Here is a 56,241-nt window from a genome sequence, read left to right on the forward strand (position 1 = left end):
CTCGACTGCGGGAAGAACACTGCGAGCAGATAGAGCAGGTAGCTCGCGCTCCAGAGACGGAGGTCCGGGCCGAGCGCGCGCACCTGCGGGGACAGCATCAGCGCCGCGCCCGCCGCGACGACGAGGACGACGAGGGCGACCGGTCCCCAGGCCGGTGGCAGACCCCACAGCTCGAACCAGAAGTGCGACGCCTGCACCCACCCCTCGAAGGGCACGAAGCCCTCGACTCCCCCGGCGATCCAGTGTCGTCGCCAGGCGAGTTCGGTGGCGAGGTAGGCGCCGGGGTCACCGGTCACGACACCGGCGATCAGCTGCCAGGCGAACCCGGTGGCCGTCGCGAGCGCGCCGAGGGCGACGATGTGCACGATCTCCCTGGCGCCCAGCGGATCGGTGCGGCGATGCCGCCAGCGGAGGATGCCGTGCAGACCGAGGTACAGGGCGAAGGCGAGCACGCCGGGGCGGGTGAACCCCAGCACCGGGATGAGCACGTACAGCCAGGTGTAGTTCCGCCGGATCGTCGCATCCAGCGCGAGGAAGAGCAGCAGCAGGAAGAGCGTCTCCGCGTAGCCGACCTGAAACAGCGCGGCCAGCGGCCCGGACGCGAAGAAGACGACGGCCCACAGCGCCGCTGCGTTCCCGATGCGGTCGCGGAGCAGACGATGCAGGGCGAGACAGGCAAGGTAGCCGGCTCCGAGCGAGAGCACGAGAGCGCCCGCGCCCCAGGAGCCGAGCACGAAGCCCAACGCCTTGGCGGCGTACGCGAACACGGGCATGAAGGCCCACGCGTTCTCGGCCACCTGCCCGTCATCGGTCAGCGGGAGGTCGGCGGGATAGCCGTGCACCGCCACCTGCCAGTACCACTGCGCATCCCACCCGAGGACGAAGTCCACGAGCCCGGCGTCGCCGCCGAAGCGCGAGAACACCGTGGACAGGGCGGCCGCGGCGATGAGGAATCCGGTCGTCACGACCCGTGCGAGGACGTAGACGATGCCGATGCGCAGAGCCAGCGGTATCCGCGCCCAGCGCCGTGCGAGCGTCAGTGCGACGTCAGCCATGCGCGCAGACCCCGCTCGACGGCGTCGATCTGGGCGAGCGGCACACGCTCCTCGTCGTGATGGGCGAGATGCGGGTCGCCCGGCCCGTAGTTCACGGCCGGGATGCCGAGGGCCGAGAACCGCGCCACGTCGGTCCAGCCGTACTTCGGCTGCGGCTCCGCGCCGACAGCCGCGACGAACCGGCGCGCGATGTCCGCGTCCAGGCCGGGGCGGGCACCTTCGGCGGCATCCGTGATCTCGACGTCGAATCCGGCGAGCACCGCTCGGACGTGAGCCTCGGCGTCGGCCGCGGACTTGCTCGGCGCGAAGCGGTAGTTGACCTCGACCTCGCAGGCGTCCGGGATGACGTTGCCCGCGACTCCTCCCGCGATGCGGACCGCACTGAGGCCCTCCCGATAGAGAAGTCCCTCGACCATCACCTCGCGCGCTCGGTACTCGGACAGCCGGGTGAGGATGGGCGCCGCGCGATGGATCGCGTTCTCGCCGATCCAGGCTCTGGCGCTGTGCGCGCGGACGCCCGTGGTCCGCACGATCGCCCGCAGCGTGCCGTTGCATCCCCCCTCGACCTGGCCGTTCGAGGGCTCCCCGAGGATGGCGAAATCGGCCTGGAACAGGTCGGGACGCGCTGCGGCGAGAAGCCCGAGGCCGTTCAGGGAGGCCGCGACCTCCTCGTTGTCGTACCACATCCAGGTCACGTCGATCGCGGGGTCGGTGAGCTCGGCGGCCAGCTTGAGCTGCACCGCGACCCCCGCTTTCATGTCGACGGTGCCGCGACCCCACAGATACGGCACGCCGTCGATCTCGATGTCGCGCGTGGGCAGGTTGTCGTTGAGGGGCACGGTGTCGATGTGCCCGGCGATCGCGACGCGCTGCGCCCGACCGAGATCCGTGCGGGCGACGACCGTGTTGCCGTGCCGGATGACCTCCAGGTGCGGCAGACCGGACACGGCCTCCTCGATCAGGTCGGCCAGTGTCTTCTCGTCGCCGGAGACACTCGGGACGTCGCAGATCGCGCGGGTGATGTCGGCGGAGGACGCGGTCAGATCGAGCACCATGCCCCCAGCCTACTGATGCCCGTCATGCGGGACGGGACACCGTCGTCGGCGCGATACCGTGGAGGCATGAGCGACGCACGATCTGTCTGGGGACTCGGCCTGACGACCACCGCGAGCGACGGCACGGTCCTCGACGCGTGGTACCCGGAGGTCCGCTCGTCCGCGCCGTCCGACGCCGAGGTCGCCGCCGCGCGCACAGCACTCGACGCACAGACCGGACCGGACGAGCGCCGCGACGTCACCCTCGCGGTGGTCGAGCTCACGATCGACCTGGACGCGGCCCCGACCTCCACCGCGGACGCCTATCTGCGCCTGCACGCGCTGTCGCACCTGCTCGTGCAGCCGAACGCCCTCAACCTCGACGGCATCTTCGGTCACCTGCCGAACGTCGCCTGGACCAATGCCGGCCCGCTGCTCCCCGCCGACGCCGCGCGCCTGCGTCCGCAGCTCCAGCGCGCCGGGATCCAGATCCAGGGCCTGGACAAGTTCCCTCGTCTCACCGACTACGTGCAGCCCGCCGGGGTGCGCATCGCCGACGCCTCGCGCGTGCGACTCGGCGCTCACCTCGCCCCCGGCACCACGGTCATGCACGAGGGCTTCGTCAACTTCAATGCGGGCACCCTCGGCGCCTCGATGGTCGAGGGTCGCATCTCGCAGGGCGTGGTGGTCGGCGACGGCAGCGACATCGGCGGCGGCGCCTCGATCATGGGCACGCTCTCCGGCGGCGGGTCGCATCGCGTGTCGATCGGCGCCCGCACACTTCTCGGCGCGAACGCCGGCATCGGCATCTCCCTCGGCGACGACTGCGTCGTGGAGGCCGGGCTCTACGTCACCGCCGGGACGAAGATCGTGCTCGCCGACGGTCCTGCGACGGCCGATGGCGGCCGCAAGACCGTCAAGGGCGCCGACCTCTCGGGTCAGGATGGCCTGCTCTTCCGTCGTAACTCGCTCACGGGTGCCGTCGAGGCGGTCCGCCGCGCCGGCGTCGGCGTCACGCTCAACGAGGCGCTCCACGCCTGACAGCCCGCCTGCAGCCTTCGACCGGTCTCCGCTGGTAGACTGGCTCCGTTGCCCGCGCCGCCGGCCGGTCAGCATCGTCGTCGTCTAGGGGTCTCCGAGGACCGAAGCGAGCGCCCGCGCTCCCCTCTCCAGCCCGAACTGGCCATTCGCACGGCGAACGGACGCGCACTCGCTGCGTCTTCGCCCACCTCACCCCACTATCCCGCGCCGTTCTCGTGCGCTGACGGAGTTCTCTGCATGCCTTCCTTCCTCGATCTCGGCGTCCCCGCCGAGCTCGCCACCGTTCTCGCCGCCTCCGGAAAGACCGAGGCGTTCGCGATCCAGCGTGACACCCTGCCCGACTCGCTCGCCGGCCGTGACCTCCTCGGTCGCGGACGGACGGGCAGTGGCAAGACCATCGCCTTCGCGCTCCCGCTCGTCGCCCGCCTGGCGGCCTCCGGCCACAAGCGCCGGTCCGGCCTGCCCCGCGGCCTCGTGCTCGCCCCCACCCGCGAGCTCGCCGCCCAGATCGCGGCGACCGTCGCCCCGCTCGCGGAGGCCGTCGGCCTCCGGGTCACCACCGTGTTCGGCGGCGTCAGCCAGCGTCCGCAGGAGCAGGCGCTGCAGGGCGGCGTCGATATCGTCGTCGCCTGCCCCGGCCGCCTGGAAGACCTCATGAAGCAGCAGGTCGTGCGCCTCAGCGCGATCGAGGTCACCGTGCTCGACGAGGCCGACCACATGGCCGACCTCGGCTTCCTCCCCGGCGTCACCCGCATCCTCTCGGCGACCCCCGCCGACGGTCAGCGCCTGCTCTTCAGCGCCACGCTGGACCGCGGCATCGACACCCTCGCCCGCCGGTTCCTCACGAACGCCGTCAGCCACGAGGTCGACGAGGCGAGCGTGCCCGTCGGCGAGATGACCCACCGGGTGCTCGTCGTCGACTCCCCCGAGAACAAGACCGTGCTGGTGCGCGACCTCGCCTCGGGCACCGGCCGTCGCATCCTCTTCACGCGCACCAAGCATCAGGCGAAGAAGCTCGCCAAGCAGCTCACCGCCGCCGGGATCCCGGCCGTGGATCTGCACGGCAACCTGTCCCAGAACGCCAGGGAGCGCAACCTCGGCGCCTTCTCCACCGACCCGGCGGACGGGGGCGTCCGCGTGCTCGTCGCGACCGATGTCGCCGCTCGCGGTGTGCACGTCGACAACGTCGACCTCGTCGTCCACGTCGACCCGCCCGTCGAGCACAAGGCCTACCTGCACCGCTCGGGCCGCACGGCACGGGCCGGGGCGGCGGGCACGGTCGTCACCGTGGTCCTGCCCGAGCAGCGCCGCGACGTGAAGGATCTCCTGCGCAAGGCCGCCATCACGGCACCGCTGGAGAATCTCACCGCCGACGCCGTGACCGAGCTCGTCCCCGAGCGGGCGCCGCACGTGCGCCCCGCTCCCCCGCAGCCGCAGCAGCAGCGCTCTGCGAAGCAGCGGCCCGCGGGCGGCGAGAAGAGCACCGCGACCACCCCGCCCTCCCGCCGTCGTCGCCGTCCGCGCTCTGCGGGCCAGGGCGCGCCGGGTGCGCAGCGCCAGGGCGGTCAGGGCCGCCAGGGCGCGCGCGGCGGCCAGGGACGCTGATCCCGGCTCGCGCCTGACGACGACGAAGGCCCCCTCGCACTCCGGTGCGAGGGGGCCTTCGGCGTCTGCGACGCCCGCGCTCAGCGCGTCGGGAAGGCGCGCTCCGGCGACCCGGTGTAGAGCTGCTGCGGACGGCCGATCTTCGTCTGCGGGTCGAGCTGGAGCTCGCGCCACTGGGCGAGCCAGCCGGGCAGGCGACCGATCGCGAACAGGACGGTGAACATGCGGGTGGGGAAGCCCATCGCCTTGTAGATCACGCCCGTGTAGAAGTCGACGTTCGGATACAGGCGCCGCTCACGGAAGTAGTCGTCCGCGAGGGCGATCTCCTCGAGCTCCTTCGCGAGGTCCAGGAGCGGGTCGGTGACGCCGAGCGAGTTCAGCACCTCGTCCGCGGCCTCCTTGACGAGCTTGGCGCGCGGGTCGTAGTTCTTGTAGACCCGGTGCCCGAAGCCCATGAGCTTCACGCCCTCTTCCTTGTTCTTCACCCGCTCGACGAACCGGGAGACGCTCTGGCCCGAGTCGCGGATCTGGCCGAGCATGGTCAGCACAGCCTCGTTCGCGCCGCCGTGCAGCGGACCCGAGAGCGCCTGGATGCCGGCCGAGACGGAGGCGAACTGGTTGGCTCCCGTGGAGCCGACCAGGCGGACGGTGGAGGTCGAGGCGTTCTGCTCGTGGTCCTCGTGCAGGATGAGCAGCAGTTCGAGGGCCTTCACCATGGTCGGGTTGATCTCGTACGGCTCGGAGTTCACGCCGAAGTTCAGCTTCAGGAAGTTCTCCACGAAGCCGAGCGAGTTGTCCGGGTAGAGGAACGCCTGGCCGACGCTCTTCTTGTGCGCGTAGGCGGCGATGACCGGAAGCTTGGCGAGCATGCGGATGGTGTTCAGCTCGACGTGCTCGGGGTTGTGCGGGTCGGTCTGGCCCTCGTAGTACGTCGACAGGGCCGCGACGGCGGAGGACAGCACCGACATGGGATGCGCGGTGTGCGGCAGCGCCGAGAAGAAGCGCTTGAGGTCCTCGTGCAGCAGCGTGTGGCGGCGGATCTTCTCGTCGAACTCCGCCAGCTCGCCGGCGGACGGCAGCTCGCCGTAGATGAGCAGCCACGCGACCTCGAGGTAGCTGGTGCTGCCGGCGAGCTGCTCGATCGGGTAGCCGCGGTAGCGCAGGATGCCCTTGTCTCCGTCGATGAACGTGATGTCCGACTTCGTGGAGGCGGTGTTGACGAAGCCGTAGTCGAGACCGGTGTAGCCGGTCTGACGGGTCAGCGTCGAGAAGTCGATACTGTCGTGGCCCGCGGTACCGCGCACCAGGGGGAATTCGGCGGTGGTCTCGCCGATCGTCAGCTTCGCCGTCTGGTCTGCCGCAGCGCTCACGCGGACCTCCTCCTTCTGTCTGATCGCCCCGGCGTCGCGGGCGTCAGCAAGTTCTTGATCAAGCCGGAACTGGCGATATCTCTGGCGCCGAGCGCCGGGCCGGGTGCCGACCGAATCGCCTTTACAGCCTAGTCGTCACGCAGGCCTACTGTGACAACCGCCAAAGGGATGGCTGCAACAGGGAGGGATCCTACAGATCCGCGCCGCGCAGGCGTCGCGCCGCTTCCGCGACGCGGTCGGTCGGCGCCGTCAGCGACAGCCGCACGTGCGCAGGCGACGAGGCGCCGTAGAAGTGCCCGGGGCCCGCGAGGATCCCGAGGTCGGCGAGACGCGCCATCGACTCCCAGGCGTCGCGCCCCTCGGTCGCCCAGAGGTACAGCCCGGCCTGCGAGCCGTCGATGCGGAAGCCGGCAGCCTCGACGGCGGGCAGCAGCAGCGCCCGCCGCTCACGGTAGAGCTCCTTCTGCGCCGCCACATGAGCCTCGTCCCCGAGGGCGACGATCATCGCCTGCTGCACCGGCGCGGGCGGCATGAGGCCGAGGTGCTTGCGTGCGGCGAGGAGCTCACCGACCACGCGGGCGCAGCCGGCGACGAAGGCCGCCCGATAACCCGCGAGGTTGGACTGCTTGCTCAGCGAGTACACGCTGAGCAGATTCGCCCGCGTGCCACCGGTCACCCTCGGGTCGAGCACCGACGGGATGGGCTCCTCGGTCCACGGACCGTCCCACCCCAGTTCGGCGTAGCACTCGTCGCTGGCCAGCACGGCCCCCAGCTCACGCGCCCGCTGCACAGCCACGGAGAGCTCGTCGACGGTCCACGTGCGACCGTCCGGGTTGCCCGGGGTGTTGATCCAGATGAGCCGCGCACCCTCCGGCCATTCCGCCGGCTCGTCGGCCGCGACAGGCGTCGCCCCGGCGACCCGCGCGCCGACGTCGTACGTCGGGTAGGCGACGCGGGGGTGCACCACGATGTCTCCGGCGCCGAGACCCAGCAGCGTGGGCAGCAGCGCGACGAGCTCCTTGGAGCCGATCGTCGGCAGCACGTTGTCGACCCGGAGGTCCGGGACGCCGCGGCGGCGGGCGTACCAGTCGACGATCGCCTCCCGGAGCGCGGGGGTGCCGACGGTCTGCGGATAGGCGTGGGCGTCGGTCGCCTCGGCGAGGGCCTGACGGACGATCTCCGGCGTGGGATCGACCGGCGAGCCGACGGAGAGATCGACGAGCCCGCCAGGGTGCCGGGCGGCGCGCTCGCGATACGGGACCACGGCGTCCCACGGGTAGTCGGCGAGGTCGCGGACGCTCACGGAGCGGGCCTACTCGCCCTGCGGCGGGAGCGCGGCGATGATCGGGTGGTCGAACGGGTAGACGCCGACCTTGGCGGCGCCTCCGGGCGAGCCGATCTCGTCGAAGAACTCGACGTTGGCCTTGTAGTAGTCCTGCCACTCGTCTGGGAGGTCGTCCTCGTAGTAGATCGCCTCGACGGGGCACACCGGCTCGCACGCTCCGCAGTCCACGCACTCATCCGGGTGGATGTAGAGCGACCGTTCGCCCTCGTAGATGCAGTCAACGGGGCACTCGTCGATGCAGGCGCGATCCTTGACATCGACGCACGGGAGGGCGATCACATACGTCACCCCCTCAGTCTACGACCCGTGGACCTCGGGTTCCTCCGAGGACGGCGTGGCGGGGCGGACCGGCTGCCGGGAGAACGACGGCCACGCGATGACGAGCAGCACGATGCCGGCGGCGAGATAGGTCCAGATGCGCCCGGCGAGGGTGTCCTGCACGACGACGGAGCCACCGGGACCGACGCCCGAGATGAGCACGATCATGCCCAGCATCCCGAGTCCGGCGGCGACGGCGGCGCCCCGGTCATGGGTGAGCGCCCGCACGGCGATGAGGATCGCGGCGCAGGCGATGGCGGCGACGATCAGGCCGATCGGGATCGGCCCCCACATGACGCTGTGCGCGATGGTCCCGGCCACGCCGTAGACCCCACCCACCAGGGCAGCAGCCACCCAGGACAGCACCCTCGACAACCACTTCCCGCGCACCCCCCGATCCTACCCGGGCGCTGTCCGGCGAAACGACGTGTCAGGCGGCGAGACCCCCCAGCCGCAGCAGCGCGGCGACGAGGGCGGCGGCTGCCACCACCACGAGGAACGACTGCCGCAGCCAGAGGAGTCCCGCCGCGACGAGCAGGGCGGGGACACGCGCGTCGACGGTGATGGCCTGCCCGTCGCCGAGCGACTGCACCGCGACGAGGGCGGCGAGCAGCGCGACGGTGAGGAGATCGGAGATACGGGCGGGGCGCGGGGCTTCGAGCACCTTCGGCGGCACGAGGTAGCCCACGGCCTTCAGTGCGAGGCAGATCAGGGCGGCGAGGAGGATGGCGCTCCAGAGACTCATGCGCCGACCTCCCCGTCGCCGACCTCTGCGGCTCGCGGTGTCTCCAGCCAGTTGAACCACCCGACGACGATCGCGACGAGCGCGGCGACCAGCACGGGGAGTCCCGGCAGGAGGAACGGGGTCAGGGCGGCCGCGATCACGGCCGCCGCGATCCCGACGGCGACCGCCTGCCGCCGGCGCAGTCGCGGCCACAGCAGGGCGAGGAACGCTGCGGCCGCCGCGGCATCCAGGCCCCACGCCTTCGGGTCGCCGAGCACGTCGCCGACCAGCGCGCCGATGAGAGTGGTGAGGTTCCAGCCTAGGAAGATGCCGACCCCGGTGACCCAGAAGCCCACCCGGCGCAGGCGCGGATCGTCCTGCGCGATCGCCACCGCAGTGGACTCGTCGATGGTGAAGTGCGCGGCGACGGCCCGTCGCGCCGGTCCCCCGCCGACGACCGGCGACATGCGCATGCCGTAGGCGACGTTGCGCACGCCGAGGAGGGCGGCCGACGCGATCGCCGACGGCAGCGCGGCCAAGCCGCCGGCGGCGAAGACGCCCACGAAGGCGAACTGGGATCCGCCGGTGAACATGAGGAGGCTGAGCACGCACGCCTGCCACACGTCGAGGCCCGCGGCCACGGCGAGCGCACCGAAGGAGATGCCATAGGCACTCGTGGCGAGCACGACGCCGAGGGACTCGCGCCACACCTCACGTTCAGCGGTCATCGACAGCCATCCGTTCGCTTCACTGAACACACGATCATCATTCTGAACATGGCGCTCGGCATAGTCAAGCGAACGATCGTTTGCCATGATGAACGCATGGAGGATCTCCGCACCCGCATCGCCCGCACGCTCCGCCGCGAGCGCGAGACGGCGAACCTATCCGTCTCGGAGCTCGCCCGCCGGGCCGGCATCTCCAAGGCCACGGTCTCCCAGCTCGAGAGCGGCGCAGGCAATCCGAGCGTGGAGACGCTGTGGGCGCTGGGCGTCGCGCTCGGTGTCCCGTTCGCGGTGCTCGTCGACCAGCAGGCCAACGCCCCCACCCTCATCCGCGCCGACGACCTCGCGGGGGTGCCCTCCTCTGCCGCCGCCTACAGCGCCACGCTCCTCTCGGCGAGCCCTCCTGGCGCCCGGCGCGACGTGTACCTCATCCAGGCGGAGCCCGGCGACCCCCGCCGCTCGGACCCCCACCATGCGGGCACGATCGAGCACGTGATCCTCATCGCCGGGCAGGCGCGGGTCGGCCCGCCCGAGGATGCCGTGGTGCTGAACCCGGGCGACTACCTGACGTATGCCGGCGACGCGGCGCACGTGTTCGAGGCCATCGCGCCCGGGACGAGCGCCGTGCTCATCTCCGAGCTCCGCTGAGGATCACTCCCCCGGCCCGGCCGGCGAGGGATCCGGGATCTCGTGCGGACGGTAGTTCGGCAGGCGCGACGCCGGCAGGATCGCGAGCGCGCTCACCGCGGCGAGGATCAGCAGGCCGAGCTTGAGCGTGCGCAGGCGCGACTCCTCGTTCACGGCGACCGCGGCGTCGACCTGTTCCGGCGTCGCGTCCGTGGTGTCCAGGACCGCACGCAGCTCGTCGTTGCTGACGAAGTTCACCTCGTTCAGGTCGACCTGCGACACCAGCGACGGCGGCAGTTCCGGATGCTCCACGACCGCCCGTCCGACGTTGAGCGCGAGCAGCGAGACCAGCAGCGCCCCGGCGAGTGCCGTCCCGACCGCGGAGGCGAGGTTCTGCGTGGTGCCGCGCAACGATCCCACGTCGCCGGCGAGCTCCGGCGGCGCCGCGGTCACGAGCACGTTGAACACCAGCGTGACGAGGGCTCCCTGGCCGATGCCGAACACGATGAGTCCGGCGATGGTCGGCACCGTCTCCCAGTTGTTGGTCACGACGACCGAGAGCCAGACCAGCGCCGCCGTGGTGAGGATGAACCCGAAGACGCCGATCGTGCGCGGCGGGTAGCGCGTGTAGAACCGGACGACGAGCGTCGCCGTCACGAACACCGTGAGGTTGAACGGCATCATCGCGAGGGCGGTGTCGAACGGCGTCCGCCCCTGGACGATCTGGATGTACAGCGGCACCGTGAAGTTCACGCAGGCTTCCAGCGCCACGACGATGAACATGGCGTACACCGCGGCGCGCTCCCGGGACGACCCCAGCACGCTCAGGTCGATGAGCGGCACCTTCCCCTCGGCCATCCGCCGCCGGGTCCACAGGAAGAACCCCTGGCCCAGGATGATCCCCGACACGATGAAGATCGGTGCCGGCGAGAGCCCGAGGATGGAGAACGGGGCGGACGGCGCCGCCGCGAGCGCTCCCCAGCTGTTGAGGTTGTTGAACCCGAGGGTGAGCAGCACGATCGCCGCTCCGATGAGGAGGGCCGCGACGAGATCGATGCGGATCGCCGCATCGCCGCGGTCGCCGCGCAGCGTGAAGCTCAGGGCGAAGACCGCGACGGCGATCGCCAGCACGATGACGAAGAGCGGACGCCACCCGACGAGCGTCCCGAGCGTCCCTCCGATGAGGAAGGCGCTGACGCCGGAGATCGCGCGTGCCGAGCCGATCGCGCCGATGGCCGTGGCCTGCTGCGGGCCCCGGTAGTTCTCGGCGATCAGAGCCACGATCGAGGGGACGATGATCGCCGCGGCCGCTCCCGCCACAGCCTGCCCGGCGATGGCCCACCAGACGGTCGGGGCGAGGAGCATCATCACGGCCGACCCCGCGAAGAGCGCGACGACGACGCGGAAGATCAGCACCCAGCCGACGCGCTGCCCGAGCTTGGCCCCGGTCATCACGAGCGCCGCGACGGCGAGGCCGTACATCACGATCGTCGTGCTCGCGACGGTCGGCGGGACGCCGAAGTCGCTCACCATGCCGCCGAGGGAGATCGGCAGCGCTGCGACGTTGAAGGACATGAGCACCTGTGCGAGGAACAGGCTGACCATCGGCAGCCAGGACGTCTTCGCGGGGGCGGGGGCCGTGCGGGTCATGAGCGCTCTCCTTCCGAGGCTGACGAGACACGCGCCTCGCCGGCATGCGCGGGCGCGGGCGCGGAGGCGAAGAGGTTCAGCCCCAGCGACCGCGACAGGTGGCCGATCGCCATCTGCGACCGGATCGAGTTGCCCGCCTCGTCCAGCCGGGGCGAGAAGCCGGCGACGGCGCCCTTGCCGGGAGAGACGGCGACGAGGCCGCCCGAGACGCCCGACTTGGCCGGAAGGCCGATCTCGAACAGCCAGTCCCCGGACCGCTCGTACAGCCCGCTCGCCGCGACGACGGCGAGCGTGTCACGGCAGACGTCCGCGGAGACCACCCGCTCTCCCGTCACGGGGTTGACCCCGCCGTCGGCGAGCGTGGCCCCCATGACGGCGAGGTCGTGCGCGGTCACGCTGAGCGCGCACTGACGGGTGTAGACGTCGACGATCTCGTCCGGATCGCCGGCCAGTCGTCTGTAGCTGCGCAGCAGCCATCCGAGTGCGCGGTTGCGCTCGTTCGACCCGGCCTCGGAGGCGTAGACCTCGCCGTCCAGGCTCAGCGGTCGTCCGGCGAACGCGGACAGCCCCTCGCGGACGCGCTCCCACTGCTCCACCGCCGTGGCGCCGGGCATCAGCGCCGTGGTCGCGATCGCCCCGGCGTTGACCATCGGGTTGCGCGGATGCCCGTCGTTGAGCTCCAGCGCCACCACCGAGTTGAAGGCGAGGCCGGTGTTGTTGACGCCCACGATCTCGCGGACCCGCTCGTGGCCGTGCTCCTGGATCGCCAGCGCGTAGACGAACATCTTCGAGATCGACTGGATGGAGAACGCGTGCAGCGCGTCTCCGGCGTCGTGGATGCCGCCGCCCACCTCGATCACCGCGAGCCCGAACAGCTCCGGATCGACCGCGGCGAGGACGGGGATGTAGTCCGCCACCTCCCCGGACACCTCGTCCGCGTACCGGGCGTGCGCCTCCCGCACGAGCTCGTCCACCCGCTCCCATCCGGGAAGCGTGCCCGTGGAGACCTCCTGCGGGACGTCGAGCCAGACGGTGGGGTCGAGCACCATTCCTCCTCGGAAATCGCGACGCCCCCAGCCGTCTCCCTGTCACGGTAGCGTCCGTGTCGGGTGACGGCTAGGGGCAATCGTTCGCGAGGGGGCCCGCTCTGCGGCTCAGTACCAGTTCATGGCCTGGGAGTGTCCCCAGGCGCTGCACGGGGTGCCGTAGGCGTCGGCGATGTACTGCAGGCCCCAGGCGATCTGGGTGGCGGCGTTCGTCTGCCAGTCGGCACCCGCCGAGGCCATCTTGCTGCCGGGCAGCGCCTGCGGGATGCCGGTCGCTCCCCCGTCGTTGTTGTACGCCTGGTAGTTCCAGCCGGACTCCTTGTTCCACAGCGAGTTCAGGCAGGAGAACTGGTCGCCACCCCAGCCGTAGCGGTCGGCCATCATCTGCTGTGCGGTGGCCCGAGCCCCGTCCGGCGTGTTCGCGGAGGCGAGCGCGGCCGCTGCGGCCGCCGCCTTCTCCTCGGCGGCGCGCGCAGCGTCCTCTGCCGCCTTCTTCTCCTGCGCGGCGGTGTAGGCCTGCTGGAGCTCTGCCGTCGCGGTCACGACCTTGTCGGTCTCCGCCTCGGCCTGCGCAGTCGTCACGGTGATGAGGACCAGCGGGAGGGTGGATCGGTCGGCGAGGGTCTCCAGGTCGTCCTCGAGAGCGGTGGTGTCCACGGACGCCGCCGCGCCCACGTCGAGGCCCGACTCGGCGACCTCCGTGGACAGGCTCTTCGCCGCGGCGACCGCATCGGTCGCGTTCGAGACCGTCATGACGGCCTGATCGGCGATACGGGTGAGGGGCTCGGTGCCGAGGTCGTGGCTCGTGACGGCGGAGGTGGCGTCGGAGCGCTCCGCTCCGGCCGCCGGGGCGGAGGCGAGGCCCACGCTGAGGGTGATGCCGACGAGCGCGGCCGTGGCGGCGCCGAGGGCGATGAGGGGTGTACGGGTGACGGTGGCGCGAGCGGCTGCCGCGTCGGAGGCGCGCCGAAGCGCACGGGTCTTCTGAAGCAAGGCTTTGACTTTCGGGTCGTCGTACGCCCATATCGGGGACTCATCGGGAGCTCGCCCCGGGCGCAAGTCAACGAGTCTGCGTCATCAACCTGAACGAAAACTAGCCCTCACCTGGGATTTTCATGAGAGAGGGCCCCACGCGGCCAGGCGGCGGCGTGGGGCCCTCTCGAAAGGAGTGCGGCGCGATCAGGCGTTCGCGTCCTGACGCTTGAGACGCGAGGCCTCGCGACCGCGGACGGTCTGGTCGAGGATCACCTTGCGGATGCGGACCTTCTCCGGAGTCACCTCGACGCATTCGTCGTCGCGCGCGAACTCCAGGCTCTCCTCCAGCGTGAGGATGCGCGGCGGCGTCATCGACTCGAAGTTGTCGGCCGTGGAGGAGCGCATGTTGGTGAGCTTCTTCTCCTTGGTGATGTTGACGTCCATGTCGTCGGCGCGCGAGTTCTCGCCGATGACCATGCCCTCGTAGACCTCTTCGGTCGGCTGCACGAAGAACGACATGCGCTCCTGGAGCGCGATCATCGCGAAGGGGGTGACGACACCCGAGCGGTCGGCCACGATCGAGCCGTTCTGGCGCGTGGTGATCTGCCCCGCCCACGGCTCGTAGCCGTGCGAGATCGCGTTGGCGATACCCGTGCCGCGGGTGGTCGTGAGGAACTCGCTGCGGAAGCCGATGAGACCACGCGAGGGCACGACGAACTCCATGCGCACCCAGCCGGTGCCGTGGTTGGTCATGTTCTCCATGCGGCCCTTGCGGTTCGCGAGGAGCTGGGTGATCGCGCCGAGGTGCTCCTCCGGCGTGTCGATGGTCAGGTGCTCGAACGGCTCGTAGACCTTGCCGTCAATCTTCTTGGTGACCACCTGCGGCTTGCCGACCGTGAGCTCGAAGCCCTCGCGGCGCATGTTCTCGACGAGGATCGCGAGGGCCAGCTCACCGCGACCCTGCACCTCCCAGGCGTCGGGACGGCCGATGTCGACGACCTTGAGCGATACGTTGCCGATAAGCTCGCGGTCGAGGCGGTCCTTCACCATGCGTGCGGTGAGCTTGTGCCCCTTGACCTTGCCCATGAGCGGCGAGGTGTTGGTGCCGATCGTCATGGAGATCGCGGGGTCGTCGACCGTGATGGCCGGCAGCGGACGGATGTCCTCGGGGTCGGCGATGGTCTCGCCGATCGTGATGTCCTCGAAGCCGGCGATGGCGACGATGTCGCCGGGGCCGGCGGATTCGGCCGGATAGCGCTCCAGGGCGCGGGTCTTCAGCAGCTCAGTGATCCGGGCGTTGCTGGTCGAGCCGTCGGAGCGGACCCAGGCGACCGTCTGGCCCTTCTTGAGCGTGCCGTTGAAGACGCGCAGCAGGGCGAGGCGACCGAGGAAGGGGCTGGAGTCCAGGTTCGTGACCCAGGCCTGCAGCGGGGCCTCGTCGTCGTAGGCCGGGGCCGGGACGTGCTCGAGGATGGCCTCGAACAGCGGCTCGAGGTCGTCGTTGTCAGGCAGCGAGCCGTCGGCGGGACGGTTCTGCGACGCGGCGCCGGCGCGGCCGGAGGCGTAGACCACGGGCACGTCGAGCAGCGCGTCGACGTCGAGATCGGGCACGTCGTCGACGAGGTCGGAGGCCAGACCCAGCAGAAGGTCGTGCGCCTCCTCCTCGACCTCGGCGATCCGGGCGTCCGGACGGTCGGTCTTGTTGACCAGGAGGATGACGGGGAGCTTGGCCTCGAGCGCCTTGCGCAGCACGAAGCGGGTCTGCGGCAGCGGGCCCTCGCTCGCGTCCACGAGCAGCACGACGCCGTCGACCATCGACAGGCCGCGCTCGACCTCGCCGCCGAAGTCGGCGTGGCCGGGGGTGTCGATCACGTTGATCGTGATCTCCTTGCCGTCGGCGTGCTTGCCCTTGTAGGTGATCGCCGTGTTCTTGGCGAGGATCGTGATGCCCTTCTCGCGCTCCAGGTCGTTGGAGTCCATCGCGCGCTCCTCCACGTGCGAGTGTTCGCCGAAGGAGCCCGTCTGGCGGAGCATCGCGTCGACGAGCGTGGTCTTGCCGTGGTCGACGTGGGCGACGATTGCGACGTTGCGGAGGTCAGAGCGGAGGGCGTGCGCCATACAAGGGTCCTCAAAGAGTGTGGGGTTGCGCCGGGAAGCCGACGTTCCAGGATAACGTACGCGCGGATCGGGTTCCTGAACGCACGTCGTACCATCGTCCCGTGACCCTCCCCGACCCGACTCCCCCGGTGCCGCAGACGCCGTCGACCGCGCCCATCCGGCGCGACGAGCCGCGTGAGGGTCGAGCGCGCCTGTGGTGGGAGATCGCCATCGTGCTCGCCCAGGGTCTGGGCCAGTCCGCGATCTACGCGATCGTGCAGCTCGCCTATCGGCTCACCGACGACACGCCCCTCGCGGATCAGACCGCCACCCTCAACCCCTCGCGCAGCGACCGGGAGGTGTTCGACCTCATCTACCAGGTGCTGTCGATCGGCTTCGCCCTGGTGCCGGTGCTGCTCGTCTGCTTCCTCCTCTGGCAGCGCCGTCGCCCGCACCTGGAGCGCCTCGGCCTCGACGGCACCCGCCTGGCGGGCGACGTCGGCCGCGGCGTGCTCCTCGTCCTCGCCATCGGCGTGCCGGGCCTCGCCCTCTACCTCGGCGGACGGGCGCTCGGACTGTTCGTGGCCGTGAACCCCGCGGGTCTGGACGCGCACTGGTGGACCGTGCCGATCCTCCTGCTCGCCGCCGCACGCGCGTCGCTCCAGGAGGAGTTCGTCGTGCTCGGATACCTGTTCGCCCGCCTGCGGGAGCTCGGGTGGTCGCCGTGGACGATCATCGTCTCGACGTCGGTGCTCCGCGCGACGTACCACCTCTATCAGGGGCCCGGCGCCTTCATCGGCAACCTCGCGATGGGACTGCTCTTCGGGTGGCTCTACCACCGCACCGGTCGGCTGCTGCCGTTCCTGGTGGCGCACTTCCTCATCGACGCGGCGGCGTTCGTCGGCTACCCCTGGGCCGCGGCCACCTGGCCCGCCCTGTTCGGTCTTCCCGGCTGAGGCGCGCTCAGCCGAGGTTGACGACGACGAGCGCCGCGACGGCCCACAGCACGATGACGGCGAGAGCGATGAGGGCCGGGCCGTCCCAACTGCGTCGGATCGGCGCATCCGCCGTCGCAGGCGCCGCGCTCCACAGATCGCGGATGCTCGTGAGCACCCGCAGAGCAGACGGCACCTTCGGCTCGGCGTCCTCCTCGCGGGAGCGACGAGGAGGACGCGCCTTGGCCGGTCCGCCCCAGCAGCTCAGGCTGCGGCCGTCGTCCAGCGTGAACTCGAGCTGCCAGCGCATGTCAATATCCTGCACACGCGCCCAGCCGAAGGTCGTGCGACGCAGCAGGTTCTGCACCACGGCCCCCTCCTGATCCACGCGGACGAAGGAGACGAAAGCGGTCTCGTACACGATCCACAGACCGAGCAGCAGCCAGGGCGCCACGAGCAGCGCCTGCACGATGCTGCCGTTGACGACGGTGTCCCCGAGCAGGAACAGCACCAGCAGGATGCTGAGGACGAAGACGACGGTGCCCGAGGGCCCACGGAAGGTCCGTGCGCCCTCGGGGTGTGCGGGAGACGCCACCTCAGCGGCCGCCGAGCGGGATCGACGCGCCGGGGATCGCCTGCAGCAGACGATCCGTGTACTCCTCCTGCGGGTTCGCGAAGATCTCGTCGACCGTCCCCTGCTCGACGACCTTGCCCTTCTCCATGACGCAGACCAGGTCGCTGGAGACCCGGACGACCGCGAGGTCGTGCGTGATGAAGAGATAGGTGAGGTCGAGCTCGGACTGCAGGTCGGCGAGGAGCTTCAGGATCTGGTCCTGCACGAGCACGTCGAGCGCCGACACCGCCTCATCGAGGACGATGATGTCGGGCTTGAGCGCCAGCGCACGCGCGATCGCGACACGCTGACGCTGTCCTCCGGAGAGCTCGTTCGGATAGCGCGTGGCCAGCGCCTGCGGCAGGGCGACCTGCTCCAGGAGCTCTTCCACGCGAGCCCGATGCGAGGCCCGGTCGCCGACGCCGTGGATCTGCAGCGGCTCCGCGATGGTGTTGCCGATGTTCCGCAGCGGATCCAGGGACCCGTAGGGGTCCTGGAACACCGGCTGCATGCGCCGGCGGAGTCCGAAGGACTGCGCGTTCGACAGGTGGGACACGTCCTGCCCGTCGATCTCGATCGTCCCGCTCGTCGGCTCCTCCAGCTTGAGCACCATCTTGGCGACCGTGGATTTCCCGGAGCCCGACTCGCCGACGAGGGCCAGCGTCTTTCCGCGCGGGATCTCGAACGACACGTCGTCCACCGCCCGGAACGCCTCGCTGCGGAAGTTGCCCTGCCGGATCTTGTAGTCCTTGGTCAGGCCGGCCACGCGGACCGTCGGCGGGATGTCAGCCAGGTCGTCGAGCGTCTCGATGCCCCGGTCTTCCACGACCGCCTGGATCCGCTGCGAGGCAACGCTGGGCGCCGCGGCGACCAGTCGCTTCGTGTACGGGTGCTGCGGGTTCTCCAGGATCTGCCGGCTGGGGCCCGCCTCGACGATGTTGCCGCCGTTCATGACGATGATCTTCTCGGCGCGTTCGGCCGCGAGTCCCAGGTCGTGCGTGATCAGCAGCACCGAGGTGCCCTTGTCGCGCGTAAGCGACGCCATGTGGTCGAGGATGACCCGCTGCACCGTCACGTCGAGAGCCGAGGTCGGCTCGTCGGCGATGAGGAGCTTCGGATCGGCCGCGAGGCCGATCCCGATCAGCGCCCGCTGGCGCATTCCGCCGGAGAACTGGTGCGGATACTGGTGCAGGCGACGCTCGGCATCCGCCAGCCCGGCCTGCTGCAGTACCTCGATCGTCCGCGCCTTCGCCGCGGCGCGCCCCTGGGCGACGCCGTTCGCGCGGACGGCCTCCTTCACCTGGAAGCCGATGCTCCACACGGGGTTCAGGCTCGACATCGGGTCCTGCGGGACGAAGCCGATGTCTCGACCGCGCACCGCCTCCATGTCGCGCCGGCTCAGCCCGGTCAGCGGGCGTCCCTCCAGCGTGATGGACCCGCCCGTGATCGTTCCGGTGCCCGGGAGCAGGTCGACGATGGCGGTCGCCGTGGTCGACTTGCCCGAGCCGGACTCGCCGACGATGGCGACCGTCTCACCGGGCATCACATCGAACGTGATCCCGTGCAGGACCTCGCGCATCCCGCCCTGGGTGCGGAACGCGACGGTGAGGTCGCGCACGCTCAGCAGCGGCATCTGTGGGGTGGTGCGGTCGCTCATCGGCGAGCCCTCGCCTTCGGGTCGAGGGCGTCTCGGATGAGCTCGCCCAGGGTGACGAACGCGAGCACCGCGAGGGTGAGCGCGAGCGCCGGATAGATGAGGGACATCGGAGCGACGCGGAGCGAAGCCTGTGCCCTGGCGATGTCATTACCCCACGACATGACCTCGCTGCCGAGCCCGACCCCGAGGAACGACAATGTCGACTCCGCGACGATCGCCGCCGCCAGGCCGAGCGTCGACACGACCAGCAGAGGTGCGATCGCGTTCGGAACGACATGGCTAAGGAGCACTCGGAACTTCGATTGCCCCAGTGCCCGAGAGGCCATGACGAAGTCCGCCTGCCGCACGCGGAGGATCTCCGCCCTGACGACTCGCGCCGTCGAGGCCCACGCGAACCCGCCGATGGCGAGAGCCAGCGTCCAGACCGAGCGCGCGTCCTTCAGCACCGTCATCACGACCACGGCGGCGAGGATGTAGGGGATCGCGAAGAAGATGTCGCCGACGCGGGACAGGACCGAGTCCAGCCAGCCGCCGTAGAAACCTGCCAGGGCTCCCATGATGAGTCCGAGGATCGAGGAGATCACGGTGGCGATGAGGCCCACCGCCAGCGAAGTCTGCGATCCCCACACGATCCGCGCGTAGATGTCGCACCCTTGGAATGTGAATCCGAGCGGGTGGCCTTCCGTCGGGCCTCCGTTGCTGTTGGAGAGCTGGCAGTCGCTGTTCGGCGGGGTCGACGTGAACAGCGTCGGCCAGAGAGCCATGAGAAGGAACACCAACGCCAAAACCACCGAGAACCAGAAGAGCGGACGGCGGCGCACGTCGCGCCACGCATCGCGCCAGAGATTGCTCGGCTTGTCGGAAATTCGGACGGCATCGACGTTGATGGACTCCGTCTCGACAGGGGCTACGAAGTGTTTCTGGGTCGTGGGATCAGACATATCGAATCCTTGGGTCGAGCAGACCATAGAGCAGGTCGATGAGCAGGTTCACCAAGACGTACAGGATGACGAAGACCGTGACGAACGAGACGACCGTCGGGCCCTCCCCCCGTCGGATCGCTTCGAAGAGGGTGTTGCCGACACCCGGCACGTTGAAGATGCCCTCCGTGACGGTGGCCCCCACGAGAAGGACGCCGAAGTTGGTGGCCGAGTTGGTGATGACGGGAATGAGGGAGTTTCGCAGCACGTGGACGGGGAGCACGCGATTCCGCGAGAGCCCCTTGCCGTACGCAGTACGCACCCAGTCCTGATTGAGGGTGTCGATGACGGAGCTCCGCATCAGCCGCATACTCACCGCGTAGAGGCTGAACCCGAGCACGAGGGCAGGGAGCCAGAGTCCGCCCCAGTCGTTGTCCGCTCCGACCGTGGGCTTGAACCACCCGAGTCGGATGGCGAGGAAGTACTGTGCCAAGAAGGCGACCACGAAGATCGGGATGGCGATCGCGACGAGCGCCACCATGAGGGAGACGTTGTCGAAGAGCTTGCCCTTCCGCAGAGCGGAGATCGTGCCGATGACGATGGCGAGTACGAACTCGATGCCGATGGCCATGACGGCCAGGCGTCCCGTCACGGGCAAGGTCGCCGCCAGGACCGCAGACACCGGGCGACCGGAGTACGTGGTCCCGAGGTCACCCTGGAGCACCCCGGTGATGTAGTACCAGTACTGGACGAGGAACGGGTCGTTCAGGTGGTACTGCTCACGGAGCTGCTCGATGACAGCCGGGTTCGGGGTCTTGTCGCCGAAGAGGGCGAGAATGGGGTCGCCGGGCATGGCGAACACCAGGAAATAGATGAGCAGGGTGGCTCCGAAGAAGACCGGGATCACCTGCAGAAGACGTCTCAGAATGTAACCGAGCATCCGCTTGTCCCTTCTCTGAGGGGCAAAGAAAGCGAGCCGAACACAGCCTGTGAGGCGGTGACGAAGATCGCCACCGCCTCACAGGTGAAGTGCCGTCAGACTTACTCGCCGGCCTTCGTGATCTCGTAGTAGAGCGGAACCGAGTTCCAGCCGAACGTCACGTTGTCGACGTTCTCGCTGTAACCACCGGTCACGTTCGAGTACCAGAGCGGGATCGCCGGAAGATCCTTGAACAGGACCTCCTGGGCCTTGGTGAAGTCCTCGAGCTGAGCGTCCGGGTCAGGGTTGCTGATACCGGCCTTGATGAGCTCATCGAACTCCGGGCTCGTGTAGTCGCCGTCGTTAGAGCTGGCGCCGGTCGCGTAGAGCGGGCCGAGGAAGTTGTACAGACCCGGGTAGTCCGCCTGCCAGCCGGAGCGCGCCGCCGTGGTGATGGTGCGGTCGTTCACCTTGGTGCGCAGGTCCTGGAAGGTCGGGTACGGGTCGCCGGACGCCTCGATACCGAGCGTGTTCTTGATGCTGTTGCTGACCGCATCGACCCACGCGTCGTGTCCGCCGTCGGCGTTGTAGGCGATCTTGAAGTCACCCTCCCACGGCGAGATGGCGTCGGCCTCTGCCCAGAGTTCCTTCGCCTTCTCCGGGTCGTAGTCCAGAACCTCGTTGCCGGGGACGTCCTCCGACCAGCCTGCGATCACCGGCGACGTGAAGTCGGCAGCCGGGGTGCGCGTTCCCGAGAAGATCGTCTCGGTGATCTCTTCCCGGTTGATGGCCATCGAGATCGCCTGACGACGCAGCTTGCCCTCTTCGCCGCTGAAGTGCGGGAGGAACTGGCCGATCGTGAAGGACTGGAAGACGGCGGAAGGCTGGTTCACCGCGCGGTCGCCGAGCTCGTCGGTGAACACCGGAAGCGAGTTGGTCGGGATCGCATCGATCACGTCGACCTCGTTTCCGAGGAGGTCAGCGTACGCGGACTCCTGGGTCGCGTAGAACTTGATGGTCAGGCCGCCGTTCTTCGCCTGGCGTCCACCCTCGTAGTCGTCGTTGCGGACCAGGTCGATCTGCACGTCGTGCTGCCAGGCGTCGTCACCGTCGATCATGTACGGGCCGTTGCCGATGGGGTTCTGTCCGAAGGCGTCCATGTCCTCGAACGCGACATCGGGCAGCGGGTAGTACGCCGAGTACCCCAGGCGCAGAGCGAAGTCCGAGGCGGGCTTGTTCAGCGCGATGGTGAACGTGTAGTCGTCGACCTGCTCGAGACCGGTGAGCTCGGTGTCCTCCTCGTAGCTGAAGCCCTCGATGTCCTCGAAGAAGTAGCCGGACAGGTGGGCGTTCGATGCCTTCGCACCCTCGTTCCACGCCTTGATGAAGTTGTCGGCCGTGACCTCCTCACCGTTGGTGAAGGTCTGTCCCTTCTTCAGCTTGATCGTGAGGTGCTGAGGGTCGTCGGTGACGATCTCCTCGGCCATGTCGTTGACCGGCTTGCCCTCGGCGTCGTAGTAGACGAGTCCGGCGAAAATCTCGTCGAGGATCTTGCCGCCGCCGACCTCGTTGGTGTTGGTCGGGATGAGCGGGTTCTCCGGCTCGGAGCCGTTCGTGGTGATGATGGCGTCGGCATCCGCGTTCGCGTCGCTTCCTCCGTCACTCGTGTTGCCGCCGCCGCTGGCGCAGCCTGCCAGGGTCAGGGCGCCGATCACGAACAGTGCGCTGCCCGCGAGGGCGATCTTGTTGCGCTTCACTTTTGTCCTCCTGTGGACGTGGGAATTCTGCGCGGCTCATCATCGAGCGCGCAGGGATACCTGAGCGTAACCCGGGGGTCGCGAGTCCAGGACGTTCGGCTAACGAACTGTTACTGAGTGGTGACCATCTGTCACATGACGGAAACATGGCGTAACGCGAACGGCGCCGCGCCGCCGGGAGGCGGGCGCGACGCCGTTCGTCGTGCGGGTCCGTGTCAGGCGAAGGCCTCGATCGGCGGGCAGGCGCAGACGAGGTTGCGGTCGCCGTACGCCTGGTCGATCCGGCGGACCGGCGGCCAGTACTTCGCCGCCACCAGCGAGCGCACCGGGTAAGCGGCCTCCTCGCGGGTGTAGGCGTGTGCCCACTCCCCCGCGATGAGCGAGACGGCGGTGTGCGGGGCGTGCACGAGCGGGTTGTCGTCCGCAGGCCAGCGCCCCGCGGCGACGGCGTCCGCCTCGGCCTTGATCATGATCATGGCCTCGATGAAGCGCTCGATCTCGTCGAGGTCCTCCGACTCGGTGGGCTCCACCATGAGGGTGCCCGCGACCGGGAACGACATGGTCGGCGCGTGGAACCCGTAGTCGATCAGGCGCTTGGCGACGTCGTCGACGGAGATGCCGGTGGCCTCCTTGAGCGGACGCAGGTCGAGGATGCACTCGTGCGCGACCCGTCCGTTCTCCCCCGTGTAGAGCACCGGGAAGTGCCCGCCGAGGCGCTCGGCGATGTAGTTCGCCGAGAGGACCGCCGCGGCGGTCGCGCGCCGGAGGCCCTCGGCGCCCATCATGCGCACGTACGCCCACGAGATCGGGAGGATGCCCGCAGAGCCGTACGGGGCCGCGGAGATCACCGCGCCCTCGAACGTGTGGCCGCCGAAATGCTCGGCGCGCTGCGCGAGCGGGTGCGACGGCAGGTACGGCGCGAGGTGCGCCTTCGCCGCGACCGGACCGATGCCAGGGCCGCCGCCGCCGTGCGGGATGGCGAAGGTCTTGTGCAGGTTGAGGTGCGAGACGTCGCCGCCGAGGTCGCCGAATCGCGCGTAGCCGAGGAGCGCGTTGAGGTTCGCGCCGTCGACGTACACCTGACCGCCGGCCGCGTGCACCGCCCCGGTGATCTCCACGACCTGCTCCTCGTACACGCCGTGCGTGGACGGGTACGTGATCATCAGCGCCGCCAGGTCGTCGGCGTGCTGGGCGATCTTCGCGCGGAGGTCGTCCAGGTCGACGTTGCCGAACGCGTCGCTCGCCACCACGACGACCTTCATGCCGGCGAGCACAGCGGAGGCCGCGTTCGTGCCGTGGGCGGAGGACGGGATGAGGCACACGATGCGGTGGTCGTCGCCGTTCGCGCGGTGGTAGCCGCGGATCGCGAGGAGGCCCGCCAGCTCCCCCTGCGAGCCGGCGTTCGGCTGCAGCGACACCGCGTCGTACCCGGTGATCTCGGCGAGCCAGCCCTCGAGCTGATCGATGAGCTCCAGGTAGCCGCGGACGTCGGCCTCCGGGGCGAACGGGTGGATTCCCGCGAACTCCGGCCACGTGATGGCGGCCATCTCCGTGGCGGCGTTGAGCTTCATCGTGCACGAGCCGAGCGGGATCATGCCGCGGTCGAGGGCGTAGTCCCGGTCGGACAGGCTCTTCAGATACCGCATCATGGCGGTCTCGCTGCGGTGGCTGTGGAACACCGGGTGCGTGAGGTACTCGTCTTCGCGGCGGAGGGCGTCCGGCAGCGCGTCCGCGTCGCCGAGGCCGAAGCCGAAGGCGCGCTCCTGCTTCCCGCCGAAGACCTGCGCGACCTGGTGCAGCTCGGCCACCGTGGTCGTCTCGTCGACCGCGATGCCGATCGTGTCGGCGTCGGCGACCCGCAGGAGGATGCCGTAGCCGCCTCGCGCCTGGTCGGCGTACTCCGCCGCCCGGCCCGGGACGCGCACGGTCAGCGTGTCGAAGAAGTGCTCATGGACGACCTCGGCGCCGGCCTCGACGAGCCAGTCGCGCAGCAGGGCCGCCTTGGCGGCGACGTCGCGGGCGATCTCGCGAAGCCCGTCCGGGCCGTGATAGACCGCGTACATCGACGCCATCACGGCGAGGAGCACCTGGGCGGTGCAGATGTTCGACGTCGCCTTCTCGCGGCGGATGTGCTGCTCCCGGGTCTGCAGCGAGAGACGGTAGGCCGGCTTGCCTTCGGCGTCGACGGAGACGCCGACGAGGCGTCCGGGCAGCTGCCGCTCCAGGCCTGCGCGCACGGCCATGTAGCCGGCGTGCGGGCCGCCGAAGCCCATCGGCACGCCGAAGCGCTGCGTCGTGCCCACGGCCACGTCGGCCCCGAGGGTGCCGGGCGCGGTGAGGAGCGTCAGCGCGAGCAGGTCGGCGGCCGCGACGGCGAGCGCGCCGGCGACGTGCGCGGCGTCGAACACCGCGGACGGATCCCATACGCGGCCCGAAGCCCCCGGATACTGCACGAAGACGCCGAAGAGCTCGGCGGGGAGCTCCTCCCCCGCCGCGAAGTCGACCGTGACGAGCTCGATGCCGAGCGCCTCGGCCCGGGACGCGAGCATGGCCTTCGTCTGCGGCAGCGCATCCGCGTCCACCGCGAAGACGTTCGAGGAGGTCTTCGAGGCCCGGCGCGCGAGCAGCATCGCCTCCACGACCGCGGTGGACTCGTCGAGCATCGACGCGTTCGCGGTGGTGAGGCCGGTGAGCTCGGCCACCATCGTCTGGAAGTTGATCAGCGCTTCGAGGCGCCCCTGCGAGATCTCGGGCTGGTACGGCGTGTAGGCCGTGTACCAGGACGGGTTCTCGAGGACGTTGCGCTGGATGACCTGCGGCGTGACGGTGCCGTAGTAGCCGAGGCCGATCATCGAGCGGTTCACCGTGTTCCGCGCGGCGAGGGCACGCAGCTCGGCCAGCGCCTCCGTCTCCGACGCGGCGACCGGGATGCGGGAGTCGGCGACCGCGTCCTCCGGTCCCGTGTAGATCGAGGCGGGGACGGCCTGACGCATGAGTTCCTCGACCGGGCTCAGCGTCCCGCTGTCGACGGAACCGAGACCCAGCGCGTCGAGCATCGTGCGCTGGGCGGCCTCGGTCGGTCCGATGTGACGATCGGCGAATGCAACCACTTCCGGATCAGCCCTCCGTGAGTGCGACGTAGGCGTCGCGGTCCAGCAGTCCGTCCAGCGCATCGGGGGCGACGGACACCTTGAGCAGCCAGCCGCCCTCGAAAGGCTCGGCGTTGACGAGCGAGGGGTCGTCAACGACGGCGTCGTTGATCTCGACGACCGTGCCGGCGACCGGGGCGTAGAGCTCCCCGACCGACTTGGTGGACTCGATCTCGCCGACGACGGAGCCGGCGGTCAGCTCGGTACCGACGGCGGGGAGCTCGACGAAGACGACGTCCCCCAGCTTCTCGGCGGCGTAGTCGGTGATGCCGATGGTGACGGTGTCGCCGTCACCGGCGATCCATTCGTGCTCGTCGGTGTAGCGGAGTGCGCTGAGATCGGTCATTTGTTCCTCCGGTAGAAAGGCAGGGCGGTCACGGTCGCGGGGATGCGGGTCCCCCGCACATCAAGGAATACTGCGGTTCCCTCTTCCGCGGAAGAAGGGTCGACGTACGCCATCGCGATGGGATGGCCGAGCGTCGGGCTCAGGGCGCCGCTGGTGATCTCGCCGATCGGAGAGCCGTCGGCGTCGACGACCGCGTAGCCGGCGCGGCCGGCGCGTCGCCCCTCCGCCGTCAGGCCGACGAGGATGCGGGCGTCGTCGGCCGGCGCCGGTGCGTCCTTGCCGACGAAGCGCTCCTTCGCGGCGACCACGACCCGGCCGAGGCCGGCCTGGGCGGGTGCGGTGTCGAGGCTGAGCTCGTGGCCGTAGAGCGGCATGCCCGCCTCCAGGCGGAGGGTGTCGCGCGCGGCGAGGCCGGCGGGGACGAGCCCGTGCGGCGCGCCGGCGTCGAGGACGGCGTCCCACAGCGCGGTCGCGTGGGCGGCCGGGACGAGGAGCTCGAAGCCGTCCTCCCCGGTGTAGCCGGTGCGGGCGAGGAGCAGCGGCTCCCCGGCGAACGACGCGGTCGCCCACGCGTAGTACTTCTGCTCCGCCCAGGGGACGCTGACGTCGGCGATGCCCGCCATCGCGGCGAGGATCTCCTCGGCCCGCGGGCCCTGCACGGCGATCAGCGCGTAGTCGTCCGAGACGTCGGCGACCTCCACGGGGCCCGCGTCCGCGTCCGCGACCCGCGCGGTGAGTGCCTGACGCACCGCGTCGCGGTTGCCCGCGTTGGAGATGATGAGGAAGTCGTCGTCGGCCAGGCGGTAGACGATCACATCGTCGACGATGCCGCCCTCGGGCGTCAGCAGCAGGGAGTACTTCGCCTTGCCGACCGCGAGAGCCGACAGCCGCCCGGCGAGGGCGTAGTCGAGGAAGGCCGCCGCGCCGGTGCCGCGGACCGTGAACTCGGCCATGTGCGAGATGTCGAAGATGCCCGCCGCCTGGCGCACCGCGTGGTGCTCGGCGAGGTCGGACGTGTAGCGAACAGGCATCTGCCAGCCGCCGAAATCGGTGAAGGAAGCGCCGAGCGCCTCATGGCGCTCGCGCAACGGGGTGTAGCGGGGGTCGGACATGGAGTTCTCCCGGGCTGGGTCGGGCGGGACGACGACGTCGTCCCTGGGAACTCCCCCTCTGTCATGGGCCTGAGAGCTTCGCCCGCGCGAGCGCTGGGCTTTCACCGTCGGCGGATCCCCCGGTGCTCGGGATCGCTTTTCAGAGCGGCCGGACCTCCGCGGTACGCGTACCTGAGAGATTGGCGGGGAGGCTTGCTCCTTCGGTGCCCGGCTGCGTGCGCCGGGGCTCTCCCGCGTCGGTCGTTCGGCCTGTCTTCGATTGTGGGTTCAGTCTAGCGGTCTCCCCCGCCCGCTCAGGAGCCCAGCGCGAGCTCCGCTCTGACCTCGTCACGGAGCCTGCCGAGGTTCTCCGGTTCGGGGGCCGCCGCCAGAAGCGTCCTGGTGTACTCGTGCTGCGGGTTCAGGATCACCTCGTCGGCCGTTCCCCGCTCCACGACGTCGCCCTGGAAGAGGACCATGATGTCGTCGGAGAAGTGCCGCGCGGTCGCGAGGTCGTGCGTGATGTAGAGGACGCCGAGGTTCTCCTCGCGCTGCAGCTCGGCGAGCAGGTTGAGCACGCCGAGCCGGATCGACACGTCGAGCATCGACACCGGCTCGTCGGCCACGATGAACCGGGCGCCGGGGGCCAGGGCCCGCGCGATCGCCACACGCTGCCGCTGTCCGCCGGAGAGCTCGTGCGGGCGCCGTTCGGCGAAGCTCTCGCCCGGAGTGAGCCGCACGCGCTCCAGCAGCTCGATCGCCCGCGCCCGCACCTCGCGGCTGTCGAGCTTGGGGTGGTGCAACCGGATCGGACGCTCCAGGTGGTGCACGATCGTGTGGAACGGGTTGAGTGAGGCGAACGGGTCTTGGAAGACCATCTGCACGTCCGACCGGTAGCGCTCGAGGGCCGACCCCCGCGTGCCGGACTCCTCGCCGTCGAGGAGGATGCTTCCCGAGGTCGGCGTCTCCAGCTTCATCAGCATCCGGGCGATGGTCGACTTGCCCGACCCGGACTCGCCGACGAGCGCCGTGGTCCGCCCGGCCTCCAGCGTGAACGACACGTCCTTCACCGCGTGCAGCACGCTGGTGCGGAACCCCGAGCGCAGGTGGAAGTCCTTCACGAGGTTCCTCGCCTCGAGGGTGCCGCCGCGCCTCGTCCCGTCCACGCTCATCGGATGACCTCCTGGTTCACGCTGCCGCTGCGGACGAAGTCGCCCCGCTCGCCCGTGAGGGACGGGAAGCTCGACAGCAGCCGCTGGGTGTACTCGTGCTGCGGGTTGCGGTAGATCTCGGCCGCGGTGCCCTGCTCGACGATCCGGCCCTGCAGCATGACCGCGATGCGGTCGCTGATCTCGATCAGCATGGGCAGATCGTGCGTGATGAAGATGACGGCGAAGCCGAGCTTCTCGCGCAGGCGCATGATCTCCCGGATGATGCCGCGCTGCACGACCACGTCGAGCGCCGTGGTGGGCTCGTCCATGATCATGACCTGCGGGTCGAGCGCGAGCGCCATCGCGATCATCATGCGCTGGCGCATGCCGCCGGAGAGCTCGTGCGGGAAGCTCGTCAGCCGGCCGGGGTCGACGCCGACGAGCGTGAGCAGCTCCTCCGCGCGCTCCTGCTTGGCCTTCTTCGACATTCCGGGGCGGTGGGTGTCGAAGATGTCGAAGATCTGCGCGCGGACCGAGATGACGGGGTTGAGGGAGTTCATCGCCCCCTGGAAGACCATCGAGATCTTGTCCCAGCGGAAAGCGCGCAGCCCGTCCCCGTCGAGTCCGACGACGTCGATGTCGTGGCCGTCGCGGTCGTGGAACACGATCTCGCCGTCGGTCATCAGCGCCGGCGCCTTGAGCAGCCGGTTCATCCCGTACGCGAGGGTCGTCTTGCCGCAGCCCGACTCCCCCGCGAGTCCGAGGATCTCGCCGCGGTGGAGCGTCAGCGAAACGTCGCGGACGGCTTTGACGGGCGGGTCGACCTCGTACTCGATCGAGACGTTCCTGGCGGTGAGCACGGCGTCGCTCATGCGGTGACCCCCTTCTCCTTCGCGGCCTTGCGCAGACGACGGGCCGCATCGGGCGCGTTGCGCAGCTTCGGGTTGATGACCTCGTCGATGGCGAAGTTGATCAGCGCGAGTCCCGCGCCGAGGATCGCGATCATGATGCCCGGCGGCACGAACCACCACCAGGCACCGCGACCGAGGGCCTGACCGGACTGGGCGTCGTTGAGGATCGAGCCCCAGGTGATCGAGGAGTTCGGACCGAGACCGAGATACGACAGCCCCGCCTCGCCGAGGATGGCGAAGATGATCGCGAAGAGGAACTGCGCGGTCAGCAGCGGGAGCAGGTTCGGCATGATCTCGACGAGGATCACCCGGAGGGACTTCTCCCCCGCCACCTTCGACGCGTACACGTAATCGCGGGTGCGGAGCGAGCGGGTCTGCAGCCGCAGCACGTACGCCGCTCCGGCCCAGGAGGTGATGCCCAGGACGAAGGCCACGAGCTGCCAGCTGCGCTGCGGCACGAACGACGCGATCACCATGACCAGCGGCAGTCCGGGGATCACGATCATGACGTTGGTCAGGAGAGCGAGGACGTCCTCCCGCCAGCCGCCGAGGTACCCGGCCAGGACACCGAAGAGGAGCGAGAGCACGATGGCGATGCCGCCGGCCGTGACGCCGATGAGCAGCGACCCCTGCGCCCCGACGGCGAGCTGAGCGAGCACGTCGTTGCCGAGCTTGGTCGTGCCCAGCCAGTGCTCCGCCGAGGGCGCGGCGAGGGCGGGGTTGTCGGTGCTGCGCGGGTTCTGCGTGAAGAACGGCGCGATGATCGCGAAGAGCACGATGGCGAGCACGAGGACGGACCCGACGATGAACTTCGGCGACGTGCTGGGCAGGATCCGGCGGCGCCGGCGCTCCTGACGCTGCGTGGCCAGGGCGACGGTGCCCTCGGGGGCGACGGTGGGAGGCTCCTCCACGAGGAGCGGGTTCTTCGTGTCAGACATTCTGGCGAGCCCTCGGGTCGATGAAGCCATAGACGAGGTCCATGAAGAAGTTGGCGACGAGCACCGTGAGGGTGATCACGAGGAACAGTCCCTGCATCAGCGCGTAGTCGTTGTTGGTGACGGCCTGGAACATGAGCTTGCCGACGCCCGGGTAGGTGAACACCTGCTCCATGACGATGGAGCCGGCCACGACGAACCCGAGGGTGATCGAGAAGCCCGCGATCGACGGGATGGCCGCGTTGCGGGCCGCGTACGTCGTCATGATGCGCCGCGGCCGCAGTCCCTTGGCCTCAGCGGTGAGGACGTAGTCCTCGGCGAGCGTGGAGACCATCATGTTGCGCATGCCGAACATCCAGCCCCCCACGGAGCTGATCACGATCGTGATCGCGGGAAGGAGCGAGTGCGCCACGGCGTCGGTGAAGAACGCCCACGTCGGTTCCGGGCCCTCCGGGAAGTCGAAGACGTCGTAGCCGCCGAACATCGGGAACCAGCCGAGCCCGACCGCGAAGACGGCGATCAGGACGAGCGCGAGCCAGAAGTACGGGATGGACTGCAGCACGGTGGTTGCCGGGATCAGGTGGTCGACCCAGGTACCGCGCTTCCACCCGGCCCAGGCGCCGAGCACGACGCCGAGCAGGAAGGAGATGACCGTCGCGGTGCCGACGAGCACCAGCGTCCAGGGCAGGGCGCCGGCGATCAGCTCGGCCACCGGGGTGGGGAACTTGGTCACCGACACCCCGAGATCGCCGCGGAGCATGCGTCCCCAGTAGGCGAGGTACTGCTCCCAGAGGGACGCATCGTCGCCGCCGAGCAGGAGCTTGATGTTGCGGATGGTGGTCTCGGAGACCTCTCCGCCGGCTCGCTGCATCTTGGCGATCATGATGTCGGCGGGATCCCCCGGCATGAGCCGGGGAAGCAGGAAGTTGATGGAGATCGCAGCCCACAGCGTGAACGCGTAGAACCCGATCCTTCGTGCATAGAACTTCATGTCACTCGTCCTGACTTCCTGCTTCCCCTGCTCCTCTCGTCACTCAGCCGGCGGGCTTGATCTGCGTCAGCACGTATCCGGCAGCGATGGCGCCCCAGGACGGCGGGAACGCGTAGAGGTTCTCCTCGGTCGGCCAGCCGGTGTAGTCCTTCGTGTTGTAGAAGGTCTGCGTGGCGTTGATCACGAGCGGGATGTAGGGCACGTCGTTGACGATCGCGTCCTGGATGGTGGCGTAGAGCTCCTTGCGCTCGGCCTCGTCCTCGGTGCTGATGGCCTGCTGGATGGCCGCATCGACGGTGGGGTTGTTGTAGCGGCTGAAGTTCCAGCGCCCCGGGGGGATCTCGGTGCCGACCGGGCTGGTGGACTGCACCTCGGTGCCGCCGAACCAGTCGCGGTAGATCTGGAACGGGTCGGCGATGGTCGTGCCGACCACGCCGCCGACGATCAGCTGGAACTCGCCGGACTGACGGGCGTCGACGAACTCCTGCCACTGCACGGTCGACGCGGTGATCTTGATGCCCGCGGCCTCGGCCTGCTCGGCGATGAGCTTCGCGGCGTCGTTGTAGTCCGTCCAGCCGTCGACCGAGATCAGGCTGAGCTCGACGGGAGCGCCGTCCTTCTCGTAGATGCCCGACGAGCCCTTGGTGTAGCCGGCGGCCTCGAGGATGGACGCGGCCTCCTCGACATTGGCCTCCTGCGGGCTGACCTCGTACGCGTCGTCCGTGAGCCACTTCTCATCGCGCGGGAGCAGCGTGTAGGCGGGCGAGACGTCGGCGGTGAGACCGACGAACGCCTTGTCCTTGATGGTGGCCCGGTCGACGGCGACGTTCAGCGCCTGCCGGACGGCCACGTCCGTCTGCGGCCCCGTGCAGCCGAGCTCGGCGTTCGAGCACGTGTAGAGCACCGTCGGGTCCTGCGGAGTGTTGATCCACTCGATCTTGCCGTTGGCGGTCGCGTCATCCGGGTTCGGGATGAACATGCCGGTCCAGTCGAGCTCGCCCGCCGTCACGAGATCCTGCGCGGTCTGGTTGTTGTCGACCGCGATGTACTGGACCTTCTTGATAGCCAGCTCGTCGGCACCACGGTAGTTCTCGTTGGCGACCAGCGTGTAGGACTCGCTCGTGGTCTTGTCCACGACGTACGGGCCCGACCCGACCGGCTCCTCGTTCGTGAAGTTCGCGAAGTCGTCGACGTCCTTCCAGATGTGCTCGGGGAGGATGTAGCTCGAGCCCATCCGCTGGAACTCCGTGGTGTACTGCGCGATGCCGTAGGTGAGCACGACCGTGGTGTCGTCGGTGGCCTCCGCGGAGACCAGCTGATTGCCCTCGGGGTTGTTCGCCTCGTACAGGAAGGTGAAGGCCACGTCCGCGGCCGTGAGCGGCTCGCCGTCGCTCCACTTCAAGTCGGGCTTGATCTTCACCGTGATCTGCGTGCCGTCCTCGTTGTACTCGAAGGACTCGCCGATGAGGCCGATGGGCTCCTCGTCCTTGGTCTTGTTGTAGAAGAACAGGGGCTCGTAGATCGGGCCGAGTGCGCCATGGAGCACGTTCGGGGCGAAGGGGTTGTAGTTCGTGGTGATCGGCGTCGTGCTGCCGGCCCAGACGCGGAGGGCGCGGTCGCTGGACGCGTCGCCGCCTCCGTCATCGCTACCGCCGCCGCCGCAGGCCGTCAGGCCCAGGACGAGGACCGAGGCCCCCGCGACCGCCGTGAGCGCGATCTTGCGCTTTCCGTTACGGATCATTCTTCATTTCCTCTCGGTGCTGCACTGCAGGAGGGATTCTCCGGTTGGAGCCGAACCCCGGGGCGGGGTTCACGGGAACCCCGGGAGGCGGCCCGTGGCCACTCTCGAAGGGGTTTGTTAGGACAGTAACCTAACAAACCCACCCCGGGGGGACAAGCCTTCCCGCGGGGAGGAGATAACGTTTCGGACTCGACGCGTTCGTTCGTCATCTGCGCGCACTAAAAGTCCCGATGACACTAAGATCGAATCCGGAGGTTAAGGTGCCTATGACTCGAAGTGCGGACATCCGCGTCGCCGTCTCGACGGTGATCCTCACGCTGCGCCGCGGTGACGATGGTCCGCCCGTGCTCGCGCTCCCCCTCGTCCGCCGCACCCGCGAGCCGTTCGCGGAGCGGTGGGCGCTCCCCGGCGGGTGGCTCACCCCCGAGGAGTCGCCGGTCGATGCCGCGGCCCGCACGCTCGCCGAGACGACCGGCCTCGCCCCCACCTACCTGGAGCAGCTCTACGCCTTCGGCGCCGTCGACCGCTCCCCCACGCGGGTCGTCTCGATCGTGTACTGGGCCCTGCTCCGCCAGGACGACGTCGAGGCCCAGATCACCGCGCACCGGGCCTCGGGCCGCGCGCCGGAGAACGTGGAATGGTTCGCTGCCGACGACCTGCCGGCGCTCGCCTTCGATCATCGCGAGATCATCGAGTACGCGCTCTGGCGCCTGCGGAACAAGGTCGGATACAGCCGTGTGGCCCAGGGCTTCCTGCCCGCCGAGTTCACGCTCGCCGAGCTCCGGGAAGCCTACGAGTCGATCCTGGGGCGCGCGCTCGACCCCGCGAACTTCCGGCGGCAGGTCGAGTCCGCCGGCAACCTGACCCGCACCGACCGCTTCCGGACGGGCAGTCATCGCCCGGCCCGCCTGTACCGCGACGACACCGATCTCGAGCTGGCCGACCGCGGTCCGCTCCGCCCCGAGGAAACGAGAACCCGATGAGCATCACCTTCGTCCCGACGCCCGCGGTCCCCCCTGCGGACCCGTCCGTCGACCACGCGATCCAGGCCATCGTCGGCGGGGTCTCCACCGACGCCACCTGCACGACCGACCTCGCCGTCGGACCCTGGGACTTCGACACACGCCCCGGCTACGGACCCGGCTCCTCCATGGGTGATGTCATCCCCACCGGGGCTCCCCGGCAGGGAGAGCTCCCCGGGGCCTACCGCGAGGCCGGCGAGGCGGAGCTCCACCGACGCATCGAGGCGGCGAAGGCCACGCTCGGAGACAGGGTGGTGATCCTCGGGCACTTCTATCAGCGCGAGGAGGTGGTGGCCCATGCGGACGAGGTGGGCGACTCGTTCCAGCTCGCCACCGCCGCCACGATGCGGCCGGATGCGGAGGCGATCGTCTTCTGCGGTGTGCACTTCATGGCCGAGACCGCCGACCTCCTCTCCCAGCCCGACCAGGCGGTGATCCTGCCGAACCTCGCCGCGGGGTGCTCGATGGCGGATATGGCCGACATCGACCAGGTCGAGGAGTGCTGGGAGCAGCTCGCCGACGTGCTGGGCGACCTCGACACCCCGGACGCCGACGGCCGCGTGCCGGTGATCCCCGTCACCTACATGAACTCCTCAGCGGCGATCAAGGGCTTCGTCGGGCGACACGGCGGCATCGTGTGCACCTCGTCCAACGCCGCCACGGTACTGGAGTGGGCGTTCGCCCGCGGCCGCCGGGTGCTCTTCTTCCCCGATCAGCATCTGGGACGCAACACCGCGAAGGCCATGGGGGTGCCCCTCGACCGGATGCCGATGTGGAACCCGCGGCGAGCGCTGGGCGGCTCCACCGCGGAGGAGCTCGTCGACGCGCAGGTGATCCTCTGGCACGGGTTCTGCTCCGTGCACCGGCGCTTCACCGTGGCGCAGATCGACCAGGCTCGGGCCGAGCACCCGGGAGTCCGCGTGATCGTGCACCCGGAGTGCCCGATGGAGGTCGTCGACGCGGCCGACGAGGCGGGATCCACCGAGTACATCCGCCGCGCCATCGCCGAGGCGACGGAGCCGACGACCTTCGCCGTCGGTACCGAGATCAACCTCGTGCGCCGCCTGGCCGCGCAGTACCCGCAGCACCGGATCTTCTGCCTCGACCCGGTCGTCTGCCCGTGCTCGACCATGTACCGCATCCACCCGGGCTATCTCGCGTGGGTCCTGGAGGAGCTGGTCGCCGGCCGCACACCGAACCGCATCACGGTCTCCCCCGATGTCGCCGACCCGGCTCGCCTCGCGCTCGAGCGGATGCTGGCCGCCAAGCCGCCGGTGGCCGCCGGGGCACGATGAACGTCGTCGTCGTCGGCTCCGGCATCGCCGGCCTCACCGCCGCGCTGCACGCTCACGAGGCCGGGCACACGGTGACCGTCGTGACGAAGGGCGACCTCGGGGGCGGATGCACGCCTCTCGCGCAGGGCGGTGTGGCCGGCAGCTACGGGCCGGGAGATGGACCGGCCACGCACGCCGCCGACACGATCAGCGCCGGAGGGGGTCTGTGCGATCCGGCCGCGGTCGACGCGCTCGTGGCGGACGGCGCGGCCCGGACCGCCGAGCTCCTCGCCCGCGGCGTCGCCTTCGACCGGACTCCGGGCGGCGCTCTCGCCCGCGGGCGCGAGGCGGCGCATACTCATGCCCGCATCCTGCACGCCGGAGGCGACGCCACCGGCGCCGCGATCTCCGCCGCGCTATGCGCCGCCGTTCGCCGTGCGTCCATCGCCGTCTGCGAGGGGACGATGCTCCTCGACCTCGTCGTCGAGGAGGACCGGGTCCGTGAGATCACGGTCCTCCGCGACGGGGACACGGCCGAGATCCGGGCCGACGCCGTGATCCTCGCGACGGGCGGGGCGGGGCAGCTCTACGCGCACACGACCAACCCGGCGGAGGCGACCGGCGATGGCATCGCGGCGGCCCTGCGCGCCGGCGCCGCCGTCGCCGACCTGGAGTTCGTGCAGTTCCACCCGACCGCGCTTCCCGGCACCCCGGTCTTCCTGCTCTCCGAAGCCATCCGCGGCGAGGGTGCCGTGCTCCGCGACCACGAAGGGCGACGGTTCGTGTTCGACAGCCACCCGGACGGGGAGCTCGCGCCGAGGGATGTCGTCGCGCGGGCCATCGCCCGACAGGCCGCCCGGCAGGGGGCGCCCGTGCACCTCGATGCGACGGCGCTGGGGGCGGACGCGCTCGCCCGCCGCTTTCCCACCATCGACCGAGTGACACGTGCTCGCGGTTTCGACTGGTCCAGGGAGCCGCTGCCGGTGACGCCCGCCGCCCACTACCTCATGGGCGGCGTCGTCACCGATCGCCACGGACGGACCACGATCCCGGGGCTCTACGCCGTCGGTGAGACCGCCCGCACGGGGGTGCACGGAGCCAATCGGCTCGCCTCCAACTCACTCCTCGAAGGCGCCGTGTTCGGTGCCAGGGCCGCCGCCGCCCTGGACGGATCGTGGGCCACTGCCGTCGACATCACCCCGCGTCCGTCGCCGACCGACTCGGCGGACGCGGATGTCGCACCGGAGCCTCTCCACCCGTTCGACCGCGCCGGGCTGCAGCGGTTGCTGTGGGACGAGGTCGGCCTGCACCGGACCGGATCGGGCCTGCAGCGCGCGCTCCGGATCGTGCGCGGATGGGCCGTCGAGACGCCTCCCCCCTCCGACGCCCGCGCGCACGAGGACCGGAACCTGCTGCAGGTCGCCGACGCCACCATCCGTGCTGCCCTTGCCCGCCCCGTCTCGGTCGGCGCCCACCACCGCGACGACCCCGTCCCCGCCGAGCCGAGGGCGGAACACGCACCGATCCTGGAGACCGCCTGATGCTCACCCGCGCCACCCTGCACCGCGTCGTCGGAGCCGCACTCGAGGAGGACGCCCCGTGGGGCGACCTCACCAGCATCACCCTGCTCCCCGCGGAGACGACGGCCACGGCCGACCTCGTCGCCCGCGAGGACGGGATCTTCAGCGGCGGTGAGGTCTTCGCCACCGCGTTCCTCCTCACCGATCCCGATGTCGTCGTCGACCTGCACGTGGGCGACGGCGATGCCTTCACCGCCTCCGACGTGCTGGCCACCGTGACAGGGCCGGCCCGCACGCTCCTCACCGCCGAGCGTGTCGCCCTGAACTTCGTGCAGCGGATGTCGGGCATCGCGACCCTCACCGCCGCCTATGTCCGCGAAGTGGAGGGGACGCGGGCGCGCATCGCAGACACCCGCAAGACGACGCCAGGACTGCGGGCGTTCGAGCGGCACGCCGTGGTGTCAGGCGGCGGCCGGAACCACCGGTACTCCCTCTCCGACGCGGTCATGGCGAAGGACAACCACCTCGCGGTGCTCCAGCGGTCCGGGCTCGACCTCGCGACGGCTCTTCGCGAGGCACTCTCGCGGCTGCCGCACACCGCCCACGTGGTCGTCGAGGTCGACCGTCTCGACCAGATCCCGGCGGTGCTCGACGGCGGTGCGCACACCGTGCTGCTGGACAACTTCTCCCTCGACGATCTGCGCGCCGGCGTGGCCCTCATCGGCGAGCGCGCCACCGTGGAGGCCTCGGGCGGCGTCGACCTGACCACCGTCCGCGCCATCGCCGACACCGGGGTGGACGTGATCTCGGTCGGAGCCCTCACGCACTCCGCGCGGGCGCTGGACCTCGGACTCGACCTCCGGATCGGTTGAGTCTCGTGCTGTACCTCGATCACGCCGCGACCTCGCCGGTACGCCCCGAGGTACGGGCGGCCATGGAACCCTTCCTCACCGAGGTGTTCGGCAACCCCGCCAGCCACCACACCGCGGGCGAGACGGCAGCGCGCGCGCTGGAGGATGCCCGCGCCAGGGTCGCCCGCGTCTTCGGGGTGCGGGCGGGCGACGTCGTCTTCACCGGCGGCGGCACGGAGGCGAACAACCTCGCCGTGAAGGGGATCACGCTGGCAGCGCTCGCCTCCGGGCGGCGGCGCGTCGTGGTGTCCCCCATCGAGCACGAGTCGATCCGGGAGTCGGCGGCGTACCTCGCGCGCTTCCACGGGGTGACGGTGGCGATGCCCGCGGTGGACGGGACCGGGCGGATCGGGCCGGACGCCCTCGACACGGTGCTCACCGACGACACGGCCATCGTGTCCGTCGGGCACGCGAACAACGAGATCGGCACCGTCCAGGACATCGCCGCGCTCCGCGAGGTCGTCCGCGCCCGCCGCGTGCCCCTCCATGTCGACGCCGTGCAGTCGGCCGGCTGGCTGCCCCTGCATGATCTGGATGCCGACGCCGTATCGATCGCCGGGCACAAGCTCGGCGCTCCCAAGGGCACCGGGGCGCTCATCGTCCGCGGACGCCTCCCTCTGGAGCCGCTCCTGCACGGTGGCGGCCAGGAGCGCGGACGGCGGTCCGGCACGGTGGACGTCGCCGGAGCGGCCGGCCTGGCGACGGCGCTCGAGCTCGCGGAGCAGGAGCGCGCGGCCGCTGCGGCCCGAGCGGCAGAGGCCACGGCGCGCTTCATCGCCGAGGTGACCCGGCGGGTGCCCGATGCGACGCTGACCGGGCATCCCGTGCATCGGCTCCCCGCGACGGCGAGCTTCACGATCGCGGGCGTGAGCGGCGAGGCGGTGCTGTTGGAGCTGGAGCGCCGCGGGGTGATCTCGTCCAGCGGCTCCGCCTGCGCGGCCGGCAGCGACGAGCCCTCCCCCGTGCTGCTCGCCTGCGGCATCAGCCCGGAGGTCGCCCAGACGGCCGTGCGGTTCACCTTCGGGCGCACGGCGCTCCCGGCGGACGCTCCCGAGCGCCTCGCCGCACTGGTCGCGGAGGCGGTCGCCGCGGTCCGCGGCTGACGGACGGCTCTAGACTCGGCGGAGTGACCGCCCCCACCCCGATCGTGACGCTGATCGTGCCAGGACGCGACATCGCCGCGTTCGCCCCCGCCGCCCTCGACTCCCTCCGCGCGCAGACGGACGAGCGGTGGCGTGCCATCCTCATCGACGACGGCTCCACCGACGACACCGGAGCGATCTTCGCCGACGCCGCCACGAGGGACGCCCGCTTCACCGTGGTGCGGCATGAGACTTCCGTCGGGCTCGGCGCCGCGCGCAATGTCGGCCTCACACGGGTCGACACGCCCTTCACGGGCTTCCTCGACGCGGATGACGAGCTGATGCCGGACGCGCTGGCGACGCTCGTGGGCACGCTCGAGCGCACGGGGAGCGACTTCGCCGCCGGCGCCTACGTGCGACTGCGTCCCCAGGGGCGAGGATACGTGCCCGGCCGCGTGCAGCCGTGGGTGGCCGCGGCGACCTCTCCGGCCCGCCTCGGCACCACCCTCGCAGAGCACCCGCAGGCGGTGTCGAACATCGTCGCGTGGTCCAAGGTGAGCCGCACGGAGATGTGGTCCGACCTGAGATTCCCGGAAGGTGTGGCCTACGAGGACCAGGTCGTCGCGCAGACGATGTACACCCGGGCGCGCACCTTCGATGTGCTGCCCGACGTCGTGGCGCGCTGGCGCGTCCGAGCGGACGGCACCTCGATCACCCAGAGCAAGGCGCAGCTCCCCGTGCTCCGCGACTACCTCGCCGCGCTCCGCGGCGGCATCCGCGTGCTGCAGGAGGCAGGCGCGCACGCCGCCGTGACCGCCCGGCTCGACCTCATCCTCGCGATGGACGTCGCTCCGCTCCGGGAGATCGCGGACACCCATCCCGATCCCGCCTACGCGGCGGAGGTCTCCGCGTTCCTGGCCGAGCTGCGTGCCCTTCCCGAGTTCGCCGACGCCCGCCCCGACCCCACCCTCGCCGCCGCCCTCGCGTGGTGAGCCCCGCCGGAAGGACCCCCGCATGACCGACTACCTCTCCTCGCTCTTCGCGCTCGACGGCCGCACCGCGGTCGTGACCGGCGGCAGCTCGGGCATCGGTCGCGGCATCGCGACGGCGCTCGCCCGGGCCGGCGCGGCCACGGTGATCGTCGCCCGCGGCGCGGAGCGCATCGCCGAGACCGTCGAGGACCTGACCGCGCAGGGGTGCCGGGCCGCGGGCGTGGTCGGCGATCTGAGCACGCGCGAGGGCATCCATGCGGTCGCGGAGGCCGCAGCCGTCCCCTTCGGCGAGCCGGACATCCTCGTCAACTCCGCCGGCATCAACATCCGTCCGCCCTACGCCGAGATCACCGAGGCGGACTGGGACGCGACGATGACCGTCAATGCGCTCGCCCCGTTCCTCCTCGGTCAACGCTGGGCGCAGGGCATGGCGGCGCGCGGGTACGGGCGACTCATCCACATCAGCTCGCAGCAGGCGCACCGGGCATTCGTGGGCAGCGGGGTCTACGGCGCCTCCAAGGGCGCGGTCGAGTCGCTCATGCGCTCGGAGGCCGAGGCCTGGGGCGGTACCGGGGTGACGAGCAACACCCTCGTCCCCGGATTCGTCCTCACGCCCCTGAACGCCCGCCTGCAGGAGGACTCCGCCACGATCGCGGCCCTCGCGGCCCGGACGATGATCGGACGCAACGGCCTCCCGGAGGACTTCGCGGCGGCCGCGGTCTTCCTCGCGGGCCCGGGCTCGGCCTACGTCACCGGCCAGTCGCTGTTCATCGACGGCGGGCTCTCCGTCCACTGAGCCTCGCCGTCGTCACCCGTCGGTCGGGCGCGGCCGCGCATCGGCACTCGATGCCGTCGGCAGCGGGACGCCCGTCGTCAGCGCCACGACGGCATCGGCTGCGGTGGAGTCCTCCGGCACACGGTCGGCACGGCGCGCGGCGAGACCAGCGTCGACGCCTTCTCCGACGCCCCCGCGGATCGCGGCCTCCTCCTCGGCCTCCGCTTCGATCTCGGCGTCCAGCACGCGCGACGCGGCCACCTGCTGCGCCGCCAGCTCGGCGTAGAGGCCGCCCTGCGCGAGGAGCTCGGCGTGGGTGCCGGACTCCACGATGCGCCCGGCCTCCAGCACATGGATGACGTCCGCCCCCATGACCGTCGACAGGCGGTGCGCGATCGACAGGGTGGTGCGCCCCTTCGCCGCCTCGTCGAGGGCCTCCTGCACCACGCGCTCGGACACGGTGTCCAGGGCGGAGGTCGCCTCGTCGAGCAGGAGCACCGGCGGGTCCTTCAGCAGCACGCGCGCGATGGCGATGCGCTGCTTCTCGCCACCGGAGAGCCGGTACCCGCGCTCCCCCACGACCGTGTCGTAGCCCTTCTCGAAGCCCGCGATGATGTGGTGGATGTTGGCCGCGGTGCAGGCGGCGACCAGCTCCTCGTCCGTCGCATCGGGCTTCGCGTAGCGGAGGTTCTCCCGGATCGTCGCGTGGAACAGGTAGGTCTCCTGGGAGACGATGCCCACATCGTCGATGATCGACTCCTGCGTGAGGGTGCGCACGTCCGCCCCCGCGAACAGCACCGCGCCGCCCTTGGCCTCGTACAGTCGAGGCGCGAGGTAGAGGATCGTGGTCTTGCCCGCGCCGGAGGGCCCGACGAAGGCGACGTGCTGCCCGGGCTCGGCCACGAAGGAGACCCCGTGCAGCGTGGGACGCGAATCGGCCGCGGCATCCGGATACCGGAACACGACGTCCTGGAACTCGATGCGTCCGCGCGGACCCGGCGCCTGCGCCACGGTGATCGCATCGGGGGCGTCGGTGATCTCGGGGACGAGGTCGAGGTACTCGAAGATGCGGGCGAACAGCGCGGACGAGGTCTGCAGGTCGAGCGAGACCCGCATGAGCCCCATGAGCGGCATGAGCAGCCGCGCCTGGACCGTCGTGAAGGCCACGATCGTCCCCGCGGTGATCGCTCCCGTCCCGCCCGCGATGAGGTATCCGGAGACGAGGTAGATGACGGCGGGGACGCTCGCCATGATGACCTGGACGACCGCGAAGAAGCCCTGACCGCTCATGGCCCGGCGCACCTGGAGGCGCACCTGGTTGCGGTTCTCCTGCTGGTAGCGCTCGGACTCGGTGCGCTGGCGGTTGAACGCCTTGGACAGCAGCATGCCCGAGACGCTCAGGGTCTCCTGGGTGATCGAGGTCAGCTCGGACAGCGACTCCTGGGTCTCCCCCGCGATGCGTGCCCGCACCTGTCCCACGCGTCGCTGCACGAGCACGAGGAACGGCATGAGCACGACGGCGATGAGGGTCAGGCGCCAGTCGATGAGGATCATCGCCACGAGCGAGGCGATCACCGTGACGGCGTTGCCGAGGATGCTGGTGACGGTGTTCGTCAGCACGCCGGAGACGCCGCCGACGTCGTTCTGCAGCCGGGACTGGATCACGCCGGTCTTCGTGCGGGTGAAGAAGCCGAGCTCCATGGCCTGCAGGTGCTCGAACAGCCGCACCCGGAGATCGCCCGTGACGCTGTTGCCGACCGTCGCCGTGAGCCAGGTCTGTGCGACTCCGAGGACCGCCGAGAAGAGGAAGAGGCCGACCATCGCGCCGACGAGCACGCCGAGCAGCGAGAGGTGGGGGCCGCCGCCGTCGACGGGGAACAGCGCGTCGTCGAAGATGCGCTGCACGAGGAGCGGCGGGATGACCGCGATGCCGGCGCCGAGCACCACGAGGACACCGGTGAAGAGGATGCGCCACCGGTAGGCGCTGAACAGGGCGACGACCCGGGTGCCGAGGCCGTCGATCTTCGGAGCCTCCGCATTGAGCCGACGCTGGGCGTCCTCGTCCACGCCGCGGAAACCGCCCCGCGGACCACCGCCCATCCCGCCCATGCTCATGGCGCCAGCGTAGTCACCCCCGAGGACACGGGCTCCGTTCCCGCGGCGTTCAGCGATATCCCAGATTTCGGAATGAAATGTCCGCCCGACCCGTTACGCTGAATGACTCTCGCGAACTCTCGCACCTCCCTCTTCTCTCCGATGCCCTGGAGGCCGCCCATGTCTGCCGTCGATACCGGCTCCATCACGACGCCCCCCGCATCGAGCGGGGGCATCCCCCGCAAGGACATGCGGGTCATCTGGCTGCTGCTCGTCGCCGCCTTCGTCGCCATCCTCAACGAGACGACGATGGGCATCGCGATCCCGCACCTGAACACCGATCTCGGCATCCCGCCCGAGCTCGGGCAGTGGCTGACGAGCGCGTTCATGCTCACCATGGCGGTGGTCATCCCGACCACCGGCTTCATCCTGCAGCGCTTCACGACGCGGCAGGTCTTCATCGCCGCGATGACGGCCTTCTCGCTCGGCACGCTCGTGGCGCTCGTGGCGCCCGGCTTCTCCGTGCTGCTCGTGGGCCGCGTGATCCAGGCGGCGGGCACCGGCATCATGATGCCGCTGCTGATGACGACGATCATGAACGTCGTGCCGGCGCAGTCGCGCGGCCGCATGATGGGTCGCGTCGGCCTCGTCATCTCGCTCGCGCCCGCCATCGGCCCGACGCTCGCGGGCGCCGTGCTCGACGCGTTCAACTGGCGTGCGCTGTTCGCGATCGTGCTGCCCATCGCCCTGATCTCGCTCGGCATGGGTGCGAAGTGGATGACGAACCTCGGCGAGACCCGCAAGGCTCCGCTCGACGTGCTGTCCATCCCGCTCGCGGCGCTGGGTTTCGGCGGCATCGTCTTCGGCCTCAGCCAGTTCGGCGGCGAAGGCGGTGCGGGCGGCACGACCGGCGTCATCGCCCTGGTCGTCGGCGCCGTCTCGCTCGCCCTCTTCGTCTGGCGCCAGCTCGTGCTGCAGCGGGTGGACGACGCGCTGCTCGACCTGCGCGTGTTCCGTTCGGCGAACTTCTCGCTGGCCGTCATCATCATGACGATCCTGGCCCTGTCGATGTTCGGCACGCTCACGCTGCTGCCGCAGTACCTGCAGAACGTCGCCGGACTCAGCGCTCTGGAGTCGGGCCTCATCCTGCTCCCCGGTTCGGTGCTGATGGGCCTCCTCGGACCGATCATGGGTCGTGTGTACGACGCGAAGGGCACCCGACCGCTGCTCATCCCCGGCACGATCCTCGTCTCGGCCTCGCTCTTCTTCTACTCGACGGTCGGCGAGCACACCGTGTGGTGGCTGCTGATCGTCGTGCAGGCGGCCATGTCGGTCGGCCTCGCGATGTCGTTCACGCCGCTGTTCTCCTCGTCGCTGGGGTCGCTGCACCGCTCGCTGTACTCGCACGGCTCCGCGGTGCTGAACACGCTGCAGCAGGTCGGCGGCGCGGCCGGTGTCGCGCTGCTCACGGTCACGTACTCGGCCATCCTGCACGCCGGCGAGGATGAGGGCCTGTCGCGGGCGGTGGCGGGTGCCCCCGGTGCGCGGACGGCGTTCCTCATCGCGGCGATCATCTCGCTCGCGGCGGTCGCGCTCAGCCCGCTGGTGCGCAAGCCCGCCGACGACATCGGCGATGCGGCGCACGGCGGTCACTGACCGCGCAGAGACACCGACGGCGTCTGCTGCTCACCGCTCCTTGGGGGCGGGGATGTGGCAGACGCCGTTGCTGCAGTAGCCGGCGGCATCGCCGTCGAGCAGCTCGATCGCACCCGGCAGCGGCTGCAGCCCGAGCGGCGCGTCCTGCCCGGTGTTCTCCTGCTTCGATTCGGTCATCCCTCGATCGTACGCCTGCCAGGAGCACCGGGCGCCGCACGCTCTTCTCTCCGACCCGAGAGCGGCGTATCGTTCCCGGCGAGGGGGTGCGCACCCTCGCCGCGCCCCCGGAGCCGAGGAGGCGCCATGATCATCCACCCTCCCGAGCGGGCCACCGCGACCGGCCACGTCGCCGCGATGTACGAGAGCGACCTCGCCGACGACGGCATCGTGTTCGCACACACCAGGGCCATGGCCGTGAACCCCGAAGCCCACGCCGCGTTCGAGGCGCTCGTCCGTGCGGTCGTCCCGTCGATCGGCGTCCGCGTGTACGAGGCCGCGACCCTCGGGGCGGCGCGGGCCCTCGGATCCGCGCACTGTCTGCTCGCCCACGGCCGCCGCTCCCTCCGCGCCGGAGTCGTCGACGAGGAAGGACTCGCCGCCTTCGCCGCCGGAGACGACAGCGGTTTCACGGATCAGGAGCAGGTCGTGATCCGCTTCGCCGCACGCCTGTCGACCGATCCGTCGGCGATGACCGATGCGGAGACGCAGGAGCTGCGCGAGGCCGGGTTCAGCGACCGGCAGATCGTGGACATCACCCTGGCGGCGGCGGCGCGCAACTACTTCAGCAGGGCACTGCTCGCGCTCGCCGTCCCCGTCGAGGACGTCCGCGGGCTGGATCCCGCACTCGCCGCGGCGCTCACGCACGCCTCCGCGACCGGCCCGCCAGGCGATCGATAGGCCGCTCCCCTTAATCTGGACGGATGCTCCGACGATTCCTCGCCCGCGTGTACTGGGCCGTCAGCCGGTGGACCCTCGTCGCCGACGCCGCCCCCACGCGTCCGACCGTCCTGATCGGCGCCCCGCACACCTCGAACTGGGACTTCGTGCTCATGCTCGCGATCGCCTGGCGGCTGGGCATCGAGGTCCACTGGCTGGGTAAGAAGAGCCTGTTCCGCGGCTGGCGCGGCCCGATCATGCGCGGCCTCGGCGGCATCGCCGTCGACCGGGCGGATCCGGCGCGCATCGTCGGCGAGGTCGTGGAGCAGGTGCACGCCGGGACCGTGTTCGGCCTCGTCGTCACCCCCGACGGCACCCGCGGCGGCAACGAGTACTGGAAGAGCGGCTTCTACCGGATCGCGCGTGCCACCGGCATGCCGGTCACCCTCGGCTTCGTCGACCGCCACACCATGACGACCGGCCTCGGGCCGACGATCGACCTCACGGGAGACGTGGCCGCCGACATGGACCGGATCCGCGCGTTCTACGCCGACAAGCACGGCGTGCGTCCGGAGCGCCGCACGGAGCCGCGGCTGCGCGAGGAGACGGCCGAGCGGCCGGAGGGCTGACGCCTCACTCCTCTGCGGGCGCGTGGTCTCGGGCATACGCGAGGTCGTCGTCGGACAGCGACTCGATCATCCCGACCACCGCTCCGGTGATCTCCCGGATCTCCTCGCGGACGTCCTCATCGAGGTGCCGCGAGCCGCTGCCGATGACCGCTCGGCGCGCCTCGTCGGACAGCTCCGGCCACCATTCGTCGATCGGGGGCAGCGTCATCCGGGGTCCTTTCCTGAGGCCTGTCCGCCGGGCCGCGCAAGGTCCTGGACAGCGGCGGATCGTGCCCACGAGACTATCGCCATGAGAGCAGAACCCCGTGGCGACGCGGACGAGCGCGACGACCGCGATGACGGTCGCGACGAGACCCCGAATGAGCGCGCGGACCGCAACTGGGAGGAGCTGCTGCAGGAGCTGCGGGTCATGCAGACCGGCACGCAGATCCTCACCGGCTTCCTCCTGGCGGTCGCGTTCCAGCCGCGCTTCACCGATATGGACGAGTTCCAGCGCGACCTGTACGTCGTGCTCGTGGCCCTCGCCGCTCTCGCGACGATCCTCGCCCTCGCCCCCGTCGGCATCCACCGGGCTCTGTTCGGCAGCCGGCTGAAGCCCGAGCTCGTCCGGACGGCGGCGCGGTTGGTGAAGATCGATCTGTTCGTGATCGGCGCCCTCACGATCGGCGTCACGACCCTCATCGTCGACTTCACGGTCAGCCGGACCGCCGGGATCGTCGCGCTCATCGCGTCCCTCGTGCTCGTCGTCGGACTGTGGATGGCGCTGCCCGGCCTGCTGCGGCGCGCCCGATCCCGGGCGCGGTCACACGACGGACCGCCGCCCCCGGCGGCGTGAGCGCGACGAGGGCGGCGGTCCGACAGCGGGTCGATCAGCGACCGGCAGGGCTGCGGTTCTCCGCGCTCACCATCCAGGCGAACTGCTCCAGCCGCTCGATGACGGCATGCAGCAGATCGGCGGACGTCGGGTCCTCTTCGTCGACGGCGTCGTGCACGTCGCGCATCGTCCCGACCGCGGCCTCGAGGCGCGCGGTGACGAGGTCGATGGTCTCCGTCGTGGACACCTCGCCGGTGGGGAACTCCGGCAGCGTGGTCGTCTTCGCGATCGTGGCGCTGCGGCCGTCGGGGACGGCGTGCAGCGCGCGCATGCGCTCCGCGATGGTGTCGCTGAACGTCCGGGCGTCCTCGATGATCTCGTCGAGCTGACGGTGGGTGTCGCGGAAGTTGCGTCCGACGACGTTCCAGTGCGCCTGCTTGCCCTGCAGCGAGAGTTCGAGCAGATCGACGAGCACGGCCTGCAGGTTCGCCGCGAGGGTCGGGGATGCCGTGAACCCCTTCTCCGCGTTCTGCTGGCGGGTGGTCTTGACGCCCGCCTTCGCCGCCCCGTTCTTGCTGCTGGAGCTGCCGGACTTCTTGGTCTTCGTGTCTGCCATGGTGTGACCTCCTCCCGGCACGGTAGCCCGCCGCGCGGCCCGTTCCGAGGGGGTTGACACCCGCCGGTCGCACCCCTGAACGTGAGGAAGGCGACAGGGCCATCGAGAGAGGCGGAACAGTGGGAACAGCAGCAGCACAGGAGGATCGACCCGAGGTGGTGGTCGCCCCTCTGACCGCGGCGGATGCCGGCGAGGTGCTCACGATCCAGCGGGCGGCCTTCGTGTCGGAGGCGGCGATCTACGGGAGCGTCGACATGCCGCCCCTGACCCAGACGCTCGCCGAGATGGAGGCCGAGCTCACCTCGGAGCGCGGCCTGGGTGCCCGGATCGACGGCCGCCTGGTCGGAGCCATCCGGTTCGTCGAGGACGACGACCTGCTCCTGATCGGACGGATCGCGATCGCTCCCGACATGCAGGGCGAGGGCATCGGCCGGAAGCTCCTCGAGGCGGCGGAGCAGGCCTCCGACGCCCGCGAGGCCGAGCTCTTCACCGGAAGCCTCAGCGAAGCGAACATCCGGCTGTACGAGTCCTGCGGCTACGAGGAGCGCGAACGGGTGCCGCAGGGCGACGGCACCGCCCAGGTGTTCCTGCGCAAGCGGCTGCGAGGTTAAGGGCAGCGCCCCCGTCTGCGCAAGGGGGTCGAGGGGATCCGGGGCGATGGGGAATCGTAGCCGGGACATGTCGCGACCGCGTCATGCCCCAACCGGAAAGGAGAGCTCGTGCTCACCCTCACCGACAACGCCACCGCCATCGTGTCGACCCTCGTGAGTCGGCAGAACGACGCGCCGGCCGCCGGGCTGCGCATCCACACCGCCGAGGCGCAGGACGACACGGGCGCGGCCCGTCTCGCCGTCGCCGTGACCGCCGATCCGGAGCCCGCCGACCAGGTCGTCGAGCTTTCGGGCACGCGCCTGTTCCTCGACGAGGCCGCCGCCTCCGCGCTCGACGACAAGGTCCTCGACGCGGGCGTGGACGACGAGGGCTCCGTGTCCTTCGCCGTGCTCCCTCAGGTCGCCTGAGACCTCAGACTTCGGACGCCGCGGCCGCCTCGGCCGCGGCGTCCGTCCGTCTCCGAGCACGGTCCGATAACGAGAACCGCGCCACCTTCGGCGGCGGCCCCGAGCGCTCTAGCATCGGGACCATGCGACGACCCTTTTCCCTCCTTCTCGCCCTCGCCGCCACCGCGCTCGCCGTGACGGCCTGCGCTCCCGCGACCTCAGCCGAGCCGTCCGCGTCCCCTCGTCCCTCGGAGGTCTCCAGCCCGTCGCCGACGCCGACGGAGACCACCTCCGCGCACATCGTCGTGTCGCTGGACGGTCTGACGGTCACCGGCGCGGAAGAGCGGAGCGCTGACTACACGGATTCCGCCGCCCTCCTCGAGCTCCTCCAGGAGGTCACCGGCGAGCTTCCCGAGCCGGAGGGCGTGGAGATCTTCCCCGGCGAGGCCTCCACGCTGGAGGCGTACGACTGGGAGGGGCTGCGCGTCCTGGCCGACAGCACGGGCGAGGCCCCGGCCAGCGTCTCCGTCACCGCCGCCGAGGTCGCGGGCCTCCCGATCGCCACCGAGGACGGATTCCGCGTCGGCAGCACCCGCGCCGAGCTCCGCGCCGCCGATGCCTGGGCGCTGACGGATGCGGAGGACCCGGAGACCGCGAGCGAGCTCGGGCTCGGCGGGCGCGAGGTCCCGGACACCGAGTCCCTGACCCGCCCGGGCTCCACCGGGATCATCTACACGATGTTCGTGCTCGACGGCGACACCGTCACGCAGATCATGGTCCCCGCGAACGACTTCAGCGACCTCTGACCCGCGGCGTCACCCTCAGTCCCAGTCCAGGTACTCCTCGAGCACGACGGCCGTCTCGATGGGGTGCGTCATCGGGAAGAGGTGATCCCCGCCCTCGACGACCTTGATGCTGGCGCGCTCCGGAGCCGTGGCGCGCAGGCTCTCGGCGTTCGCGGGCGGGGTGACCTCGTCGGCCGTCCCCTGGATCAGCAGCACCGGGATCACCGGGGCGAGGGGCGTCTCCACCTCTTCCACGCCGAGGAGTGCGAGACCGTTCACGCGCTCCGGATGAGCCAGCGCGAACGACCGCGCGATCGTGCCGCCGAAGCCGTGTCCGCCGATCCACGTGTCGCCGAGGCCGATGTGGTCGATGACGGCGAGCGCGTCCGCGACGCGGTCCTCGATCGACGTGTCGGCGTCATCCGCGCGATGGCCGATCCGCACGACGTGGAATCCGGCCTCCTCGGCCAGGTAGTGACCGACCACACCGAGCACGTCGGCGGCCAGGCCACGCTCCTGGATGAGCACGAGCTTGACCGGCCCGTCGCCCTCGTCGACGAACGGGATGGCGCGGCCCTCGGGCTCGAAGGTCTGGGTGTCGGTCATCGGCGTCGTTCTCCTCAAGCCGTCGGTGTCAGGTTCGCAGGCGTCGTCCGCGCCGGGCTCCTGCGACCGGGCACCGGGCGGGGGCGCCTGCGTCCAGCGTAGCCCGCCGGGGGACGAGCCTCCTCCTCGCATCCCCCGGCGGAGTCATGAGGCGGCGGCGAGCTCGCGCCACAGATGCGCGAGGGTCGCGGCGCCGCGGACGAGCATGCGCAGATCGATGCTCTCGTCGCTCGCATGCCAGTGGTCCTCGGGCAGCCCCGTTCCGAGGAATACGACCGGGGCGTCGAGTTCCCGGGACAGCAGCTCGGCCGGCCCTCCCCCGGCATTGCCCATCCGCCCCTGGATCGGCCGGCCGTGCCCGAGGGCGAGAGCGCGCTCCAGCGCATCCCGATACGGCCCCGGAGGAGAGACATACGGCTCCTGCGCGATGTCCTCGTCGAGCTCCAGACGGTACGTCGCCTCCCGGGGCATGACGTCGGCGATGAAGGCGCGGAGCGCGTCAGCGACGTCATGGTTGCGCTGGTCGGCGACGGTCCGGATGCTCAGCGAGGCCCTGGCCTCCCGCGGGATGACGGAGCGCTCGATACCCTCCGGGTCACCGGCGAGCAGCGAGATCACCTCGATGGCCGGGCGCCCCCACAGGCGCTCCTTCGGGGTGAACCCCTTCTCCCCCACGATGACCCTGGTCTCGGTACGCCGCGTCCAGTCGTCCGGGTCGAACGGCAGCGCGTCGAGCTCCGCGGCCCGCTCGTCGCTGAGCGGGGCCACGCCGTCATGGAAGCCGGGGATCGCGATGCCTCCGTCCTCGTCGTGCAGCTGCGCGAGCACCCGGGACAGGACGAGGGCCGGATTCACGGTCACGCCGGAGGCGGCGCCGCTGTGCACGTCCCGGTCGGGCCCCTGCACCGTGAGCGTCGCGGTCAGCGTCCCGCGCATCGAGGTCACCGGAGCCGGGGAGTCGACCTCCCACTGCAGGGTGTCCGAGAAGACCACGAGGTCGCACGCGAACCGATCGGGGTCGGCCTCCAGGAGGTTCTTGAGGTGCGGGGAGCCGATCTCCTCCTCACCGTCGACGAGCAGCTTGAGATGCACCCCCGCATCGGGGCCGTCCACGGCGGCGAGCGCCCGCTGGGCCCAGACGTGCGCGAGCGCCTGACCCTTCGCGTCCGACGCCCCGCGCCCGTAGAGCCGTCCTTCTCGGAGCACCGGCATGAACGGCGCGGTCTCGCTCCACTCCTCCGGCTTGGCGTGACGGACGTCGTGGTGGGTGTAGACGAGCACGGTGGGCGCCCCGGGCGCGCCCTCCCGCTCGGCGAACACGGTCACCGCATCGCCCGCGGGGAGCAGCGTCGTCGTGAAGCCCGCGTCCCGCAGTTCCGCGGCGATCCAATGGGCCGACCGCACGCCGTCGATGCGACGCTCGGGGTCCGCCGACACGGAAGGGATCTCGACCCAGGCGGAGAGTCGGTGGACCATCTCGTCCCGACGGGCTTCGAGGAACGCGCCGATCGCGTCGTCCGCGGCTGCCGTCTGATCCCCCATGCCCACAGCATGCCCGGGGGGACGCCGAGGAGGGCGGGGGTTGACGGCGCTGCCGCCGACCGGCTAACACCGGCGCGGCACCTCACGTGCCGAGTGTGATTGTCCCAGGCGACTCCGGGTTTGGAAAGGCCCTGAGTGGATCGGCCGACCGGGCGTTGCATGGCCAGCCCATCCCCAGAAGAGAGAGGCTCGATATGTTCTTCCATCGACAGGAGCTCCAATTCTCCGCGACGCCCGAGGCCCCGGACGCCGTGTACGCCCGCAAGCTGCAGGAGGTCCTCGGCGGGCAGTACGGCGAGATCACCGTCGCCCTGCAGTACCAGTTCCAGGCGTGGAACATGCACATCCCCGGCAAGTACCGCGACCTCGTCTTCGGCATCGGGGCCGAGGAGATGGGCCACGTCGAGATGCTCGCGGTCATGATCGCGCAGCTCCTCGAGAAGTCCCCGCTCGGCATCACGGAGGATGCCGTGCAGGACGACCCGACGGTCGCGGCGATCGTCGGCGGCACGGACGTGCAGCAGGGCATCGTCGCCGGTGCCGGCGCCCGCCCGGTGGACAGCAACGGCAACCCGTGGCAGGGCTCGTACATCACCGCGAGCGGCAACCTCCTCGCCGACTTCATGGCCAATGCGAACGCCGAGATGCAGGGCAGGGTGCAGGTCGCCCGGCTCTACCACATGACCGACGACCATGGCGTGCGCGATCTGCTGAGCTTCCTGCTGGCGCGCGACACCATGCACCAGAACCAGTGGCTCGCCGCCGCGGAGGAGCTCAAGGTCGAGGGCGCCGAGAAGCTGCCCGTGCCCAGCAACTTCCCGCTGTCCAAGGAGCACCGCGACGTGTCGTACCAGTACCTCAACTTCAGTGACGGCCCTGCCGCCGCGGAGGGAACGTGGGCATCCGGACCGACGCCGGACGGATACGGCGAGTTCAGCTACCACGAGGGCCCCACGACCACGGCCGAGATGCCCCCGCCCACCCACCCCGACTCGCGCTTCTACGGCACGACCGAGCTGCCGAACGTCGTGGAGAAGGTGGCCGGCGCCGCGCAGGACGCGCTCCACAAGGAGTGAGATGCCGCCATCGTTCTCGCGGAAGGGGCGGTCGCCGCGCATACGCGCACGGCGGCCGCCCCTCGACGCCCAGGTGGTCGTCGTCAACGGCGGCTCCCGCGGCATCGGCCGGGAGGCGGCCCTCGGCTTCGCGCGAGCGGGGGCATCCGTCGTCCTGCTCGCCCGCGGTGGGCAGGCGCTGACCGAGACGGTCGAGGAGATCGCCGCGGAAGGCGGGGACGTCCGCGGGATCGTGTGCGACGTCTCCGACCGCCGGGCGGTGCAGGACGCGGTCGACCAGATCACGCACGCGTTCGGCCGGATCGACACCTGGGTCGGCAACGCGGGTGTGCTCCTCTACGCCCCGGTCGCCGACACCTCGCCGGAGGAGTTCCGTCGCGTCCTCGACATCAACGTCATCGGACAGCTCAACGGCGTCCAGGCGGCGCTGCCGGCGCTCCGGCGCTCGGGAGGGACGATCATCGTCGTGAGCTCGGCCGAGGCCGTGGTGGCGATGCCGTGGCACGGCGCGTATGCCGCCTCCAAGCACGCGCTGGAAGGAGCGATCGACGCGCTGCGCCGTGAACTGCGTGCCGAGCGCGCGCCGGTCACGATCACGGTGGTCCGACCCGCCGTCATCGACACACCGATCTACCGTCATGCCCGCAGCCGGATGGCGTTTCGGCCGAGCGGGCCGCATCCGCATTACCGTCCGCGGTCCGTGGCACGAGCGATCCTCCATGCCGCCGCGCATCCCGCACGCACCATCCACGTCGGTGGCGGCGCCCTGCTGCTCACCGGGGTCCAGCGTGTCATGCCGGGCGTGCTCGATGCCGCCCTCGGCCGGTTCGGGCCGCGGATGATGCACACAGCCGACGCCGCTCCGGCGCAGTTCGGGAACCTCGTCGGTCCGCTCCGCGACACCGAGCAGCGCGGCGGGCTGCCGCACCGCGGACGCGGCAGCGTCAGCACCTGGCTGCGGGTGCACCCGGGGTGGCGGACCGCAGCGGTCGTCGGCCTCCTCGGCGCGGTGCTCGCGCCCTGGCGCCGCTCGCGTCGCCGACCGCCTACCTGACCGGGTCGACGCGGCGCAACTCCCTCGTGCCGGTGCATCGGCGCGGATACCGTCGAGGCACACGGTCTCCGGCAGAAGGGAACTCCATGCTTTTCGGCATCCTCAGCTCCTCCTCGGACAGAAGCCTCGGGGCCGGGGCGCGCCGATGACGGCGCGCTTCACGGTCGAGCCGTGGGCGGTCGGCATCGAGAGCGTCGACGCGGCCCATCTCGCGCAGGAGGAGTCCGTCTTCGGTCTCTCCAACGGCCACATCGGCTGGCGGGGCAATCTCGATGAGGGCGATCCGCGGGGTGTCGCCGGCAGCTACCTCAACGGCGTGTTCGAGGAACATCCGATGCCGCATGCCGAGGACGGCTACGGGTACCCCGAGACCGGCCAGACGGTGATCAACGTGCCGAACGGGCAGCTCATCCGCCTGCTGGTCGGCGACGAGCCGTTCGACGTCGAGCATGGGACGGTCCACGCCCACGCCCGCCGCCTCGACCTTCGCGAAGGCACGCTGCACCGGGAGGTCGACTGGGAGTCCGCGGAGGGGCGTCGGGTGCACATCGCCACGACCCGTCTGGTCTCTCTCGAGCACCGGTCGTTGGCCGCCGTGCGCTACCGGGTGCAGGCGCTCGACGCCCCGCTCGCGATCACCGTGCTGTCCGAGGTGCTCGCGAACGAGCCGCTGCCCGTGACCCATGACGATCCGCGGGTGCAGGAACTCCTCGCCCGTCCGCTGGAGACCGTCGCGGCATCGGAGCGCGGCGCGCGGAGCACGCTGCTGCACCGCACCCGCCGCAGCGGTCTGCATGTGGCGGTGAGCACGGACCATCTCGTGCAGGCTTCCGGGCAGGGCGCTCCTGAGGTGACGACCGAGGTCGACGACGACTTGTCGCGAACCCGCATCCGCGTCGACCTCGCCCCCGGCGAGGAGCTCGAGGTCGTCAAACTCGTCGGACACGAGTGGTCGGCATCCCTCGCACCGCAGACGCTGCGTGACCGCGCGGAGGAGGCCGTGGAGGAAGCGGCTCGCCTGGGGTGGGACGCGCTCGTTGCGGGACAGCGTGCCGTCCTCGATCGGTACTGGGAGTGCGGCGACGTCCGTATCGACGGCGATGCGCGGCTGCAGCAGGCCGTCCGCTTCGCTTTGTTCCAGGTCTTCCAGGCATCGGCGAGAGCCGAATCCCGCTCCGTACCGGGGAAGGGCCTGACGGGTTCCGGCTACGAGGGCCACACGTTCTGGGACTTCGAGGCGTTCGTGCTCCCCGTGCTCACCTCGACCGCTCCCGATGCCGCGCTCCAGGCACTGCGGTGGCGTCACGCGACGCTGGATCACGCCAGGGAGCGGGCGCGCACGCTCGGCCTGCGCGGCGCGTCCTTCGCCTGGCGCACGATCGACGGACGCGAGAGCTCCGGATACTGGCCCGCGAGTACGGCCGCCTTCCACATCAACGCCGCCGTCGCGGGCGCCGTGATGCACTACGTCCGCACGACGGGCGACCGCGACTTCGAGAGGGAGGCGGGAACCGAGATCCTCGTCGAGACGGCTCGTCTGTGGGCGTCCCTCGGGCGGTGGGACGAGACCGGCGGCTTCCACATCGATGGTGTCACCGGTCCGGACGAGTACACCGCCGTGGTCGACGACAACGTCTACACCAACCTCTCCGCGCGCCGGAACCTCCGCGGCGCGGCGGCGGCCGCGCGACGACACCCGGACGTCGCCGCCCATCTCGGTGCGGACGACGAGGAGATCGCCGAGTGGGAGTCCGCTGCCGATGCCATGACCGTCCTCTACGACAAGGAGCGGCAGGTGCACTCCCAGTCGGCGGGGTTCACCGCGCACGCCCGCTGGGACTTCGACGCCACCGGCCCCGACGAGTATCCGCTGCACAGTCACTTCCCCTACTTCGACCTCTATCGCAAGCAGGTGCTGAAGCAGGCCGACCTCGTTCTGGCGCTCTACACCTCTCACGAGGAGTTCACCTGGGAGGAGAAGGCGCGGGCGTTCGCCTACTACGACGCCCTCACCGTGCGCGACTCGTCCCTCTCCGCGGCGGCGCAGGCCGTGATCGCCGCCGAGGTCGGTCACCTCGAGCTGGCATCGGCGTACCTCGCGGAGCTCGCGGCCCTCGATCTGGACGACCTCCACGGCAACACGGACGAGGGACTGCACATCGCGGCCCTCGCCGGCATCTGGACGGGAGTCACGGCCGGCTACGGAGGCATGCGGGAGGGAGACGACGGCCTGTCCTTCCGGCCCCAGCTCCCGGACGGGGTGACCCGTCTCGCGTTCGGGGTGCGGCTGCACGGGTGCATCCTGCACGTCGACATCACGCCGGCGGAGACGACCTACCGGCTGAGCGCCGGCGAACCGGTGACGATCCGGCACGCCGGCGAGGAGCTCGTCCTGCATGCCGGCGTTCCGTCGAGCCTGCCGACGCCGGACCGCGTCGAGCCGCTCACCCCGGCCCCGGTGCCGCCGCGCTGGCGGGAGCCGGGACGACCGCGCGCCGGCGACTGAGGCGGCGTTCGGTGCGTGTGCCATATCGAGGCGGGTCAGCGCAAGGCCCGAGGCGATGTCGGCCGCCCGCCGTAGGGTGGAGCCGTGCCTGATTCCCCCCACCCCGCATCGGATGTCCTTTGGGCGTGCGTCGAGGACGGCTTCCATGTCGGAAGCCGCGGCGGAGACTTCCTCGGCTACGTCGACCGTCAGCCCGACGGCCGCTTCGCCGCGTTCTCCGCGTCCGCGCAGCCGCTCGGTCTGCACGCCACGCTGAGCGACGCGACCACCGAGGTCGTCGCCCACGCCGGCCCCTCGGAGGGCGATGCCGCCCTCGGCACCCCGGAGCTGGTGCAGGGGTGACGGCGGCCAGGGCCGACGGGCTGCTCCGCCTCGTCTACACCAGCACGGCGGCACAGCCGTTCCGTGAGACCGCTCTGGAGCAGCTCCTCGAGCAGTGCCGCCGGTCGAACGCGGCGCGCGACATCACGGGCCTCCTCCTCTTCCGCGACGGGCGCTTCCTCCAGATCCTCGAAGGACCGGTCGAGGCCGTGCGCCGACTCGTCGACTCGATCGCCGACGATCCACGACACCGCGCGATGCGCATCCTGCTGGAGACGCCGATCACCGCCCGGCTCTTCTCCGACTGGTCGATGGGCTACCGGTCGTTCCGTACGGGGAGCACCGCCGCCCCCACGGGCTTCCG

54 protein-coding genes and 1 riboswitch (2 of these 55 running past the window's edge) are annotated in these 56,241 nt (G+C 70.4%); of the genes, 23 read left to right on the top strand and 31 right to left on the bottom strand.

The window, feature by feature from the left end; genetic code table 11:
- Positions 1-1,055 carry the 5' portion of a hypothetical protein gene (locus KVS71_RS15540; RefSeq protein ID WP_060923138.1) on the bottom strand. 163 nt of this gene lie to the left of the window's left edge, so only the first 1,055 of its 1,218 coding nucleotides appear in the window; it begins with the start codon at positions 1,053-1,055; its stop codon lies beyond the left edge, outside the window.
- Positions 1,037-2,110 (bottom strand): succinyl-diaminopimelate desuccinylase, encoded by a 1,074-nt coding sequence (gene dapE / locus KVS71_RS15545; protein ID WP_060923139.1) that lies wholly within the window; start codon positions 2,108-2,110, stop codon positions 1,037-1,039. The genes KVS71_RS15540 and dapE overlap by 19 nt, the downstream gene beginning before the upstream one ends.
- A gap of 66 nt (positions 2,111-2,176) precedes the next feature.
- Here dapE and dapD point away from each other — a divergent pair, with 66 nt between their 5' ends.
- Together dapD and KVS71_RS15555 are read left to right on the top strand one after the other, a co-directional pair.
- A complete protein-coding gene (gene dapD / locus KVS71_RS15550; protein ID WP_060923140.1) occupies positions 2,177-3,130 on the top strand; it encodes a 2,3,4,5-tetrahydropyridine-2,6-dicarboxylate N-succinyltransferase in 954 nt (317 codons plus the stop codon).
- A gap of 237 nt (positions 3,131-3,367) precedes the next feature.
- The gene (locus KVS71_RS15555; RefSeq protein WP_083371045.1) at positions 3,368-4,735 is read left to right on the top strand and encodes a DEAD/DEAH box helicase; all 1,368 of its coding nucleotides are present in this window, start codon (positions 3,368-3,370) and stop codon (positions 4,733-4,735) included.
- Positions 4,736-4,815: 80 nt separating this feature from the next.
- Here KVS71_RS15555 and KVS71_RS15560 read toward each other — a convergent pair whose 3' ends face one another.
- The 6 genes from KVS71_RS15560 to KVS71_RS15585 form a co-directional block, all read right to left on the bottom strand.
- Positions 4,816-6,105, bottom strand: coding sequence for a citrate synthase (locus KVS71_RS15560; protein ID WP_217584969.1), 1,290 nt, complete (start codon positions 6,103-6,105; stop codon positions 4,816-4,818).
- A gap of 190 nt (positions 6,106-6,295) precedes the next feature.
- Positions 6,296-7,408, bottom strand: coding sequence for a succinyldiaminopimelate transaminase (gene dapC / locus KVS71_RS15565; protein ID WP_217584970.1), 1,113 nt, complete (start codon positions 7,406-7,408; stop codon positions 6,296-6,298).
- A 9-nt stretch (positions 7,409-7,417) separates the two neighbouring features.
- On the bottom strand, positions 7,418-7,738 hold the full coding sequence (fdxA, locus tag KVS71_RS15570) for a ferredoxin (protein ID WP_017203330.1): 321 nt from the start codon (positions 7,736-7,738) through the stop codon (positions 7,418-7,420).
- Positions 7,739-7,747: 9 nt separating this feature from the next.
- Positions 7,748-8,158, bottom strand: coding sequence for a hypothetical protein (locus KVS71_RS15575; protein ID WP_060922743.1), 411 nt, complete (start codon positions 8,156-8,158; stop codon positions 7,748-7,750).
- 40 nt (positions 8,159-8,198) lie between these two features.
- On the bottom strand, positions 8,199-8,513 hold the full coding sequence (locus KVS71_RS15580) for an AzlD domain-containing protein (RefSeq protein ID WP_060922742.1): 315 nt from the start codon (positions 8,511-8,513) through the stop codon (positions 8,199-8,201).
- A complete protein-coding gene (locus KVS71_RS15585; protein ID WP_217584971.1) occupies positions 8,510-9,220 on the bottom strand; it encodes an AzlC family ABC transporter permease in 711 nt (236 codons plus the stop codon). The genes KVS71_RS15580 and KVS71_RS15585 overlap by 4 nt, the downstream gene beginning before the upstream one ends.
- Positions 9,221-9,316: 96 nt before the next feature.
- Between KVS71_RS15585 and KVS71_RS15590 the strand changes: the two genes are divergently transcribed.
- Positions 9,317-9,865 carry a helix-turn-helix domain-containing protein gene (locus KVS71_RS15590; protein WP_060922741.1) on the top strand — a complete coding sequence of 183 codons (549 nt, stop codon included), beginning with the start codon at positions 9,317-9,319 and terminating at the stop codon, positions 9,863-9,865.
- A 3-nt stretch (positions 9,866-9,868) separates the two neighbouring features.
- On the opposite strand, the gene KVS71_RS15595 is transcribed toward KVS71_RS15590, so the two are convergent.
- The 4 genes from KVS71_RS15595 to typA form a co-directional block, all read right to left on the bottom strand.
- Complete coding sequence (locus KVS71_RS15595) at positions 9,869-11,494, bottom strand: MFS transporter (RefSeq protein WP_217584972.1); 1,626 nt, start codon at positions 11,492-11,494, stop codon at positions 9,869-9,871.
- On the bottom strand, positions 11,491-12,543 hold the full coding sequence (gene glsA, locus KVS71_RS15600) for a glutaminase A (protein ID WP_105949513.1): 1,053 nt from the start codon (positions 12,541-12,543) through the stop codon (positions 11,491-11,493). The genes KVS71_RS15595 and glsA overlap by 4 nt, the downstream gene beginning before the upstream one ends.
- A gap of 105 nt (positions 12,544-12,648) precedes the next feature.
- Positions 12,649-13,533: a phospholipase gene (locus KVS71_RS15605; protein WP_217584973.1), complete on the bottom strand. Its 885-nt coding sequence runs from the start codon at positions 13,531-13,533 to the stop codon at positions 12,649-12,651.
- Positions 13,534-13,719: 186 nt separating this feature from the next.
- A complete protein-coding gene (typA, locus tag KVS71_RS15610) occupies positions 13,720-15,633 on the bottom strand; it encodes a translational GTPase TypA (RefSeq protein ID WP_144880849.1) in 1,914 nt (637 codons plus the stop codon).
- Positions 15,634-15,761: 128 nt separating this feature from the next.
- Here typA and KVS71_RS15615 point away from each other — a divergent pair, with 128 nt between their 5' ends.
- Positions 15,762-16,568 (top strand): type II CAAX endopeptidase family protein, encoded by an 807-nt coding sequence (locus KVS71_RS15615; RefSeq protein ID WP_217584996.1) that lies wholly within the window; start codon positions 15,762-15,764, stop codon positions 16,566-16,568.
- Between the two features lie 7 nt (positions 16,569-16,575).
- Here the strand turns inward: KVS71_RS15615 and KVS71_RS15620 are convergent, their stop codons facing one another.
- The 13 genes from KVS71_RS15620 to KVS71_RS15680 form a co-directional block, all read right to left on the bottom strand.
- A complete protein-coding gene (locus KVS71_RS15620) occupies positions 16,576-17,142 on the bottom strand; it encodes a PH domain-containing protein (RefSeq protein WP_217584974.1) in 567 nt (188 codons plus the stop codon).
- Between the two features lies 1 nt (position 17,143).
- Positions 17,144-18,817 carry an ABC transporter ATP-binding protein gene (locus KVS71_RS15625; protein WP_217584975.1) on the bottom strand — a complete coding sequence of 558 codons (1,674 nt, stop codon included), beginning with the start codon at positions 18,815-18,817 and terminating at the stop codon, positions 17,144-17,146.
- Positions 18,814-19,758: an ABC transporter permease gene (locus KVS71_RS15630; RefSeq protein ID WP_060922737.1), complete on the bottom strand. Its 945-nt coding sequence runs from the start codon at positions 19,756-19,758 to the stop codon at positions 18,814-18,816. Before KVS71_RS15630 ends, KVS71_RS15625 begins: the two co-directional genes overlap by 4 nt.
- Positions 19,751-20,677: an ABC transporter permease gene (locus KVS71_RS15635; RefSeq protein WP_060922736.1), complete on the bottom strand. Its 927-nt coding sequence runs from the start codon at positions 20,675-20,677 to the stop codon at positions 19,751-19,753. The genes KVS71_RS15630 and KVS71_RS15635 overlap by 8 nt, the downstream gene beginning before the upstream one ends.
- 101 nt (positions 20,678-20,778) lie before the next feature.
- The gene (locus tag KVS71_RS15640) at positions 20,779-22,413 is read right to left on the bottom strand and encodes an ABC transporter substrate-binding protein (RefSeq protein ID WP_060922735.1); all 1,635 of its coding nucleotides are present in this window, start codon (positions 22,411-22,413) and stop codon (positions 20,779-20,781) included.
- Between the two features lie 215 nt (positions 22,414-22,628).
- Positions 22,629-25,523 (bottom strand): aminomethyl-transferring glycine dehydrogenase, encoded by a 2,895-nt coding sequence (gene gcvP, locus KVS71_RS15645; protein WP_368874968.1) that lies wholly within the window; start codon positions 25,521-25,523, stop codon positions 22,629-22,631.
- 7 nt (positions 25,524-25,530) lie between these two features.
- Positions 25,531-25,908, bottom strand: coding sequence for a glycine cleavage system protein GcvH (gene gcvH / locus KVS71_RS15650; RefSeq protein WP_105949507.1), 378 nt, complete (start codon positions 25,906-25,908; stop codon positions 25,531-25,533).
- Entirely contained in the window at positions 25,905-27,020 is a 1,116-nt protein-coding gene (gene gcvT, locus KVS71_RS15655) for a glycine cleavage system aminomethyltransferase GcvT (protein WP_217584977.1), read from the bottom strand. The genes gcvH and gcvT overlap by 4 nt, the downstream gene beginning before the upstream one ends.
- 149 nt (positions 27,021-27,169) lie before the next feature.
- Positions 27,170-27,264, bottom strand: a riboswitch (glycine riboswitch).
- Between the two features lie 49 nt (positions 27,265-27,313).
- Entirely contained in the window at positions 27,314-28,171 is an 858-nt protein-coding gene (locus tag KVS71_RS15660; RefSeq protein ID WP_105949505.1) for an ABC transporter ATP-binding protein, read from the bottom strand.
- On the bottom strand, positions 28,168-29,022 hold the full coding sequence (locus tag KVS71_RS15665) for an ABC transporter ATP-binding protein (protein WP_060923231.1): 855 nt from the start codon (positions 29,020-29,022) through the stop codon (positions 28,168-28,170). The genes KVS71_RS15660 and KVS71_RS15665 overlap by 4 nt, the downstream gene beginning before the upstream one ends.
- On the bottom strand, positions 29,019-29,999 hold the full coding sequence (locus KVS71_RS15670) for an ABC transporter permease (RefSeq protein WP_060923232.1): 981 nt from the start codon (positions 29,997-29,999) through the stop codon (positions 29,019-29,021). Before KVS71_RS15670 ends, KVS71_RS15665 begins: the two co-directional genes overlap by 4 nt.
- Positions 29,992-30,987 (bottom strand): ABC transporter permease, encoded by a 996-nt coding sequence (locus tag KVS71_RS15675; RefSeq protein ID WP_060923233.1) that lies wholly within the window; start codon positions 30,985-30,987, stop codon positions 29,992-29,994. Before KVS71_RS15675 ends, KVS71_RS15670 begins: the two co-directional genes overlap by 8 nt.
- A gap of 43 nt (positions 30,988-31,030) precedes the next feature.
- On the bottom strand, positions 31,031-32,728 hold the full coding sequence (locus KVS71_RS15680; protein ID WP_060923234.1) for an ABC transporter substrate-binding protein: 1,698 nt from the start codon (positions 32,726-32,728) through the stop codon (positions 31,031-31,033).
- Between the two features lie 266 nt (positions 32,729-32,994).
- Here KVS71_RS15680 and KVS71_RS15685 point away from each other — a divergent pair, with 266 nt between their 5' ends.
- Genes KVS71_RS15685 through KVS71_RS15715 form a run of 7 tightly spaced genes read left to right on the top strand, consistent with a single transcriptional unit; the run spans position 32,995 to position 40,325 of the window.
- On the top strand, positions 32,995-33,711 hold the full coding sequence (locus KVS71_RS15685) for an NUDIX domain-containing protein (protein ID WP_060923235.1): 717 nt from the start codon (positions 32,995-32,997) through the stop codon (positions 33,709-33,711).
- Positions 33,708-35,045: a quinolinate synthase NadA gene (nadA, locus tag KVS71_RS15690; RefSeq protein WP_060923236.1), complete on the top strand. Its 1,338-nt coding sequence runs from the start codon at positions 33,708-33,710 to the stop codon at positions 35,043-35,045. Before KVS71_RS15685 ends, nadA begins: the two co-directional genes overlap by 4 nt.
- Positions 35,042-36,565 (top strand): L-aspartate oxidase, encoded by a 1,524-nt coding sequence (gene nadB / locus KVS71_RS15695; protein ID WP_217584978.1) that lies wholly within the window; start codon positions 35,042-35,044, stop codon positions 36,563-36,565. Before nadA ends, nadB begins: the two co-directional genes overlap by 4 nt.
- On the top strand, positions 36,565-37,416 hold the full coding sequence (nadC, locus tag KVS71_RS15700) for a carboxylating nicotinate-nucleotide diphosphorylase (RefSeq protein ID WP_105949501.1): 852 nt from the start codon (positions 36,565-36,567) through the stop codon (positions 37,414-37,416). The genes nadB and nadC overlap by 1 nt, the downstream gene beginning before the upstream one ends.
- Positions 37,417-37,421: 5 nt before the next feature.
- On the top strand, positions 37,422-38,558 hold the full coding sequence (locus tag KVS71_RS15705; protein ID WP_217584979.1) for a cysteine desulfurase family protein: 1,137 nt from the start codon (positions 37,422-37,424) through the stop codon (positions 38,556-38,558).
- 23 nt (positions 38,559-38,581) lie between these two features.
- Entirely contained in the window at positions 38,582-39,529 is a 948-nt protein-coding gene (locus KVS71_RS15710) for a glycosyltransferase family 2 protein (protein WP_217584980.1), read from the top strand.
- 22 nt (positions 39,530-39,551) lie between these two features.
- Complete coding sequence (locus KVS71_RS15715) at positions 39,552-40,325, top strand: SDR family oxidoreductase (RefSeq protein WP_217584981.1); 774 nt, start codon at positions 39,552-39,554, stop codon at positions 40,323-40,325.
- Between the two features lie 12 nt (positions 40,326-40,337).
- Here the strand turns inward: KVS71_RS15715 and KVS71_RS15720 are convergent, their stop codons facing one another.
- Positions 40,338-42,413, bottom strand: coding sequence for an ABC transporter ATP-binding protein (locus KVS71_RS15720; protein ID WP_217584997.1), 2,076 nt, complete (start codon positions 42,411-42,413; stop codon positions 40,338-40,340).
- Positions 42,414-42,578: 165 nt separating this feature from the next.
- On the opposite strand from KVS71_RS15720, the gene KVS71_RS15725 reads away from it, so the two are divergent.
- The gene (locus KVS71_RS15725) at positions 42,579-44,054 is read left to right on the top strand and encodes an MDR family MFS transporter (RefSeq protein WP_217584982.1); all 1,476 of its coding nucleotides are present in this window, start codon (positions 42,579-42,581) and stop codon (positions 44,052-44,054) included.
- Positions 44,055-44,084: 30 nt separating this feature from the next.
- Here KVS71_RS15725 and KVS71_RS15730 read toward each other — a convergent pair whose 3' ends face one another.
- On the bottom strand, positions 44,085-44,231 hold the full coding sequence (locus tag KVS71_RS15730) for a hypothetical protein (protein ID WP_167627859.1): 147 nt from the start codon (positions 44,229-44,231) through the stop codon (positions 44,085-44,087).
- A gap of 126 nt (positions 44,232-44,357) precedes the next feature.
- Here KVS71_RS15730 and KVS71_RS15735 point away from each other — a divergent pair, with 126 nt between their 5' ends.
- Both KVS71_RS15735 and KVS71_RS15740 read left to right on the top strand, forming a co-directional pair.
- Positions 44,358-44,951, top strand: coding sequence for a carboxymuconolactone decarboxylase family protein (locus KVS71_RS15735; RefSeq protein ID WP_217584983.1), 594 nt, complete (start codon positions 44,358-44,360; stop codon positions 44,949-44,951).
- A 23-nt stretch (positions 44,952-44,974) separates the two neighbouring features.
- On the top strand, positions 44,975-45,559 hold the full coding sequence (locus tag KVS71_RS15740) for a 1-acyl-sn-glycerol-3-phosphate acyltransferase (protein WP_060921358.1): 585 nt from the start codon (positions 44,975-44,977) through the stop codon (positions 45,557-45,559).
- A 4-nt stretch (positions 45,560-45,563) separates the two neighbouring features.
- Here the strand turns inward: KVS71_RS15740 and KVS71_RS15745 are convergent, their stop codons facing one another.
- On the bottom strand, positions 45,564-45,767 hold the full coding sequence (locus KVS71_RS15745; protein WP_025102919.1) for a hypothetical protein: 204 nt from the start codon (positions 45,765-45,767) through the stop codon (positions 45,564-45,566).
- Positions 45,768-45,848: 81 nt separating this feature from the next.
- Here KVS71_RS15745 and KVS71_RS15750 point away from each other — a divergent pair, with 81 nt between their 5' ends.
- Positions 45,849-46,394: a DUF6328 family protein gene (locus KVS71_RS15750; protein ID WP_105949495.1), complete on the top strand. Its 546-nt coding sequence runs from the start codon at positions 45,849-45,851 to the stop codon at positions 46,392-46,394.
- A gap of 34 nt (positions 46,395-46,428) precedes the next feature.
- Here KVS71_RS15750 and KVS71_RS15755 read toward each other — a convergent pair whose 3' ends face one another.
- On the bottom strand, positions 46,429-46,989 hold the full coding sequence (locus tag KVS71_RS15755) for a Dps family protein (RefSeq protein ID WP_060921360.1): 561 nt from the start codon (positions 46,987-46,989) through the stop codon (positions 46,429-46,431).
- 119 nt (positions 46,990-47,108) lie between these two features.
- Here KVS71_RS15755 and KVS71_RS15760 point away from each other — a divergent pair, with 119 nt between their 5' ends.
- The 3 genes from KVS71_RS15760 (at position 47,109) to KVS71_RS15770 (ending at position 48,793) form a co-directional block, all read left to right on the top strand.
- Positions 47,109-47,600, top strand: coding sequence for a GNAT family N-acetyltransferase (locus tag KVS71_RS15760; protein ID WP_368874969.1), 492 nt, complete (start codon positions 47,109-47,111; stop codon positions 47,598-47,600).
- A 108-nt stretch (positions 47,601-47,708) separates the two neighbouring features.
- A complete protein-coding gene (locus KVS71_RS15765; protein ID WP_060921362.1) occupies positions 47,709-48,008 on the top strand; it encodes a hypothetical protein in 300 nt (99 codons plus the stop codon).
- A gap of 122 nt (positions 48,009-48,130) precedes the next feature.
- Complete coding sequence (locus tag KVS71_RS15770; protein WP_217584984.1) at positions 48,131-48,793, top strand: hypothetical protein; 663 nt, start codon at positions 48,131-48,133, stop codon at positions 48,791-48,793.
- A 15-nt stretch (positions 48,794-48,808) separates the two neighbouring features.
- On the opposite strand, the gene KVS71_RS15775 is transcribed toward KVS71_RS15770, so the two are convergent.
- Together KVS71_RS15775 and KVS71_RS15780 are read right to left on the bottom strand one after the other, a co-directional pair.
- The gene (locus KVS71_RS15775) at positions 48,809-49,378 is read right to left on the bottom strand and encodes an alpha/beta hydrolase (protein ID WP_217584985.1); all 570 of its coding nucleotides are present in this window, start codon (positions 49,376-49,378) and stop codon (positions 48,809-48,811) included.
- A gap of 144 nt (positions 49,379-49,522) precedes the next feature.
- Positions 49,523-50,920, bottom strand: coding sequence for a M20/M25/M40 family metallo-hydrolase (locus KVS71_RS15780; protein ID WP_217584986.1), 1,398 nt, complete (start codon positions 50,918-50,920; stop codon positions 49,523-49,525).
- Between the two features lie 194 nt (positions 50,921-51,114).
- On the opposite strand from KVS71_RS15780, the gene KVS71_RS15785 reads away from it, so the two are divergent.
- The 5 genes from KVS71_RS15785 to KVS71_RS15805 all read left to right on the top strand — a co-directional run.
- Positions 51,115-51,996: a manganese catalase family protein gene (locus KVS71_RS15785; RefSeq protein WP_217584987.1), complete on the top strand. Its 882-nt coding sequence runs from the start codon at positions 51,115-51,117 to the stop codon at positions 51,994-51,996.
- Between the two features lies 1 nt (position 51,997).
- On the top strand, positions 51,998-53,050 hold the full coding sequence (locus tag KVS71_RS15790; protein ID WP_217584988.1) for an SDR family oxidoreductase: 1,053 nt from the start codon (positions 51,998-52,000) through the stop codon (positions 53,048-53,050).
- A gap of 145 nt (positions 53,051-53,195) precedes the next feature.
- On the top strand, positions 53,196-55,556 hold the full coding sequence (locus KVS71_RS15795) for a glycoside hydrolase family 65 protein (protein WP_083371039.1): 2,361 nt from the start codon (positions 53,196-53,198) through the stop codon (positions 55,554-55,556).
- Positions 55,557-55,640: 84 nt separating this feature from the next.
- Entirely contained in the window at positions 55,641-55,898 is a 258-nt protein-coding gene (locus KVS71_RS15800; protein WP_060923504.1) for a hypothetical protein, read from the top strand.
- A protein-coding gene (locus KVS71_RS15805) for a BLUF domain-containing protein (RefSeq protein ID WP_060923505.1) crosses the window boundary here: on the top strand, positions 55,895-56,241 show its 5' portion. 148 nt of this gene lie beyond the right edge of the window; 347 of the gene's 495 nt are visible here — the first part of the coding sequence; it begins with the start codon at positions 55,895-55,897; its stop codon lies beyond the right edge, outside the window. The genes KVS71_RS15800 and KVS71_RS15805 overlap by 4 nt, the downstream gene beginning before the upstream one ends.

The organism is Microbacterium sp. GbtcB4, from assembly GCF_019091465.1.
GTDB lineage: Bacteria > Actinomycetota > Actinomycetes > Actinomycetales > Microbacteriaceae > Microbacterium > Microbacterium paraoxydans.

Bases quoted from the DNA above. Each gene is read 5' to 3' on its own strand.
- KVS71_RS15635 (WP_060922736.1), bottom strand. From the start codon at position 20,677: ATGCTCGGTTACATTCTGAGACGTCTTCTGCAGGTGATCCCGGTCTTC.
- KVS71_RS15660 (WP_105949505.1), bottom strand. From the start codon at position 28,171: ATGAGCGTGGACGGGACGAGGCGCGGCGGCACCCTCGAGGCGAGGAAC.
- KVS71_RS15675 (WP_060923233.1), bottom strand. From the start codon at position 30,987: ATGAAGTTCTATGCACGAAGGATCGGGTTCTACGCGTTCACGCTGTGG.
- KVS71_RS15785 (WP_217584987.1), top strand. From the start codon at position 51,115: ATGTTCTTCCATCGACAGGAGCTCCAATTCTCCGCGACGCCCGAGGCC.
- gcvT (WP_217584977.1), bottom strand. From the start codon at position 27,020: ATGTCCGACCCCCGCTACACCCCGTTGCGCGAGCGCCATGAGGCGCTC.
- KVS71_RS15755 (WP_060921360.1), bottom strand. From the start codon at position 46,989: ATGGCAGACACGAAGACCAAGAAGTCCGGCAGCTCCAGCAGCAAGAAC.
- nadA (WP_060923236.1), top strand. From the start codon at position 33,708: ATGAGCATCACCTTCGTCCCGACGCCCGCGGTCCCCCCTGCGGACCCG.
- KVS71_RS15715 (WP_217584981.1), top strand. From the start codon at position 39,552: ATGACCGACTACCTCTCCTCGCTCTTCGCGCTCGACGGCCGCACCGCG.
- KVS71_RS15780 (WP_217584986.1), bottom strand. From the start codon at position 50,920: ATGGGGGATCAGACGGCAGCCGCGGACGACGCGATCGGCGCGTTCCTC.
- dapE (WP_060923139.1), bottom strand. From the start codon at position 2,110: ATGGTGCTCGATCTGACCGCGTCCTCCGCCGACATCACCCGCGCGATC.
- KVS71_RS15770 (WP_217584984.1), top strand. From the start codon at position 48,131: ATGCGACGACCCTTTTCCCTCCTTCTCGCCCTCGCCGCCACCGCGCTC.
- KVS71_RS15680 (WP_060923234.1), bottom strand. From the start codon at position 32,728: ATGATCCGTAACGGAAAGCGCAAGATCGCGCTCACGGCGGTCGCGGGG.
- KVS71_RS15625 (WP_217584975.1), bottom strand. From the start codon at position 18,817: ATGAGCGACCGCACCACCCCACAGATGCCGCTGCTGAGCGTGCGCGAC.
- KVS71_RS15725 (WP_217584982.1), top strand. From the start codon at position 42,579: ATGTCTGCCGTCGATACCGGCTCCATCACGACGCCCCCCGCATCGAGC.
- KVS71_RS15555 (WP_083371045.1), top strand. From the start codon at position 3,368: ATGCCTTCCTTCCTCGATCTCGGCGTCCCCGCCGAGCTCGCCACCGTT.
- KVS71_RS15740 (WP_060921358.1), top strand. From the start codon at position 44,975: ATGCTCCGACGATTCCTCGCCCGCGTGTACTGGGCCGTCAGCCGGTGG.
- KVS71_RS15735 (WP_217584983.1), top strand. From the start codon at position 44,358: ATGATCATCCACCCTCCCGAGCGGGCCACCGCGACCGGCCACGTCGCC.
- KVS71_RS15670 (WP_060923232.1), bottom strand. From the start codon at position 29,999: ATGTCTGACACGAAGAACCCGCTCCTCGTGGAGGAGCCTCCCACCGTC.
- gcvH (WP_105949507.1), bottom strand. From the start codon at position 25,908: ATGACCGATCTCAGCGCACTCCGCTACACCGACGAGCACGAATGGATC.
- typA (WP_144880849.1), bottom strand. From the start codon at position 15,633: ATGGCGCACGCCCTCCGCTCTGACCTCCGCAACGTCGCAATCGTCGCC.
- KVS71_RS15795 (WP_083371039.1), top strand. From the start codon at position 53,196: ATGACGGCGCGCTTCACGGTCGAGCCGTGGGCGGTCGGCATCGAGAGC.
- KVS71_RS15790 (WP_217584988.1), top strand. From the start codon at position 51,998: ATGCCGCCATCGTTCTCGCGGAAGGGGCGGTCGCCGCGCATACGCGCA.
- nadC (WP_105949501.1), top strand. From the start codon at position 36,565: ATGCTCACCCGCGCCACCCTGCACCGCGTCGTCGGAGCCGCACTCGAG.
- KVS71_RS15720 (WP_217584997.1), bottom strand. From the start codon at position 42,413: ATGGGCGGGATGGGCGGTGGTCCGCGGGGCGGTTTCCGCGGCGTGGAC.
- dapD (WP_060923140.1), top strand. From the start codon at position 2,177: ATGAGCGACGCACGATCTGTCTGGGGACTCGGCCTGACGACCACCGCG.
- nadB (WP_217584978.1), top strand. From the start codon at position 35,042: ATGAACGTCGTCGTCGTCGGCTCCGGCATCGCCGGCCTCACCGCCGCG.
- glsA (WP_105949513.1), bottom strand. From the start codon at position 12,543: ATGGTGCTCGACCCCACCGTCTGGCTCGACGTCCCGCAGGAGGTCTCC.
- KVS71_RS15775 (WP_217584985.1), bottom strand. From the start codon at position 49,378: ATGACCGACACCCAGACCTTCGAGCCCGAGGGCCGCGCCATCCCGTTC.
- KVS71_RS15730 (WP_167627859.1), bottom strand. From the start codon at position 44,231: ATGACCGAATCGAAGCAGGAGAACACCGGGCAGGACGCGCCGCTCGGG.
- KVS71_RS15630 (WP_060922737.1), bottom strand. From the start codon at position 19,758: ATGTCTGATCCCACGACCCAGAAACACTTCGTAGCCCCTGTCGAGACG.
- KVS71_RS15750 (WP_105949495.1), top strand. From the start codon at position 45,849: ATGAGAGCAGAACCCCGTGGCGACGCGGACGAGCGCGACGACCGCGAT.
- KVS71_RS15590 (WP_060922741.1), top strand. From the start codon at position 9,317: ATGGAGGATCTCCGCACCCGCATCGCCCGCACGCTCCGCCGCGAGCGC.
- KVS71_RS15665 (WP_060923231.1), bottom strand. From the start codon at position 29,022: ATGAGCGACGCCGTGCTCACCGCCAGGAACGTCTCGATCGAGTACGAG.
- KVS71_RS15580 (WP_060922742.1), bottom strand. From the start codon at position 8,513: ATGAGTCTCTGGAGCGCCATCCTCCTCGCCGCCCTGATCTGCCTCGCA.
- KVS71_RS15585 (WP_217584971.1), bottom strand. From the start codon at position 9,220: ATGACCGCTGAACGTGAGGTGTGGCGCGAGTCCCTCGGCGTCGTGCTC.
- KVS71_RS15595 (WP_217584972.1), bottom strand. From the start codon at position 11,494: ATGACCCGCACGGCCCCCGCCCCCGCGAAGACGTCCTGGCTGCCGATG.
- KVS71_RS15745 (WP_025102919.1), bottom strand. From the start codon at position 45,767: ATGACGCTGCCCCCGATCGACGAATGGTGGCCGGAGCTGTCCGACGAG.
- KVS71_RS15685 (WP_060923235.1), top strand. From the start codon at position 32,995: ATGACTCGAAGTGCGGACATCCGCGTCGCCGTCTCGACGGTGATCCTC.